This window comes from Ignavibacteriales bacterium (genome assembly GCA_016709765.1).
GTDB lineage: Bacteria > Bacteroidota > Ignavibacteria > Ignavibacteriales > Ignavibacteriaceae > IGN3.
In genome coordinates this window covers 1-57,671 of record JADJMD010000013.1, presented here as the reverse complement: position 1 = coordinate 57,671, position 57,671 = coordinate 1, and the positions used below count along the sequence as shown (strand labels likewise).

Annotated in this window: 51 protein-coding genes and 2 pseudogenes (1 of these 53 running past the window's edge); 29 read left to right on the top strand and 24 right to left on the bottom strand. The window is 33.0% G+C overall.

Annotation, left to right across the window (positions count from 1 at the left end):
- The 8 genes from IPJ23_10010 to IPJ23_09975 all read left to right on the top strand — a co-directional run.
- Positions 1-530, top strand: partial view of a lipoate--protein ligase family protein gene (locus tag IPJ23_10010; protein ID MBK7631010.1) — the 3' portion only. Its footprint begins 235 nt before the window's first position; 530 of the gene's 765 nt are visible here — the last part of the coding sequence; the start codon falls outside the window, past its left edge; the stop codon is at positions 528-530.
- Positions 531-586: 56 nt separating this feature from the next.
- Entirely contained in the window at positions 587-1,666 is a 1,080-nt protein-coding gene (locus IPJ23_10005; protein ID MBK7631009.1) for a hypothetical protein, read from the top strand.
- 69 nt (positions 1,667-1,735) lie between these two features.
- Positions 1,736-4,708: an exo-alpha-sialidase gene (locus tag IPJ23_10000; GenBank protein MBK7631008.1), complete on the top strand. Its 2,973-nt coding sequence runs from the start codon at positions 1,736-1,738 to the stop codon at positions 4,706-4,708.
- A 269-nt stretch (positions 4,709-4,977) separates the two neighbouring features.
- A complete protein-coding gene (gene rfaE1 / locus IPJ23_09995) occupies positions 4,978-5,973 on the top strand; it encodes a D-glycero-beta-D-manno-heptose-7-phosphate kinase (protein ID MBK7631007.1) in 996 nt (331 codons plus the stop codon).
- A complete protein-coding gene (gene rfaE2 / locus IPJ23_09990; protein MBK7631006.1) occupies positions 5,970-6,449 on the top strand; it encodes a D-glycero-beta-D-manno-heptose 1-phosphate adenylyltransferase in 480 nt (159 codons plus the stop codon). Before rfaE1 ends, rfaE2 begins: the two co-directional genes overlap by 4 nt.
- Positions 6,449-10,936, top strand: coding sequence for a hypothetical protein (locus IPJ23_09985; GenBank protein ID MBK7631005.1), 4,488 nt, complete (start codon positions 6,449-6,451; stop codon positions 10,934-10,936). The genes rfaE2 and IPJ23_09985 overlap by 1 nt, the downstream gene beginning before the upstream one ends.
- Positions 10,936-13,047 carry a ribonuclease R gene (gene rnr / locus IPJ23_09980; GenBank protein MBK7631004.1) on the top strand — a complete coding sequence of 704 codons (2,112 nt, stop codon included), beginning with the start codon at positions 10,936-10,938 and terminating at the stop codon, positions 13,045-13,047. Before IPJ23_09985 ends, rnr begins: the two co-directional genes overlap by 1 nt.
- Positions 13,044-16,226 carry a PD40 domain-containing protein gene (locus IPJ23_09975; GenBank protein ID MBK7631003.1) on the top strand — a complete coding sequence of 1,061 codons (3,183 nt, stop codon included), beginning with the start codon at positions 13,044-13,046 and terminating at the stop codon, positions 16,224-16,226. The genes rnr and IPJ23_09975 overlap by 4 nt, the downstream gene beginning before the upstream one ends.
- A 27-nt stretch (positions 16,227-16,253) precedes the next feature.
- Here the strand turns inward: IPJ23_09975 and IPJ23_09970 are convergent, their stop codons facing one another.
- Positions 16,254-16,535 (bottom strand): zinc ribbon domain-containing protein, encoded by a 282-nt coding sequence (locus tag IPJ23_09970; GenBank protein MBK7631002.1) that lies wholly within the window; start codon positions 16,533-16,535, stop codon positions 16,254-16,256.
- Between the two features lie 103 nt (positions 16,536-16,638).
- Between IPJ23_09970 and IPJ23_09965 the strand changes: the two genes are divergently transcribed.
- The 9 genes from IPJ23_09965 (at position 16,639) to IPJ23_09925 (ending at position 23,566) form a co-directional block, all read left to right on the top strand.
- A complete protein-coding gene (locus IPJ23_09965) occupies positions 16,639-17,301 on the top strand; it encodes a hypothetical protein (protein MBK7631001.1) in 663 nt (220 codons plus the stop codon).
- A gap of 99 nt (positions 17,302-17,400) precedes the next feature.
- Complete coding sequence (locus IPJ23_09960; GenBank protein MBK7631000.1) at positions 17,401-18,345, top strand: ribose-phosphate pyrophosphokinase; 945 nt, start codon at positions 17,401-17,403, stop codon at positions 18,343-18,345.
- Positions 18,346-18,362: 17 nt separating this feature from the next.
- Entirely contained in the window at positions 18,363-19,004 is a 642-nt protein-coding gene (locus tag IPJ23_09955) for a 50S ribosomal protein L25 (protein MBK7630999.1), read from the top strand.
- Positions 19,005-19,011: 7 nt separating this feature from the next.
- Positions 19,012-19,608, top strand: a complete 597-nt coding sequence (locus tag IPJ23_09950) for an aminoacyl-tRNA hydrolase (protein MBK7630998.1) — start codon at positions 19,012-19,014, stop codon at positions 19,606-19,608.
- A gap of 21 nt (positions 19,609-19,629) precedes the next feature.
- Entirely contained in the window at positions 19,630-21,834 is a 2,205-nt protein-coding gene (locus IPJ23_09945; GenBank protein ID MBK7630997.1) for a sodium-translocating pyrophosphatase, read from the top strand.
- Between the two features lie 93 nt (positions 21,835-21,927).
- The gene (gene rpsF, locus IPJ23_09940; GenBank protein ID MBK7630996.1) at positions 21,928-22,344 is read left to right on the top strand and encodes a 30S ribosomal protein S6; all 417 of its coding nucleotides are present in this window, start codon (positions 21,928-21,930) and stop codon (positions 22,342-22,344) included.
- 35 nt (positions 22,345-22,379) lie between these two features.
- Positions 22,380-22,886: a single-stranded DNA-binding protein gene (locus IPJ23_09935; protein MBK7630995.1), complete on the top strand. Its 507-nt coding sequence runs from the start codon at positions 22,380-22,382 to the stop codon at positions 22,884-22,886.
- On the top strand, positions 22,870-23,100 hold the full coding sequence (locus tag IPJ23_09930; protein MBK7630994.1) for a 30S ribosomal protein S18: 231 nt from the start codon (positions 22,870-22,872) through the stop codon (positions 23,098-23,100). Before IPJ23_09935 ends, IPJ23_09930 begins: the two co-directional genes overlap by 17 nt.
- A gap of 22 nt (positions 23,101-23,122) precedes the next feature.
- Positions 23,123-23,566, top strand: a complete 444-nt coding sequence (locus IPJ23_09925) for a 50S ribosomal protein L9 (GenBank protein MBK7630993.1) — start codon at positions 23,123-23,125, stop codon at positions 23,564-23,566.
- A gap of 74 nt (positions 23,567-23,640) precedes the next feature.
- On the opposite strand, the gene rpmB is transcribed toward IPJ23_09925, so the two are convergent.
- The gene (gene rpmB, locus IPJ23_09920) at positions 23,641-23,880 is read right to left on the bottom strand and encodes a 50S ribosomal protein L28 (protein ID MBK7630992.1); all 240 of its coding nucleotides are present in this window, start codon (positions 23,878-23,880) and stop codon (positions 23,641-23,643) included.
- 221 nt (positions 23,881-24,101) lie between these two features.
- Between rpmB and IPJ23_09915 the strand changes: the two genes are divergently transcribed.
- Positions 24,102-24,713 (top strand): threonylcarbamoyl-AMP synthase, encoded by a 612-nt coding sequence (locus IPJ23_09915; protein MBK7630991.1) that lies wholly within the window; start codon positions 24,102-24,104, stop codon positions 24,711-24,713.
- A gap of 42 nt (positions 24,714-24,755) precedes the next feature.
- Here the strand turns inward: IPJ23_09915 and IPJ23_09910 are convergent, their stop codons facing one another.
- From IPJ23_09910 to IPJ23_09895, 4 genes are read right to left on the bottom strand one after another with little or no spacing between them, the layout of a single operon-like run.
- Positions 24,756-25,526 carry an SDR family NAD(P)-dependent oxidoreductase gene (locus tag IPJ23_09910; protein MBK7630990.1) on the bottom strand — a complete coding sequence of 257 codons (771 nt, stop codon included), beginning with the start codon at positions 25,524-25,526 and terminating at the stop codon, positions 24,756-24,758.
- Between the two features lie 19 nt (positions 25,527-25,545).
- Positions 25,546-26,571 carry an AmmeMemoRadiSam system radical SAM enzyme gene (gene amrS, locus IPJ23_09905; protein MBK7630989.1) on the bottom strand — a complete coding sequence of 342 codons (1,026 nt, stop codon included), beginning with the start codon at positions 26,569-26,571 and terminating at the stop codon, positions 25,546-25,548.
- Positions 26,572-26,576: 5 nt separating this feature from the next.
- Positions 26,577-28,013 (bottom strand): pyruvate kinase, encoded by a 1,437-nt coding sequence (gene pyk, locus IPJ23_09900; protein MBK7630988.1) that lies wholly within the window; start codon positions 28,011-28,013, stop codon positions 26,577-26,579.
- Positions 28,013-30,532 carry an AAA family ATPase gene (locus IPJ23_09895; GenBank protein ID MBK7630987.1) on the bottom strand — a complete coding sequence of 840 codons (2,520 nt, stop codon included), beginning with the start codon at positions 30,530-30,532 and terminating at the stop codon, positions 28,013-28,015. The genes pyk and IPJ23_09895 overlap by 1 nt, the downstream gene beginning before the upstream one ends.
- 91 nt (positions 30,533-30,623) lie before the next feature.
- Between IPJ23_09895 and IPJ23_09890 the strand changes: the two genes are divergently transcribed.
- A complete protein-coding gene (locus IPJ23_09890; protein ID MBK7630986.1) occupies positions 30,624-31,751 on the top strand; it encodes an aminotransferase class V-fold PLP-dependent enzyme in 1,128 nt (375 codons plus the stop codon).
- A 32-nt stretch (positions 31,752-31,783) separates the two neighbouring features.
- Positions 31,784-32,329 carry a DUF2911 domain-containing protein gene (locus IPJ23_09885; protein MBK7630985.1) on the top strand — a complete coding sequence of 182 codons (546 nt, stop codon included), beginning with the start codon at positions 31,784-31,786 and terminating at the stop codon, positions 32,327-32,329.
- Here IPJ23_09885 and IPJ23_09880 read toward each other — a convergent pair whose 3' ends face one another.
- Positions 32,330-33,526: a glycosyltransferase family 39 protein gene (locus tag IPJ23_09880; GenBank protein MBK7630984.1), complete on the bottom strand. Its 1,197-nt coding sequence runs from the start codon at positions 33,524-33,526 to the stop codon at positions 32,330-32,332.
- A 52-nt stretch (positions 33,527-33,578) separates the two neighbouring features.
- On the bottom strand, positions 33,579-34,925 hold the full coding sequence (locus IPJ23_09875) for a phosphomannomutase (GenBank protein MBK7630983.1): 1,347 nt from the start codon (positions 34,923-34,925) through the stop codon (positions 33,579-33,581).
- 147 nt (positions 34,926-35,072) lie between these two features.
- Between IPJ23_09875 and IPJ23_09870 the strand changes: the two genes are divergently transcribed.
- On the top strand, positions 35,073-35,438 hold the full coding sequence (locus IPJ23_09870) for a hypothetical protein (protein MBK7630982.1): 366 nt from the start codon (positions 35,073-35,075) through the stop codon (positions 35,436-35,438).
- 167 nt (positions 35,439-35,605) lie between these two features.
- Complete coding sequence (locus tag IPJ23_09865) at positions 35,606-37,762, top strand: S46 family peptidase (protein ID MBK7630981.1); 2,157 nt, start codon at positions 35,606-35,608, stop codon at positions 37,760-37,762.
- Between the two features lie 76 nt (positions 37,763-37,838).
- Here IPJ23_09865 and IPJ23_09860 read toward each other — a convergent pair whose 3' ends face one another.
- Positions 37,839-38,375 (bottom strand): hypothetical protein, encoded by a 537-nt coding sequence (locus IPJ23_09860; protein ID MBK7630980.1) that lies wholly within the window; start codon positions 38,373-38,375, stop codon positions 37,839-37,841.
- A 65-nt stretch (positions 38,376-38,440) separates the two neighbouring features.
- Here IPJ23_09860 and IPJ23_09855 point away from each other — a divergent pair, with 65 nt between their 5' ends.
- From IPJ23_09855 to IPJ23_09835, 5 genes are all read left to right on the top strand, one after another.
- Positions 38,441-38,788 (top strand): thermonuclease family protein, encoded by a 348-nt coding sequence (locus tag IPJ23_09855; protein MBK7630979.1) that lies wholly within the window; start codon positions 38,441-38,443, stop codon positions 38,786-38,788.
- A 31-nt stretch (positions 38,789-38,819) separates the two neighbouring features.
- Positions 38,820-39,158, top strand: coding sequence for a gliding motility protein GldC (locus tag IPJ23_09850; GenBank protein MBK7630978.1), 339 nt, complete (start codon positions 38,820-38,822; stop codon positions 39,156-39,158).
- Between the two features lie 137 nt (positions 39,159-39,295).
- Positions 39,296-40,654: a cytochrome ubiquinol oxidase subunit I gene (locus IPJ23_09845; protein ID MBK7630977.1), complete on the top strand. Its 1,359-nt coding sequence runs from the start codon at positions 39,296-39,298 to the stop codon at positions 40,652-40,654.
- 10 nt (positions 40,655-40,664) lie between these two features.
- On the top strand, positions 40,665-41,693 hold the full coding sequence (gene cydB, locus IPJ23_09840; GenBank protein MBK7630976.1) for a cytochrome d ubiquinol oxidase subunit II: 1,029 nt from the start codon (positions 40,665-40,667) through the stop codon (positions 41,691-41,693).
- A 21-nt stretch (positions 41,694-41,714) separates the two neighbouring features.
- Entirely contained in the window at positions 41,715-42,284 is a 570-nt protein-coding gene (locus IPJ23_09835; protein MBK7630975.1) for a DUF4126 domain-containing protein, read from the top strand.
- On the opposite strand, the gene IPJ23_09830 is transcribed toward IPJ23_09835, so the two are convergent.
- From IPJ23_09830 to IPJ23_09815, 4 genes and pseudogenes are all read right to left on the bottom strand, one after another.
- Positions 42,247-42,822: a pseudouridine synthase gene (locus IPJ23_09830; protein MBK7630974.1), complete on the bottom strand. Its 576-nt coding sequence runs from the start codon at positions 42,820-42,822 to the stop codon at positions 42,247-42,249. The genes IPJ23_09835 and IPJ23_09830 overlap by 38 nt on opposite strands.
- A gap of 4 nt (positions 42,823-42,826) precedes the next feature.
- Positions 42,827-43,929, bottom strand: a pseudogene (locus tag IPJ23_09825) (sorbosone dehydrogenase family protein).
- A gap of 121 nt (positions 43,930-44,050) precedes the next feature.
- Positions 44,051-45,778 carry a hypothetical protein gene (locus IPJ23_09820; GenBank protein MBK7630973.1) on the bottom strand — a complete coding sequence of 576 codons (1,728 nt, stop codon included), beginning with the start codon at positions 45,776-45,778 and terminating at the stop codon, positions 44,051-44,053.
- Entirely contained in the window at positions 45,778-46,914 is a 1,137-nt protein-coding gene (locus IPJ23_09815) for a serine hydrolase (GenBank protein MBK7630972.1), read from the bottom strand. Before IPJ23_09815 ends, IPJ23_09820 begins: the two co-directional genes overlap by 1 nt.
- A 118-nt stretch (positions 46,915-47,032) precedes the next feature.
- On the opposite strand from IPJ23_09815, the gene IPJ23_09810 reads away from it, so the two are divergent.
- Together IPJ23_09810 and IPJ23_09805 are read left to right on the top strand one after the other, a co-directional pair.
- Positions 47,033-48,508 carry an aminotransferase class V-fold PLP-dependent enzyme gene (locus IPJ23_09810; protein MBK7630971.1) on the top strand — a complete coding sequence of 492 codons (1,476 nt, stop codon included), beginning with the start codon at positions 47,033-47,035 and terminating at the stop codon, positions 48,506-48,508.
- Positions 48,509-48,713: 205 nt separating this feature from the next.
- Positions 48,714-49,340, top strand: a complete 627-nt coding sequence (locus tag IPJ23_09805) for a cytidylate kinase-like family protein (protein MBK7630970.1) — start codon at positions 48,714-48,716, stop codon at positions 49,338-49,340.
- A 75-nt stretch (positions 49,341-49,415) separates the two neighbouring features.
- Here IPJ23_09805 and IPJ23_09800 read toward each other — a convergent pair whose 3' ends face one another.
- The 11 genes and pseudogenes from IPJ23_09800 to IPJ23_09750 all read right to left on the bottom strand — a co-directional run bounded on the left by IPJ23_09800 (position 49,416) and on the right by IPJ23_09750 (position 57,589).
- On the bottom strand, positions 49,416-50,237 hold the full coding sequence (locus IPJ23_09800; protein MBK7630969.1) for an alpha/beta hydrolase: 822 nt from the start codon (positions 50,235-50,237) through the stop codon (positions 49,416-49,418).
- 48 nt (positions 50,238-50,285) lie between these two features.
- The gene (locus tag IPJ23_09795; protein ID MBK7630968.1) at positions 50,286-50,831 is read right to left on the bottom strand and encodes an alpha/beta hydrolase; all 546 of its coding nucleotides are present in this window, start codon (positions 50,829-50,831) and stop codon (positions 50,286-50,288) included.
- On the bottom strand, positions 50,798-51,232 hold the full coding sequence (locus IPJ23_09790; GenBank protein MBK7630967.1) for an alpha/beta fold hydrolase: 435 nt from the start codon (positions 51,230-51,232) through the stop codon (positions 50,798-50,800). The genes IPJ23_09795 and IPJ23_09790 overlap by 34 nt, the downstream gene beginning before the upstream one ends.
- A 13-nt stretch (positions 51,233-51,245) precedes the next feature.
- Positions 51,246-52,397: a hypothetical protein gene (locus IPJ23_09785; GenBank protein MBK7630966.1), complete on the bottom strand. Its 1,152-nt coding sequence runs from the start codon at positions 52,395-52,397 to the stop codon at positions 51,246-51,248.
- 110 nt (positions 52,398-52,507) lie between these two features.
- Positions 52,508-52,819, bottom strand: a complete 312-nt coding sequence (locus tag IPJ23_09780; GenBank protein MBK7630965.1) for a hypothetical protein — start codon at positions 52,817-52,819, stop codon at positions 52,508-52,510.
- A 37-nt stretch (positions 52,820-52,856) separates the two neighbouring features.
- Positions 52,857-53,201 carry a hypothetical protein gene (locus IPJ23_09775; protein MBK7630964.1) on the bottom strand — a complete coding sequence of 115 codons (345 nt, stop codon included), beginning with the start codon at positions 53,199-53,201 and terminating at the stop codon, positions 52,857-52,859.
- Positions 53,202-53,251: 50 nt separating this feature from the next.
- Complete coding sequence (locus IPJ23_09770) at positions 53,252-53,413, bottom strand: hypothetical protein (protein ID MBK7630963.1); 162 nt, start codon at positions 53,411-53,413, stop codon at positions 53,252-53,254.
- Positions 53,410-53,784: a hypothetical protein gene (locus IPJ23_09765; protein ID MBK7630962.1), complete on the bottom strand. Its 375-nt coding sequence runs from the start codon at positions 53,782-53,784 to the stop codon at positions 53,410-53,412. The genes IPJ23_09770 and IPJ23_09765 overlap by 4 nt, the downstream gene beginning before the upstream one ends.
- A gap of 22 nt (positions 53,785-53,806) precedes the next feature.
- Positions 53,807-55,328: pseudogene (locus IPJ23_09760) on the bottom strand (AMP-binding protein).
- A 1,554-nt stretch (positions 55,329-56,882) separates the two neighbouring features.
- Entirely contained in the window at positions 56,883-57,071 is a 189-nt protein-coding gene (locus IPJ23_09755; GenBank protein MBK7630961.1) for a hypothetical protein, read from the bottom strand.
- A gap of 290 nt (positions 57,072-57,361) precedes the next feature.
- A complete protein-coding gene (locus tag IPJ23_09750; protein MBK7630960.1) occupies positions 57,362-57,589 on the bottom strand; it encodes a hypothetical protein in 228 nt (75 codons plus the stop codon).
- Between the last annotated feature and the right edge of the window lie 82 nt (positions 57,590-57,671).

Sequence of the window (57,671 nt, the reverse complement as noted above, 5' to 3'; positions counted from 1 at the left end):
ATTCTCAAGAATTAACTTATTCCGTAATATATCCGATAGGCGCATCATCATCAGCAAAAAATATTTACAACGAAATAAATCTTGCTTTACGAAAAGGCTTAATTAATTTTGATTCAAGATTGGATGCAATCGATTTAGAAAATACTCAACCAGACTTTAAAGAGTTTTATAAATCAGAAATTAGTTCGATATGTTTTGCGGTTTCTGCAAAAAGTGAATTGAATTTAAAAGGGAAAAAAATAGTTGGCAGCGCGCAAAGAAAATTAGGAAATGTAATTCTTCAGCACGGATCGATTCTTTGCGGCGCATATCATAAAAAAATTGTTGATTATCTTAATGTTACTGATGAATTAAGAAAAGCAATGTTTCAGGAAATTGCATCAACAACGATTGACTTAAAATCTGCACTGAATACTGAAATAGATTATGCTAAATTAAACGCATCAATTCTTAATGGATTTAAAGAACATTTTAATTCCGATTTTGAAGAAATTGATCATGAGTTCTTAGAAAGCAAAATGATAGCCTGATTTTCTTAATTTATTTTGCTGTCCCAGTTTTCATTCATATTCAAGTTTCACAAATAATGCTTTCAAAAATAAAAAATTTAATTTCCTTTCTTCTTTTAGTTTCATCAATATCTTTTGCACAGATTGAATCCCAACTGTTTCTTGAGGGCGCACGAATTACAGATATCAAACAAGAAGGAACCTCAATTTGGGTTTCTACTTATGGACAGGGGATATATCAGTATTCTAATAAAGATGGCAAATGGACAAACTATTCAAGCAAGAGTTCAACTTTAGACAATGATCTTTTTCACTGCGTTGCCGCAAGTAAAGATTATATTTGGGCTGGCGCAAATGAAGGTTTGTTTATCTATTCTAAAAAAACTAAAAAATGGACTAAAAGAAAATTTGCACAGGGCGGAGAGTTTGGAAATTGGATAAGAAGTTTAAGTTTTGATGAAAAGAAAAATAGATTGTGGATTGGCAGATTTAGAAACATTACAGTTTTTGATCTTAAAAGAAATAGGTTTACCGATTACAATCGTGTAATAAACAGCGATGAAAAAACTAATAACTTTAATGCAATTGTATTTGATGGCGATAGTGCAATCTGGTTTGGTGTAGAAGCTGGTGTGCATAAGTTTGAAAACACAAAAAATGTTGATGTCCAATCTGCCTGGAGTTATTTTAAAAATAACAACAGAAATTTTAACGAAGATGGAAATTCAGTTTCAGTTTCCGATTTTGCATTTACGAGCAATGAGGTTTGGTTTGGCACCGATGAGTTTGTAACAAAAGAACAACCGGAGTACAATCCCGGCGGCATTTATGTTTGGGATAGAAAACTAAAATGGGATAGAATATCTAAAGCAAACGGACTTGGCGGTAACGGAATTTATTGTTTAGCAAAAACAGGTAACTACATTTGGACCGGTGTTTACGAGTTTAGGAAAAACGACAAAGAAGAATATGGCAAAGGTTTATTTCTAATTAATCGCATTACAAAAAAAGTTGTACCAGTTGATCTTAGCGAATTAAAGATCACAACCTCAAACATCCTCTCACTTTACTTTGATGGAATTAATCTTTGGATCGGAACATCCGAAGGATTAGTAAGATTAAAATTGGGTAATGAGCTTGCACATCTGAAGAAGTAACTTCTTCCTTTACTTCGTAAAATTATTTTTGTACGTTTGGTTGTCTTTAAAATTGCTAAGGGGCAAAAAATGCATACAAAGATTTATTATCGTTCGTGTTTAGTCGTTTCTCTCATTTTTGTTTTTACGAATTTAATTTGTTCTCAGATATCAGATCTAAAACAAATTCCTTTACAGTATAAAGATGTTCTGGAATCTGCTTCTGTTGCTATTAATGATAACGAGTTATTATTCTTTTTTATCAATCCAACTCAAGACTCGCTCTTCTCAATTAGAACAACAAACCTTGGTAATAGCTGGTCACAGCAATCGTTAGTTTATAATTTCCCTTCAAATGCAGTTAGTGTTTTATTAAAACTGAGTGCTATAAAAACAAATACGAATCGAATAATTCTTTGCTGGGCTTATTCAAATTCTACTCTTAGCAGTGATTCAATTACTATAATTAAATCTGATGATTCAGGTCAAAGTTGGAGCAGTCCAACAAAAATTAAAGGAGCTACCTCAGGTAGCGGTAGTTCAAAACAAATTTCTGAAATGACTTTTGCAAAATCTTTGTCTAATCATATTTATTTGGCTTTTAATAATCGCGGCAGACGTTATTTGTGGTTTAAAAAAAGTACAGATAACGGCACAACCTGGACTGATACAGCTAAAGTGATTTATAGTTCTACAACTTATGTCTCTGACGTTAGCCTGGTAACAAGCGATGATCAGAATTTGAAAGCGTTCTTTATCGAGGGTACTCCTGTTTCTGTAAATAAAATTAAGAAAATGAGTAGTACTAACGGTGGACAAACATGGTCAAGTCTTGAGACAATCATTGAGGATCCATTACAAATAAAATCTCCAAGAGCAATTATTACAGATGATAATAGACTTTGGTTAGTTTACCAAAAAGAATCAACGTATCCTTATATAAACCCTGAATGGAACTCACCAACTAATTACCTTACTTCCGATTTATATTACCGAATCAGTGAAGATTTGGGAAACACCTGGCAGCCGGAAAAACAATTAACAAAATACATTGGTGATGATAATTATCTTAATCTTACTTACTATGATAACTCACCATTACTTTCGTACACAACCCAGAGGTTTACAAACAATTATAATCTAACATTTCTTATACCCGGTAAGTTTGAAGAGAATAAAACTCCACCTTATATAATATATTCTTACAGTAACAATATTGATACTCTAAAAAACAAATGTACTATTAAAGCTTTGGTCATTGATGATGAATCCGTTGGTAAAGTGTTAATAGATTTTGCAGATGGTCAATTAACCGGAGAATTGTTTGATGATGGAACACGATTAGATGGTGAAGTCAATGACAGCATATTTGCCAATGTGTTCGAAGTTCCAAGACTAGTTAATTATGATGTCTATTTGATAGAAAAAAATAATCTTAAAATCCCAATTAATAAAAAAGGTATAATTGCTGCTTCAGGTTATCCGTATGCTTATAATTTATTACCAGGAGTTTTAGAGGCTTATGATGAAAACAATAATGTTGTAATAAAAGATGATGAGATTGATATTCTTATATCAAGTTTTGGCGGCAAGTATGATGACGTTGTTTTTTTATTTTCAAGTGGGTTTTTGATGTCCGGGCTTGAAGGAGATTCAATCTGGGCGAACGGCGTTGCTTCAGCTTCATTGATCGAAGATTATATTCCGGGGAACATTGGTTCTGATCCAAAAGACAAAAGAAATTCTATTTATGTATTAAATGCAGATGATAAACCTTTCGGAAACTCCTGGCAGGTTTGGAAAGACGCTGTAGTACGTGGTGCTGAGTTTTATGATGGAGACCATAGTGGAATTTACGACCCTATTGATAATAATTTTAATGGCATCTGGGATAGTGATGAAGATATGCCGATGATTCTTGGAGATGAAACTGTCTGGTGTGTTTATAATGATGGATTGCCTGATTCTTTAAGAAGATTGAGAGTAGCTCCAAAAGATATTGAAATTGCTCAGACCATATTTACTTCAAAAGAATCTGGTTTAGAAAATGTTATGTTTTTAAGATATAAGATTTTAAATAAAAGTGTTATTGATTATGATTCGGTTTACTTTGGTTTTTGGGCTGATACAGATTTAGGTGAAGCAACTGATGATCGTGTTGGTTGTGATACGTTGCTAAATTCGGGATTGGTTTATAATGATGGAGATGATTGGCAATATGGTAATAATGTACCATCTTTTTTTACAACTTTATTACAGGGACCAATTACTGATACAGGATTAAATACAGATACTGCCTACAACAAATTGGGAGAATTATTAGGAACACGAATGTTCCCAAGTTCAAGGAACTCAAATATTTCAGCTCATACTATGTCTATTGGCGGAGATCCAAGCTTAAGTGATCCTAGTGAATCTATTTATGTAAGAAATTATTTAATGGGTAAAACTCGTTTTGGCAATTATCCGGATCCTTGTACTTTTAGTTATGGTCAAGTATTAGGTGGAGTAAATTGTAATGAAGTAAATAATCGATTGTGGGTTTCGGGTGATCCAGTAACCCAAATTGGGTGGATAGAAACTACATCCGCCGATCAAAGAAACATACTCAGCACAGGTCCATTCAAATTAAAGCAAAATGAACCTATTGATATTATTGCTGCATATGTAGTTGGAAGAGGAACGGATGCATTAAACTCAATAACAGTTGCAAGAGAAATTGTTGAAGGAGTGATTGAGGAGTATAAAAATAATTTTCCAAGACTAACATATAAACCAGGTGCCCCAACAAATCCAATTGTTAGTTATGAGTTATATCAGAACTACCCAAACCCATTTAATCCAACAACAATAATTAGATATGCTATACCGCAGGATGGAATTGTAACGATAAAAATATTCGATATACTAGGACAGGAGGTTGTAACGCTTAAAAATGAATTTCAAAAAGCGAACCGTTATGAAGTTCAGTTTAATTCAAAAGGATTGGCGAGTGGAGTTTACATATATAGCCTAAAGGTGAATAATTTCATAGAATCCAAAAAAATGATTTTATTAAAGTGATTATGATGACATTAAATTAACTTTTTCTTAAGTAACAATTTTAGCCTCTCCCCCCCCCCCCCCCCCCCCCGGGCGCAAACAAAAAACCAAAACATTAGTAACAAAATAGATTCCCACTTATTTGGGAATGACAATTTTGTGTTTAGGACTTTTGAAACAGCCGTTTTACCTCTGCCTTTATCCATATTCATCCTGTGTTTTCGCCACTTTTTACCCACATTTTTTATAGTTATTTTTCAGACAAATTTATTAACTAATCTGGCTTATCAATGATTAAAATCTCTGAAAAAAGATTACTTCAGTTAAAAAAGAATTTTAAACAAAAACGTATTGCTGTAATTGGCGATATGATGCTTGATATTTATTTCTGGGGTGATGTTAAAAGAATTTCTCCAGAAGCCCCGGTTCCTGTACTGGAAGTGGAAAATGAATTTTACCGTTTTGGCGGAGCTGCAAATGTTGCGTTAAATATTTCTGCATTAAATGGAATTGCTGAACCAATTGGAGTAATCGGTTACGATAATCATGGAACCATTTTTAATTCTCTTTTATCTGAACAAAAAATTTCTCATCACGGACTTATAGTTGATGAATCACGACCAACTACTGCAAAAACACGTGTAATTGCAGATAGTCAGCACATTGTTAGAATTGATAAAGAGAGTAAAGAAACGATAGCAAAAGATATTCAGAATAAAATTTTTGATTATGTAAAAAGTATAATTAAAAAATTAGATGGAATTATACTTCAGGATTACAATAAAGGAGTTTTATCTTCTTCACTTATTGCCCAATTAATTGAATTAGCTAATAAGAATAAAAAACTTGTTACTGTAGATCCTAAGTTCAACAACTTTTATGAATATAAAAATGTTACCGTTTTCAAACCTAATAGAAAAGAAGCTGAAGATATACTTGGAATGAAAATCAAAACTGATGCTGATATTTCTTTTGCGGGTAACACATTGCTAAAAAAACTTAATTCCAAAAATGTTTTACTAACTCTAGGCGAAGATGGTATTGCAGTTTTTAAAAAAGGGAAACCAGAAAAACGTATGCCAACTAAAGCAAGAAAGGTTGCTGATGTTTCCGGCGCTGGCGATACTGTTATTTCAACCTTAACTATTGCGCTTGCTGCAGGCGCTAATATTTATGAAGCATCTTATCTTGCAAACTATGCAGGCGGAATTGTGTGTGAGGAAGTTGGAATTATTCCGATTGAACTTGATAAACTTTTTGATACTGTTGCGCGAGAAAATAAATGAGTAACATAAAATCTCGAACAGAGATAAAAATAATTAGAGAGCAGCTAAAACAGCAAAATAAAAAAGTTGTGTTTACTAATGGCTGTTTTGATCTAATTCATTCTGGTCATGTTGATTATCTTGTTAAAGCAAAAGAGATGGGCGATGTTTTAATCCTAGCTTTAAATTCTGATTCATCAATTAGAAATATAAAAGGTGATAAACGGCCAATATTAAAGCAGGACGAACGAGCATTTATTGTATCCAATTTAAAGCCTGTTGATTATGTAACTTTTTTTGAGGAAGATACTCCTGCAGAAATTATTAGTGAATTGATTCCCGATGTTCTGGTTAAAGGCGCTGATTGGGCGATTGATAAAATTGTAGGAAGAGAAATTGTTGAAGCTAACGGTGGTGAGGTCAAAACAATAAAATTTGTAAATGACCAATCAACTTCAAACATCATAAAAATTATTAAAGAACTATATAAAGATTAGTGGACGAGAAAAAGATACAGACAGAGACCAAGAAGATTATTGGCAAAGGCAGAAAAGCTTTACGCTACGGTGTAAATATTTTTGTTTACACTTTTGTCGGCATCTTTATGCTGTTCCTGGTTTTCTTTGGAGTATCTCAAACTTCTATTTTTAAAGATTGGCTGCGTGATACAATTGTTGAAACTGTAAATAGTGAAATACAAGGAAAACTATCTATAGGAGAGATTGACGGAACAATTTTTACTTCACTACTTATTAAAAATGTTAGTCTAACTTCTTTACAAAATGATACTGTTATTTCAGCCGGAAATATTGAATTAAGAACAAGTCCGTTAAAAATACTTTTTAAAAATATTTATGTAAGAAAATTTGAATTAAAAGATGCGAAGATTCATCTTGTTGAAGAAAATGATGGAGAATTAAATCTTCTTAAAATATTCCCTGCATCAACTGAACCCGAAGACACAAGTTCTTCTGAATTCCCTTTTACCATTGAGGTTGCTGATTTTGGATTAACCAATGTTGATTTTTCAATGCAGAGATATGATAAAGTTGGAAGTAATGAAAATTATCAAAGCATGAATTTGGACGATCTGCGAATCAAGAACTTAAATGTTTCATTTAATGCATTTGCTGATCTTAATAAATACGCATACAGGCTTACAATTAGTGACGTTTCATTTAACCCAAACTTTAATTTTTTTCAACTGCAGCATTTAAGCGGCAGTATTCTGCTTAGTCCCGAATTAGCTGGGATCAACAAACTTCATTTAATCACGAATGATTCTGATATAGAACTTAGTGCCGCAATTTTAGGTGTAGATTTCCTAACAGATTTTTCTATGGAAGAACTTGCAGCAGCACCGGTTCGGTTGAGTTTATTATCTACAAAATTGAATGTTGATGACGTTACAACTTATGTTCCGGTAATGAAAATGTTTGCGGGAATAATCTCTACTGACCTGGAAGGTTCTGGAACATTTAACGAGTTATCACTTAAGAAGTTTAAAATTAATTATAATAACACATCTCTTAAAGCAAAAGGTGTTCTTAAAAATTTACTGGATGCAGATAAGATGATTTTTGATGTAAGAGTGACCGATTCCTACATAGATCCATCTGATCCTAATAAATTTTTAAAGGATTTAGATTTACCTGAGTACATGGAATTCGGTGTATTTAGAATTGATACTTTGAATTATTACGGTGGACCTTTAGAATTTAAAACTACTTTTGCAATTAGAACCGATAAAGGAAATTTAAATGGGAATGCTGATATTGATTTACGTTCTTCAGCAATGAAATATGATGCAATTCTGATTACAAAAAATCTTGATATTGGTCCTTTCCTATCCATTTCAACGGATATGAATTCTGAGATTAAAATCAGCGGTGTTGGATTTGATCCGCAAAAAATAAAATTAGATCTATCTATGAACGCAGTGTCATCCAGGTTCGGAGAAAAATATTTTAATAATTTAAATATTACTTCAAGTGCGGAAGACGGATTGATCACTACAACTTTATCCTTATCATCAGATTCATCTTCCGTAAAGTTGCTGGCAAATTTGGATTTTAATAATCCAAATGATCCCACATACGATATTAAAGGTAAACTGAATGGAATAAATTTATCAAAACTTCTCAATAACGAATCACTTGATTCAGAACTAAATTTATCACTTGAAGCGAGTGGGCAGGGATTTAATCCCGATAGTATGGATTTATTTCTTGTAACCGATATTAAAAAATCCAGATTTTTAGATTTTGATATTGACAGTACAAGATTAATTATGGATTTGAGAAGAAATGATAATGGCAAAAAAATAATTAATGTTATTTCTGATATTGCAGATTTTACAATTAGCGGTAATTTCTTAATAACTTCTTTGGGTGATGTGATTTCTCGTGAAGCAGAAATAATAAGTAGTGCCATTGATGAAAAGTTTAATCCAATCTTTAAAAAAGATTCCTTATTCAATTCTGATTCGTATACATTGTTGTCAGAAAATCAAACCTCTATAAATGATTTTGATTTAGATTATCTTTTAGACTTTAAGGAATCCATGAATCTAACTTTGGGAAAAGATCAACTAGAGCTTGATGGACAGATGAATGGATTTATGAAGTCCTCAAATGATTCTTTATCTATTTCACTTATTTCTGATTTTGATTATCTAAAATATTGGAATGATGAAGCTCTTTATTTTCTTATAAACTCAAAGCTTAATTGTAAACTTTCTAATCATCTCATTACTGGATATTCGGGAAATTTAGATGCTGAAATTGAGTTTACCTCTGATAGAATGTATGCAAGTGCAAATATTTATAATGTTAACTCAAAACTAACTCTGTCAAATAATCAAATTGATTTATCAGCATCTGCAAAATATGAGAATAACATTACAACAAAAATTAATGCAAATGCAATTTTTAATGATGCAGAACTTCAGTTAAATATAACAAATTTTAATTTTAACTATAATCAGTTTAACGTCCATAATAAGCACAATCTTGCTCTAGCATACTCCAATGAAACACTAGATTTTAAAGATTTTATTTTAGACGTTGCTAATGGGACGTTAAATGTAGGAGGTACATTTGGACCAACTGGTGAAGATACCATTAATGTTAGTCTTGATTCACTTAAAGGGGAAATGCTGACAACAGGTATTTTGGGAAACTTTGGGCAGAAAAAAATTGATGCGGATATAAATCTTAAAGGTTTAGTAACCGGAAATTTTAGCGATCCAAAATTTTTAATTACAACATCTGTTAATAAAATTAAATATGGTGAAAGTAATTTTGGTTCATTGCTCTCTGTTTTTGATTATTCAGATAATAAATTAAATGCAGATGTAAGATTTCTTGATTCCACCGAGAATAATGATACACCCGCTATGTTGATTTCAGGGTATTTCCCTTTAATGTTAACTTCAACTAAGGATTCAATCTCTAATTCTCAAAAGTCAATTGATTTAACAATCCAATCAGATGAATTTGATTTAAGTTCTCTTAAAAACATTATCCCTTATGTCCAGTTTCAAAAAGGAAAACTTGAAACTGATATTTATATATCCGGCACAGTTTCTAAGCCTATAGCAATTGGATACTTTAGTATTAACGATGCAAAATTTAAAGTAACTAATAATAATCTTGATTATGATTTTAATACCAAGGTTTGGATTGATGATGACGACATTACCATCGAAAGCATAACATTGCAAAACGTATTTGGAACAAAACAAGGTGGTACTTTAAAAGGTGATGGATTTGTAAAACTAAATGAATTTAAATTGGATTCGACATTTATTAAGGTAAATGGAGATTTAAAGGTACTTGATAAAATATCTAAATCATCAAGTCCACTTGTATATGGTGATCTTGCACTGCAAAGTAGGGGCGACATAATCTATTCAGCAAAAAAAGGTATTTCATATGTTAATCTTCCGATAGATGTAACAGTAGCTGATATTATAGTTCCGCTTAGTAAATCAGCGTATTCAAGTAACTCCGGGTTTATTTATAAATATACCAATCACACAAAAGGTATAGATAATCTTATCCTTGAATTAGATAGTTTGATTGAAATAACGAATAAAAATGATTCAATTCTGAATATTGATGTTAATGGTTATCGTTTTGATTACACACTTGATATAAAACTTAAAACAGAAGCCGAAGTTGTTGTTGTTCTTTCCAAAGAACTTGATCAAAATTTATTAGCTATTTTAGACGGTGATTTTTTCCTTGAATCGTTGAATGGCAAAACTAAATCTGGTGGCGAACTTGAACTGCTTGAAGGTTCGAGTTTAAGTTTTATAAAATCCTTTTCAGCAAAAGGAAATGTAAAGTTTGATAAAATTACAAATCCAATTATTGATATTACATCCACTTACAATGATTATTACATCCCGCCAAATTCTAGTAATGGAACTACCGAGCAGGAAGTAGCTGTTAAGATAAAGTTAAAGGGACCATTAAGTGAACTTGATCAGAACTTTATTAAGGATGAAGATAATATTGGTGTTTATATGGGGCGACAGGCAATTGAAGATGATAAAAAAGATCCAACAAAAAATGCTACAGATGCAATGTATTTCCTAATTATTGGTAAGTTTCCTGATGATGATAATAATCAAAATGATAAGAACTTAGTTGCTTCAACTACTACTTCACTTGCTGGTTCATTGATTGGAGAAGTGTTAAATCAATATTTTGATAATTATGTAACAGGTTTTCAATTAAGGCAAACTGCAACTGATACAAAGTTTAGCTTACTTGGTAAAGTTTGGAAGATTAAATATCAAATTGGTGGCTCAACTGAAGTGTTACAGGATTTAAGTCGTGCAAATGTTAGAATGGAATATCCAATTACAGAGAGATTACAATTACGATTGGAAAGAAAAGAGTCTGAAAATCAGACATCATCAATTAACAATCCACTTTTCTTTGAAGGTGGTTTTAAATATAATTTTGAGTTTTAATGAAAAAAGAATTAAAAGCTTTCTTTAACAGAAATCAGGGTAGGGGATTTAAATCCAAAGATGTTGCATCTAAACTTGGATTTAATTCTGATCACGAATATGCTTCTTTAAAAGCAGCGCTTCATAAACTTGAATCAGAATCCTTTCTGATCAGAACGGGAAAAAAATACCAGCTTAACAAAGTACCGCAAACAAACAGGTTAAAAGGCAGACTTGAAATTAACAGAAATGGTTTTGGATTTGTAAATATCAATAATGAAAAACATGGTGATATTTTTATTGCTGCCAGAAATATTGGGACAGCTTTCGATGGTGATTTAGTGGAAGTAGAATTATTTGCCAAACAAAAAGGTAAAAATATTGAAGGGCAAATTGTAAATATCGTTGAAAGAAAACGTAAAGAATATGTTGGAATAATTAAAAAATCCAAATCATTCTTTTTTATTTCACCTGATGATCCAAAACTTCACAGGGATATATACATAACAGAAGCGAAACTTAACGGTGCTAAAACGGGGGATAAAGTTGTCGTAGGTAAGTTAGTTTGGGATTCTTCAATGCTCAATCCGGAATGTGAAGTTGTTGAAGTAATAGGAAAATCGGGAACACACGAAACAGATATTATTTCGATAGCGCGTGAGTTTGATCTGAAATATAAATTCCCTAATTCTGTTTTAGCAGAAGCGGAGAGCATTCCAACTGCCATTCCAAAAGAAGAAATTAATAATCGTATAGATTTTAGAAATAAAAATGTTTTTACAATTGATCCAGAAGACGCAAAGGATTTTGATGATGCACTTTCTTTGGAACGATTGGAAAATGGAAACTTATCCATAGGAATTCATATTGCGGATGTGTCTCACTATGTAAAAAAAGATTCCGCACTTGATGTTGAAGCTCGAGAAAGAGGTAACAGCGTTTACTTTGTTGGAAGAGTAATTCCAATGCTGCCGGAAAAACTATCAAACCAAATTTGTTCACTAGTTCCTTTTGAAGACAGACTTACTTATTCCGTTATTGTTGAAATGACTCCACGCGGAAAAATTATCAACTACTTGATTGAAAAAACTATCATAAACAGTAAAAGAAGATTTACTTATGAAGAAGCTCAAAAAGTTATTGATACCGAAAAAGGAGATCTCGTTGAAGATATCTTGGAATTAAATAAGATTGCAGAGCTTTACAGAAAAAAAAGAATGCGGGAAGGCAGTTTTAATTTTATATCTCCTGAGGTAAAGTTTAATCTTGATGAAAATGGAGTTCCTGTTTCAATTTTAGTTAAGAAGTTACAACAAAGCAACATGCTAATAGAAGAATTTATGCTACTTGCAAACAAGTTGGTTGCAACTCAGATTGCAGTTCCAAAATCCGGGGCGGTAAAACCATTTGTTTATCGAATTCATGATTTGCCTGATCAAGAAAAAATTGTAGAATTTTCTCGGTTTGTAAAAACACTTGGTTACACATTTGATCCGAACGCCAGTTCAAAATCTATAGGATTCCAAAATCTTCTTAACCAGGTTAAAGGCAAGGAAGAAGAGGGTTTAATTAACGAGTTGGCAATTCGTTCAATGGCTAAAGCAGTTTATTCACCTGATAATATTGGACATTATGGATTGGGATTTAAGTATTACTCACATTTCACTTCTCCAATTAGAAGATATAGTGATTTAATTGTTCATCGTTTACTTTTTAATTATAAAAATTTAAAAAATGGTGAAATTTATTCACTTGCACAATTGGAAGAAATTTGCGAAAATATATCCGCAACTGAAAGAAATGCAGTTGAAGCGGAACGATTTAGCGTTAAGCAAAAACAGATCGAGTATTTAAAGAATCATCAGGGGAATGAATTTTCGGCAATAATTTCTGGTATAACAAATTTTGGAATTTTTGTTAAAATAACAGATATTCTTGCAGAAGGTTTGGTTAGATTAAGAGATCTTGATGATGATTATTACATTCACGATGAAAAAAAATACGCAATCGTCGGCAAGCGTACGAAAAAACAATATCGATTAGGGGATAAAATTTCTGTAAAACTTATCCGTGTTGATGAGGAAAGATCAGAGTTAGATTTTATAATACTTGAATCAAAGGAAGCAGGATGAAGGTAGTAAAACTTTTTTTAGCATCATTTATTTTCTGTTCCGTTGCAGCATTTGGGCAATTTGGAAAAAATAAAATTCATATTAAGGATTATGATTGGTACTATATCCAAACTAAACATTTTGATATATACTTTTCGCAGGATGGTGAGTCTCTTACAGAATTTACAGCCCAAGCTGCTGAAGATGCTATTACCTCAATTCAATCAACACTTAATTATAGAGTTAACAATCGGGTTACGATAATTATTTTCAATTCTCAAAATGAATTTCAAGAAACTAATGTAATCGATCAATATTTAAGTGAAGGGATACAGGGGTTTACAGAGCTATTTAAAAATAGAGTTGTAATTCAGTTTACAGGATCTTACAAGCAATTTCGTCATTTAATTCATCACGAACTTACCCACGCAGTAATGAATGATATGTTTTATGGCGGTTCAATTCAGAACATTATCGCAAATAATATTTCACTACAATTTCCGTTATGGTTTAGCGAAGGATTAGCGGAGTACGAAGCGCTTGGTTGGGACGTTGATACAGATATGTTTATACGTGATGCTGCGGTAAGTGAATATTTACCTGAAATAAATCAGCTTGGCGGTTATTTTGCTTACCGTGGTGGACAATCAGTTTTTTATTATATCGCAAACAAATATGGCAAAGAAAAAATTGGCGAGTTAGTAAATAAAATAAAAGGTGTCGGTAGCGTTGAAGAGGGAATTAAAGCCACTTTAGGAATTGATACTAAAGAATTAGGTGAGCGCTGGAGAAAAGACATTAAAAAAACATTTTGGCCTGATGTTGCTTTAAGAGATGATCCGGAAGATTTTGCAAAAAGATTAACTGATCCTGAAAAAGATAAAGGATTTTATAATACTTCTCCAACACTTTCACCACAAGGTGATAAGATAGCGTTTATCTCAAATCGTGATTACTATTTCGGTCTTTATATTATGGATGCTTTGACCGGAAAAACACTTGAGAGGATTGTTGAAGGAAATCAAACACCTGATTTTGAAGAATTAAATATTTTAACTCCAGGATTAACGTGGTCGCCTGATGGAACCAAAATAGCTTTATCGGCAAAGAGAAGCGGCTTTGATGCAATTTATATTTTTGATGTTGAATCCGGAGATAAAGAAATTCTTGATATTAATTTTGAAGCGGTTGAAAGTGTAACATGGTCCAATGATGGAAAAACCCTTGCATTTATTGGACAAAATACGCGTGAATCTGATCTTTATATTTATAGTTTTCAAACCGGTGAAACAAAAAATTTAACAAATGATATTTTTAGTGACTCTGATCCTGCGTGGTCACATGACGACAAGGCAATTTATTTTTCATCAGATAGAGGAGATGATCTTGATGGAAGAAATTTACCTGATGATTTTAAAATATCGAACCATAATTACTCGCAAAAAGATATTTACAAATATGAACTATCAAATAACAATACAGTTAGGATAACTGATCTTCCATTAAGTGATGAAACATCACCAAGAGAAGAAGCCAATGGTGAGAATTTAATTTTGATTTCGGATCAAAACGGAATAAATAATATTTATACAAAATCGCTTGCAGAAAATGGATCTGAAAACTCCGTACTAAATTCTCCATTAAAACCGATTACAAATTCTTTAACCGGTTTGTATCATTTGTCTTTATCAAAAGACACAAAGAAATTAGTTTTTTCTACTTTGTATGAATCAGTATATAATATATTTATGCTTGATAATCCATTTGAAACAAAAACTAAACTTGATAAGCTTACACCCACATTGTACTTTACAAAATTAGAAGAGCAACGAAATAGAAAGTCTGAAATAAAGATCATTAAAGACCAAACTGATACTAATACTATTGTACAGAATAATAGCGATGTTGAAGATGATGAAATTAAAATATTTACGGGTGATGTTGTTGAGGTAGATTCATCATCAAAAAGCAGCGGAAGAGATTTTTCTAATTTTGTTTTTGGTAAACAAGATTCATCACAGGAAAAAGTTTATGCAAACGATTCATTATTTATTCCAAAAGATAATTTAGATAACAACGGAAATTATCGTGTAAACAAATATAAAATTACATTTGGTCCTGATCTGATTTACGCTAATGCTGGTTACAGCACTTTCTATGGATTAATTGGAACTACAGTCCTTTCTTTTAGTGATGTTTTAGGTGATCATCGGTTGGTTGGAGTTACCGGTTTGCAAATTGATTTGAAGAACAGCGATTACGGTTTGGCTTATTATTATCTCGGCGGAAGAGTTGATTATGGAGTTCAGGGTTATCATACTGCAAGATTCGTAAATCTAGTAAGAGGTAATTTTATTAATCTTTATAGATACAGAAGCTATGGCGCAACAATTTCAGCCAGTTTGCCGTTAAATCGTTTTTATAGATTTGAAGGCGGGTTAAGCTGGTTAAATGTAAAAGGAGAAAATCTTGATGATATATCCATTCCATCAGATGAAGCCTCTTTTATTATACCATCTTTAGCATTTGTTCACGATAATGTTATGTGGGGATACACATCACCAATACAAGGGACTAGATATAGAGTTGAAGCTTATGGTAATCCAGGAATTGGGAATAAAAAATTAAGTTTCTACACGCTTAGCGGTGATTATAGAACCTATTTAAGATTCTGGACTGACTACTCTTTTGTAATGAGATTTTCGGGTGGTTATTCTGGTGGATCAAATGCACAAAGATTTTTTCTTGGTGGAATTGAAAATTGGATTAACAGATCCTTTGCTACCTCAGAAATTCCAATTGAGTCAACAAGTGATTATGCTTTTTTAACAGCAGTTTTACCTATGCGTGGTTTTAATTATTCTGAGCAGATTGGTTCTAAATATTTTTTAATGAACTATGAACTTAGATTTCCTTTGATTCGATACCTTGTTCCGGGTCCAATACCAATTTTATTTAGTAATATTCTTGGTGTGGCTTATATAGATATTGGATCAGCATGGAATAATACAGGTAAGTTGCAGTTTTTTAATAAAGATGAAAATGGAAATGTTGTTAGTAAAGATTTACTAATGGGCACAGGTGTTGGTACGCGTGTATTCTTCCTCTATTTTCTCTTAAGATTTGATGTGGCTTGGGCTTATCATGTTGATAAATTTGCAAAACCTATTTTCTATTTTTCAATCGGAGCAGATTTTTAATTAAAATAAAGTGCTGCTGAAAAGAAATTATTTATCAGCAGTATTTTTTTTAACAGTCTTAATTTCTGTTGTTGATTTCTCGACAGGTTTAACTTTTTCAGCAGTTTTTGTCTCTGATGGTTTAGATGAATTTTTGTAATCGGTATGATAAAAACCAGTTCCTTTAAATATTGCACCCGCACCCGCACTAATTAATCTTTTAACTTCACCATTACAAACAGGACAGTTTTTTGTTGGCTCATCTTTCATAGATTGAAAAATTTCAAATCTATTTCCACACTTCAAACACTTATACTCATAAGTTGGCAAAACAATCTCCTAAAATTTAAAGGCAAACATAATGAATAATTATAGAATGTTCTATAAATTTGGTTTGTTAAAATTCATCACATAATAATTAGAAATTAATAAATTGAAAAAGTTAATCTTATCATTGCTGCTAACACTTCTAATGTTAACCGGTTGTTTAAACTATGTACAGAATACAACAATTTATCCCGATGGTTCGGGGAATATGGAAATTAATTATTGGATGAAGTTTTCTGATACGAGCAGTGTAGCTACAATTTTAAATTTAGAACTATTTAATCCTGATTCAATAAGAAGCGAGTTTTCTTCAGAATTTGTAAAGATAATCGATGTTATAACTTTTTCCGATACTACAGATTCAACAGTTCATGCAAATATCCAGCTCAGTTTTAACAATGTTGATTCTTTAAATACCGCTAATGCATTCTCACAATCCAGATTTTTGCTTGAAGACGGTGCCTCGGGACAAAAAATATTTTCACAATTTATTCCACCTGTTACCACTGGTTTTGGGATGGATGGAAGTGCTTATTATGTTACGTATAATTATGAAATTCGTGGCGATATTATCACTCACAACGCAACTAATAAGTCTGGTAATAATTTAACCTGGTCATATTCACTATCCGAAATTGGAAGAGGTAAAACGATTTCCGTTACGTTTAAGCCATTTAAACTAAAAGAAACGCCTTATTGGATTTATATTCTTGCAGGTTTAGTTCTCTTAATTGTTATTTTCTTTCTTATCCGAAAGAAGAAAGATTAAATTGTTTTATAGATTTATAAGCATTTAATTTTATTGACATAACTTACCTCATTGTTTATATTTAACACCTATTTTTAATTTTAATAGAGCATTTTTCAAATGTCATCAAGCGGTTATATGATCTTTGCAGGAACTTCAAATGTTCCTTTAGCGGAAAAAATTGCAGAGTCGATTGGTGTTAATTTAGGAATGCTTGAGTTAAAAAGATTTAGCGATGGTGAAATTTGGGTGAAGTTTGGTGAGAACATCAGAGGACGGGAGATATTTTTAATTCAATCAACCAATCCACCTGCTGAAAATCTTATTGAACTTTTAATTATGATTGATGCAGCCAGAAGAGCATCTGCAAAAAGAATAACAGCAATTATTCCTTATTTTGGATACGCAAGACAGGATAGAAAAGATCAGCCTCGTGTTTCTATTACAGCAAAACTAATGGCTAATCTTATTACAGAAGCGGGTGCTGATAGAGTGATGACAATGGATTTGCACGCTTCGCAAATACAAGGATTTTTTGATCTGCCGGTTGATCACCTTTATGGATCATCAATTTTTCTGGATCATTTAAATAACTTGTCTGATAATCTTTCAGTTGTTTCACCAGATGTTGGTGGAATTAAAATTGCCAGGGCTTATGCAAAAATGCTTCACTCCGGTTTAATTGTTATCGATAAAAGAAGACCAAAACAAAATCTTGCTGAAGTGATGAATATTATTGGCGAAGTTGAAGGCAAGGATATTTTACTTGTAGATGATCTGATAGATACTGCTGGTACTTTTGTTGGCGCTGCTAAAGCGCTAAAAGCTAAAGGTGCAGAAAAGATATATGGTGCGGTTACTCATCCGTTGCTTTCAGGGCCTGCAATAGAGCGTTTGAACAGTAGTGATATAGATAGACTTTTTGTTACTGATACAATAAATTTTAATGAAAATGCATCTGACCGAATTGTAAAGATTTCAGCAGCACCGTTATTTGGCGAAGCAATTAGAAGAACTTATAAAAACGAATCAATTAGTTCATTATTTAATATAGATAAAGGTTAATAAGACCCGGAGTTAAAATGGAGAAAGTAATAATAGAAGCACAGAAGCGTAATAAAATTGATAAGGCATCAAGAAGCGCTTTACGTAAAGAAGGAAAGGTTCCTGCAATATTTTATTCAAAACATCATGAACCACTGCCAGTGCAATTTTCAGAAAGAGCAATTCATCCTCTCGTGTTCACATCAAAAACAAGTTTAATCACCCTTAATGTTGATGGGCACGAAGAATTAGATTGTATTATAAAAGATGTTCAATTTGACCCCGTTACAGAAAAAATTGTTCATATAGATTTGTTAGGTCTTAAAAAGGGTGAGAAAATTCAAATTGAAGTTCCTGTTCAATTAGTTGGTAATGCTATTGGAATTAAAGAAGGCGGGATATTGCAACATACCCTTCATAAACTACAAATTGATTGTTTACCGAAAGATATCCCAGAACATTTAGAGATTGATGTTACTGAACTGAAGCTTGGGCAAGCTATTCATGTAGGTGATCTAAAGTTTGAAAATTTTGATATTCTTAATTCACCTGAATCTATCATTGCATCAGTAACACATCCAAAAGTTGAAAAAGTGGCTGAACCTGTTGCAGGTGAAGCTGAGGGAACCGCTGAACCTGAAGTTATAGCTAAAGGTAAGCCACAGGATAAAGAAGAATAATTTTTAAGTGCATGTAATTGTTGGAATTGGAAATCCGGGTAGCCGTTATAAAAATAACAGGCATAATGTTGGGTTCCAGTTCCTTGACTATTTTTGTAGCAAAAAATTGTTGTCTTACAAAGCTTCAAAATTCGAGTATCATTTTGCAGAAGGGGAATTTTCAGGTTTCCCATTCGTTTTAATAAAGCCGGATACCTATGTAAATAATAGTGGTTTAGCAGTTTTAGATTGTATTAACCATTATAAAATTGATGTTACTAAAATTTTGGTCATTGTTGATGATATCAGCTTAAATCTATCTGATATTCGAATTAGAAGATCTGGCGGAGATGGCGGACATAACGGTTTAAGTTCAATTATTTATCATCTTAATAACAATGATTTTTCTAGACTAAGAATAGGGATAGGTAATGATTTTGAATCAGGAAATCTTGCATCCTATGTTTTATCTGACTTTGATGAAAATGATCTTATGCAACTTAAAAAATCCTTTGAAATAAGCACAATACTTGTAGAAAGTTTTATTTCGGACGGATACAATAAAATGCTTAGTGCCTTCAGCCGATTAAAAAATCTAGATAAATTAAATAAAGAATCAGAATAAACTCGATTTGAGGAGAGCATAATGGATTTAATATTTCATGTCATTCCACTTTTTGGTGTAGTTGCATTAATTTATACTTTTTGGCGTTCAAGATGGATATCTAAACAAGATGCTGGAAATGAAAAAATGCAAATTATTGCCGGACATATAGCCGAAGGTGCAATGGCATTCTTAAAAGCTGAGTACAAAGTATTAATCTTTTTTGTAATTGTTGTTGCTATTCTGTTAGCTTATAGCGGCGCAAACTCAGCTGATTCATCTCCTCTTGTGGGTTTATCCTTTGTGGTTGGTGCATTTTGCTCGGCACTCGCAGGATTTATAGGAATGCGAGTTGCTACTAAAGCAAATGTTAGAACAACTCAGGCTGCAAGAACAAGTATTGGTAAAGCTTTAGAAATCGCTTTCGCCGGTGGTTCCGTTATGGGTTTAGGTGTTGTTGGATTAGGTGTTTTAGGGCTTGGTGGATTAATGATTATCTATGGTGATATGTACGGTATGTCAACTCAAGAAAATCTTACAAAAGTAATTACAATTATAACAGGATTTTCTTTTGGAGCCTCTTCAATTGCACTTTTTGCACGTGTTGGTGGTGGAATTTATACTAAAGCAGCTGACGTTGGTGCCGATTTAGTTGGTAAAGTTGAAGCTGGTATTCCTGAAGATCATCATTTAAACCCTGCTACAATAGCAGATAATGTAGGTGATAATGTTGGTGATGTTGCTGGAATGGGTGCCGATCTTTTTGAATCATACGTTGGATCAATTGTTGGAACTATGGTTCTTGGTGCCGCATTCTTTTTAACTCCTGAGTTCGGAATAAAGTTTAGCGGACTCGGCGCTGTTCTTTTACCATTAGTTCTCGCGAGTGTGGGAATTATTGCATCAATTATAGGAACCTTCTTTGTTAAAGTAAAAGAAGGTGGCGATCCTCAAAAAGCTCTTAATACCGGAAACATTGTTGCAGGAGTTTTAATGATAGCTGCATCCTGGTTTATCATAAAATGGTTGTTGCCCGAAAACTGGTATTTTCAAGACCCATTATATCAATGGGCAGATCCGGTTAAAGGAAATTTTTATACGTCAACCGGAATATTTATCGCAACTGTTGTTGGAATTATCTCCGGGGCAATGATCGGAATGATTACTGAATATTATACAGGTAGTGGAAAAGGTCCTGTAATTAGTATAACCCGACAGTCTGTTACAGGTGCTGCGACTAACATCATTGCAGGTTTAAGCGTTGGTATGATTTCTACCGCCCTACCTATTATTGTATTAGCATTTGCAATTATCGTTGCCTTTAACTTTGGTGGACTTTATGGAATCGCTATAGCTGCTGTTGGTATGCTTTCAATTCTTGGTATTCAACTTGCGGTTGATGCTTATGGTCCTATATCTGATAATGCCGGTGGAATTGCTGAAATGGCTGAACTTCCCAAAGAAGTCAGATCGAGAACTGATAAATTAGACGCAGTAGGAAACACCACTGCTGCAATTGGAAAAGGTTTTGCTATCGGATCAGCTGCGCTTACAGCACTTGCTTTGTTTGGTGCTTATATGACCTCAGCCAAATTATCCTCCATAGATATCTCTAAAGCAGTTGTTATGTCCGGATTGTTGATGGGTGCTATGATACCATTTTTATTTTCTGCACTTGCAATGCAAGCGGTTGGAAAAGCCGCAATGGCGATGATTGAAGAAGTTAGAAGACAGTTCAATACAATTCCGCAATTAAAGGCTGCACTTGGCGTGATGAAAAAAAATGATGGAGTTGAGCATTCAAAATGGTCTAAAGAAGATATTGGAATATTTGAGGAAGCAGAAGGAAAAGCCGAATATGGTAAATGTGTTGAAATTTCAACTAATTCAGCAATTAAACAAATGGTGCTGCCCGGTCTTTTGGCGGTTGTTATACCAATTTTAGTTGGTTTTCTTGGGGATAAAGAGATGCTTGGCGGTCTTATTGCTGGTGTTACTGTTTCTGGAGTATTAATGGCAATATTTCAGGCAAATGCAGGTGGTGCTTGGGATAACGCTAAAAAAATGTTTGAAGAAGGAATTGAGATTAACGGACAAATGTATTATAAAGGCTCCGATGCTCATAAAGCTGCTGTTGTTGGCGATACAGTTGGTGATCCATTTAAAGATACATCAGGTCCATCACTTAATATTTTACTCAAATTAATGTCAGTGGTTGCGCTTGTAATTGCACCTTTAATTAGGTAATTTTGGACGCTTTTTAATACATATTTAATAACCCTGCTCTTACATTCGTTTGAATAGTAAGGGTCTTAATGCCCATAGGGAGGTGATATACAAATGAGAACAGGTATTTATGAAAGTGCCGTTCTGATAAATGCTGCGTTAGATGATCAGCAAATCGACTCAATTCTTACCAGAATTAATGACGTTATAACTAACAATGGCGGACAGATACGCGAACTTGATAACTGGGGACGCAAACGTCTTGCCTATCCGGTTGAGAAAAGTAAAATTGGTTATTACGCCATTTACAGATTTGAAGCCCCAAGTGATATCGTTGCAAAGTTGGAAAGAATATATTCGCTAGATGAACAAATCTTACGATATGTTACCCTTAAACTTAATAATGATGCAATTGAGCAGCTTGATAAAAACAAAACCCTTTCATCCACAATCAAAGATGAGATAGTAACAGAAGCTGTTGAAGTTAAAGCCCCTGAAGAAGCGGCCGACACTAATAATGAAGAAAAGTAAATAATTACTAAATGATTTAGTTTGGAGGTTTATAAATGGCTGATTTGAAAATGCCGGAAATTAATTATGTTATTGTAGCCGGAAATCTTACTAAGGATCCAATTTTTAGAGAAACAACAAATGGCACTCCTGTAGTAAATTTTTCTATCGCTTCAAACAGAAAATTTAAAGACAGTACAAATCAATGGCAGGAAGATGTTTGTTATGTTGGAGTTGTTGCTTGGAATAAGCTTGCTGAAAGCTGCCGAGACAGACTAAGAAAAGGATCTGCAGTTCTTGTTGATGGTGAATTGCAAAGCCGAAGCTGGAAATCCGAGGATGGACATAACAGAAGTATAGTAGAAATAAAAGCTAGAAGAATCCAATTTCTTAATAAAAGGTTGGTTGGATCAGATGGTAATGGTTCAGTTGAAGAAGATGATCTTAGCATTGCAGTAGATGATTCAATCGATTATACAGAGGATTCTTTTGATAAGTTTTTATCTGAAGAAGAATCAAGTTTAATAAAACAATCAGGTAATGGAAATGAAGAAAGAAGTTAAAACAAAAAAAGTCTGTAGGTTTACTCAAAACGGTATTAAATATATCGATTATAAAGATGTAAAACTTTTACAGAAATTTACCACCGAACAGGGTAAGATTATTCCTAAAAGAATAACCGGAACCAGTTCAAAGTATCAACGTGAATTAGCTGTGGCTATTAAACGTGCAAGACACATGGCTCTTTTGCCCTATGTTTCGGATACAGTTAGATAGTTAAAAAATAGCTGGAGAAAAAATGAAAGTAATCTTAAGACAAGACTTTGAAACCTTAGGCAAAATAGGCGAAGTTGTTGATGTAAAGGCTGGTTATGCAAGAAACTTTCTTTTACCTAGAGGGTTAGCTTATATTGCACTGAAAGGCAATATGAGAGCTCTTGAAGAAGAAAAGAAATCAGTTGAAAAACGCAATTTGCAAGAACTAAAAGCCGCTGAAACTCTTGCTGCTGAACTTGAAACAGTATCGGTAACAATACCTGTTCAAGTTGGTGAAGAGGATAAAATCTTTGGAACCGTAACAACACAAATGATTGCAGATGCACTTAAGGAAAAGGGTCATGATATAGACAAAAGAAAAGTTGAAATTGAAGAACCAATTAAGGCTCTTGGCATTTATGGTGTAAGTGTAAAAATCCACCAGAGTGTTAATGCTAAAATTAAAGTATGGGTTGTTCGAGAGTAATAATAAATTTGTTTAAAATTAAAAAGGGAATCCAATCGGATTCCCTTTTTTTATACCTAATCTTTTTAGCTAGCCTATCTAACTTTAATTTTTTTATCACTTACAAGTTTTGCAATATGTGCCGTGCCTTTTTTACTTATAGTTTTTATCGCACTCGTTGTAAGTTTAATAGTAACAAATCTATTTAATTCTTGAACCCAAATTCTTTTTTTCTGAAGGTTTGGTAAAAATCTAGTCTTTGTATGATTGTGTGCGTGCGATATGTGATTTCCGGCTACCGGACTTACACCTGTTACTTGGCATCTTCTAGCCATAGCTTTATAACTCCTTAAAATAAATACATTTCAAATTTTAGAGCAGTAAATATATATAAATCATCCTAAAAAACTAAAGAATATCTATAGAAATTTTTATAAATGCCCTACAAAAATAATTATTAAGTTTGGCAACAGTTTATCCTTAATTAGGTTGATTTTGTATTTAGAAAGGCTATTTTTGCATTAAATTTTAAGAAATCTGAAAAACGAAATTAATTATGGAATTTTTCGAGCTACATCCACAAACGCCACAAATAAGATTTATTAGCAAAGCTGTTGACGTCTTGAAGAGTGGTGGCATCATTATTTTTCCCACTGACACTTATTATGGGCTCGGATGCGATTTATTTAACAGGGAAGGAATTGAACAAATTCTTGCTCTAAAAAATGAAACCGATACAAAGTTGTTTAGTTTTATCTGCTCTGATTTGAAAGACATTTCAAAATATGCTAAAGTTTCTGATTACGCTTATCGAACAATGAAACATCTTTTACCCGGTCCATACACATTTATCTTACCAGCCGCCAGAGTTATACCTAAAAAATTATGGAGCAAAAGAAAAACTGTTGGAATAAGAGTTCCAGATCATTCTGTTACTATGCAAATCGTAAAGGAGTTAGGTAATCCGATTGCAAGTACAAGTGCAACCACAAGACTTGGCGAACCATTATTTGATCCATTTGAAATTAAAAACATTTTTAATTCTCGTATAGATCTGATGCTTGCTTCTAGCTCTATGAGTTTTGAACCTTCAAGCGTTGTAGATTTAAGTGGAGAAGAACCCGAAATTATAAGAGAGGGTGCAGGAGATGTAAGTTTATTCAGATAGTTTTTTACCTGGAGGAAAAGGAGGAAAAAAATCCTCCTTTCTTTATTTTCTGTAAACTTGTGTTGATGAAGCTTGTTGAATTGGAGTGAGTATCACTTCATTAATATTTACATTTTTTGGACGTGTTGCACAAAATACAACTGCTTCAGCAACATCATTTGGTGAAAGCGGCGTGAGACCTTTATAAACTTGTTCGGCTCTTTGTTCATCCCCAGAAAATCTTACTTTACTAAACTCTGTTTGTACCATCCCTGGATCAACACTGCTAACCTTTATACCTTTATCAAGCAGATCTAACCGAAAAGATTGTGTTAAAGATTTAACTGCAAATTTAGTAGCTGAATAAACATTGCCGTATGTATAAACTTCGTGCCCGGCAGTTGATCCGATATTTATAATATGTCCGCTTTGTTTTTCCACCATTATTGGTGAGACCACACGAGTTACATTTAGTAATCCTTTTAAATTTGTATCGATCATTTCATCCCAATCAGAAAGGTTTCCCTCATAAACTTTCTCGAAACCTCGTGCTAAACCTGCATTGTTAACAAGAATATCAATTTGCTTCCATTCCGATTCTAATGATTCAAATTTATTTTGTACATCTTCAAACTTTCGCACATCAACTTCAAGACTTTTTACTTTTATTTGATATTCCTTTTCAAGATCATCAGCTAGAATTTTCAATCTATCTAATCTTCGCGCTGATAATATTAGATTTGCTTTTAGTTTTGCAAACTCAATAGCACAAGATTTTCCAATTCCAGATGAAGCACCTGTTATAAATACAGTCTTATTTTCAAGATTTAACATATTGTATCCTACTTAAAAATTATGAATATATTCCGGGCAATTTATTCCCGCATTTTATACACTTATCATTTTCCAAATTAACGATTTTTGTTTCATGCCAATTTCTTTCGATTGATAAACTTCCGCATTTTGCGCAGTATGTAGATTGATTTTTTATATCATTTACATTTCCAACATAGCAATAGTTGATTCCCATTTTAGTTGCGATATCTTTTGCTCGTAATAATGTTGAGTGTGGTGTGGGTGTTTTATTTATCATTTTAAAATCAGGATGAAATGCAGTAAAATGTAATGGGACATTTTCTCCAAGATTATTTAGAATCCAATTGCACTCATTTTTTATTTCTTCATCAGAATCATTCTCATCTGGTATTAGTAGTGTTGTTATCTCCATCCAAACATTCGTTTCATTCTTAAGCCATATCAATGTATCCAAAACATCTGCCAAGTGCGAAATTGTATTCTTAAAATAAAACCTTTCTGTAAATCCCTTTAAATCAACATTAGCAGCATCAATAAATCTATAAACATCTTTGCGTGCATCTTTATCGATGTAACCAGCTGTTACCATAACTGATTTAATATTTTCTTCCTTCGCAAGTTGTGAAATATCAATCACATATTCACCAAATATTGTTGGATCATTATAAGTAAAAGCAATTGATGGAGTTGAATATTTTTTTGCAAGCATAACTACATCTTCTGGTGACGCAGTTAAAGAGCTTATTTCATCTAGCTTCGCTTTACTAATTGACCAATTCTGACAAAACTTACATCCTAAATTGCATCCAGCAGTCCCGAAGCTTAAAATTTTTGAGGAAGGAAGAAAATGATTTAAGGGCTTTTTCTCTATGGGATCAATTACAAATCCTGTCGGCTTACCATATCCTAAAGTAAATAATTCCCCATCGATGTTTTGACGAATGTAACAGAAACCTGATTGGCCTTGGCCAATTTCACAATAGCGCGGGCACAGGGTACACAAAATTTTATTCCGATCAATATTGTGCCACCATAGGGCTTCTTTCATTTCGTTTTTAATCATTGTTGCTATAATACTTCAAATCTTAGCCAATTTGCTCTGCTTTTTTCTGAATAGGGTGCACCAGCCGTAAAGATAACAAGATCACCTTTTTTAGCAAGTCCGGAATTAAGTATTAATTCTTTAGCGTCATCAATTGCCAGGTGTTCTTTATCAATTTTTTCTCTGTAAACTGATGTAACACCCCATCGTAAACAAAGATTATTCATTGTTTCAAAACTATTTGATATTGCGATAATTTTTGATTCCGGCTTATACTTAGAAATTATTCTAGCGGTTCGTCCCTCAAAAGTAAAAACAACAATTGCCTGAGCATTAATTTGTTTACTTATTTCAACAATCGCTTTACCGACTGAATCAAAAAGTTTTTCCTGAAGACTATCTGGAGAAATAAAATAATTGTTGACTCTGTCTTCATCGTGCTGTTCTGCATTCTTAATAATATCGTTCATAATTTGAACTGTGTGAAACGGAAATTTTCCCACGGAAGTTTCAGCACTTAACATCACAACGTCAGTTCCATCCCATACCGCGTTAGCAACATCCGAAGCCTCTGCGCGTGTTGGAACCGGTGAGTTAATCATCGACTCTAACATTTGTGTTGCCGTTATTACAAGTTTACCCATCGCATTGCACTGCCGAATAATTGATTTTTGCAGCACAGGTACTTCTTGTGGGGGTAGCTCAACACCTAAATCTCCTCTGGCAACCATTATTCCATCGGCGGCTAAAATTATTTCAAAAAGGTTATCAACGGCTTCCTTCTTTTCAATTTTTGCAATTACGGGAATGTTTTTTCCTTTTTCAGCCAGCCATTTTTTTAGTTCAACCACGTCATTTGCGCTTCTAACAAATGATAATGCGATATAGTCAACACGATGTTTAATCACAAATTCCAGGTCTTTAAAATCTTTTTCAGTTATTGAAGGAGTAGATAAATTCATTCCTGGAAGATTCATTCCTTTTTTAGGTGTTAAAGTTCCACCATTTATGATTTCACAAACTAGTGATTTTTCTTTTTTAGTTTTTACTTTTAGGCGTATCAAGCCATCATTAATCAAGATCTGATCTTCGATTTGAGCATCGCCAATTAATTGCTTGTAAGATGTAGAAATAATTTTTTCATTCCCTTTGATGTCAGCTATCGTAATTTCAATGAAATTTCCAGTTATTAATTCTACACTTGGCTGTTCTAATTCTCCAATTCTTATTTTTGGACCTTGAACATCAACAAGAACAGCAAGAGGCGTGTTCTCTTCTAAGCAGGCGATGTGAACCGAATTAAAAGTTTCTTCAAAAAAATCATACGATCCATGTGACAAGTTTAATCTTACCCCATCAATTCCTGCTAAAATTAATTGTCTTATTGCATTAACATCTTGGGTTGCTGGACCGAGAGTAGCAAGTATTTTAGTCTTTGCATTAGTTTGCGATATTGCATCCATTATTTAATTCTTTTCCGTGGATTATTATTCTCACTTTTTTTTGTTGTTGGTTTCTTTTTGATATTGGTGGATTTCTTCCTTATTAGTTCTTCCGAATTATTGACTTTTATTGAACGCGATTTAGCATATAACTCTTTTATCTTATTTTCTACTTTATAAAAAACAGAACCTTCTTCATAACCTTTTTCAGTTTTAGTTCCAGCTTTTATACCTGTAAGAATTTCAATTCCTTCTTCCACGCGCGTTATTGGATAAATATGAAAAACACCTTTTCGTACAGCGGCTATCACATCTTCGCGCAGCATAAGATCTTTAACATTTTGGATTGGAATAATAACACCTTGATTTCCTGTAAATCCATTCAACTTACAAATATCAAAAAAGCCTTCTATCTTTTCATTAACTCCACCAATTGGTTGAACATCACCTTTTTGATTTAACGAGCCTGTAACGGCTAATGATTGCTTGATTGGTAATCCTGATAATGTGGAAAGTAGTGCAAATATCTCTGTACACGAAGCGCTGTCTCCATCAACCATTCCGTAAGATTGTTCAAACACAAGATTAGCATTAAATGATAATGGTTGATCTTGTCCAAAAGTTTCTCTGAAATATCCGGAAATAATTAGTACACCTTTGTTGTAGTGTCTACCACTCATTCCTGCTTCGCGCTCTACGTTAATTATGGTGCCGCTTCCTAAAGAAACAGTTGCTGTAATTCTTGTTGGTCTTCCGAACGAATAAAAATCTGCATTGTAAACTGCTAAGGCATTTATTTGTCCAACTCTTTCTCCATCCGTATCAATCAAGAAAGTTTTATTCTCAAACATTTCAGTTACTTTATCTTCAAGCATTCCATGTCTTTCACGTGCAAACTGGTATGCCTTTTCCACATGTGCGGCAGATACAATATTAAAACCATCATCCGAGGCCCAAAAACTTGCCTCGCGAGCGATGTCTGCAATTTGAGAAAAGCGTAATGTTAGTTTGCTCTGTCTACCTGCCATTATTGCACTAATTTCTAAAAGTTGTGCAATCGCTGATTTATCAAACTCTTTCAGTTTTTCTTGTTTGATTAATTTTTTGATAACCTGGACATATTCTTTAATAACACTATCACTTCTAACAATTTCATAATCAAAATCAGCTTTTACTTTAAACATTTTCTTAAAATCATACTCACGTTCACTTAAATATGCGTATATCATTTGACTACCAATCAAAATAACCTTTGTATCTATATCAATTGGTTGTGGTTTTAGTGATGATGATGACATTGAAAACTGATGTGGAGATTCCTGTATTTCTAACTTGCTGTATGTAAGTATGCGTTTTAAAGATTTCCATACACCGGGTTCTTCAAACAAGTGCATTACGTTTAAAACTAAATATCCACCGTTTGCACGCAACATCGATCCCGCTTTAATATTTGTAAAATCGCTGTACCAGTTTCCTTTGCCATCGCTAACTTTTTCTATCGTACCAAATAAGTTTGTGTATGTTGGATTAGTTTCTACAATAACAGGGCATTCATTTGTTTCGGTATTATCAAGAATTATATTCAAATCATATTCTCGAAAATAATCTATTATTAATCCTTCCTGCGTAATTTCTCCTTCTGATTTTATACCTTTAAATATTTGAACATTGTCTAAAATATTTTCTTCAACTATGGTTAGGTGTTCTAGAGCAGAATTAGAATTATATTTTTCTTTTAATCCCTCAAATATGCCGCGAACTATAACCTCTGCGCTTTCTTTTTCAAGCTTCTGTAGTTTTTCCTGAAACTCTTGGCTGATCTTTAATCCTTTTTTAAAAACGATTTGTAGCTTTGGTTGCTGCTCGTTGTAGTCAAGAATAATTTTCTGTGCATCCTCTTTGGTTAATTTTTTTTGTTTTATAAGTTCTTCTAATTGAAAAACAGGAATTGGTTGATTATCAATTAAAGGAATAATATCAGGTCTAATCTGTTCCCCAACTTTAATTTGTCCTAAAGAAAATCCTTTTATTCTCAACTCCTTATCAAAAGCTTCCATCAACTCTTGTTCTTTTTGATTGTACTCCTCAACAATATTTTTTTTTCGGGATAGATAAAGTTCACTTTCAAGTGCAATGGGAATCCTTTGTTTTAAAACTTCAATAGCTGAATTAAGATCTTGCTTAAATTCTTTGGCCTGGCCTTTATGGAATTTGATAAGCAGTGGTTGATCAGGATCCTTAAAATTATTTACATAGGCATAATCATAAAGCCTGGGACAATCAGTACTAATTTTTTCTAACATTTTTTTTACAGTAGTAGCTTTTCCTGAACCTGATAATCCAGCAATGTAAATGTTGTATCCAGGGCTGCGTAAATCCACACCCATTCTGATTGCTTTTAACGCACGCTCCTGGCCAATTATCCCTTCAATGGGGTCAATATCTTCAGTAGATTCAAACTCAAATATTGTTGGATCGCATTTCCATCGTAGTTCTTCTGGTTTCAGTTCTTTATGTTTAAGGGGTTTTAGAATCGCCATTATTTACCTGCAATTAGTTGATAGTGGAGGAGATAAAATTCATTCTTATTTTTGTATTGAAAACTAATTAAACTATGAGCGAATTTCAAAGATGAATAAAACAGAAGTGCGTAATATTTTCCCTTATCTGCAGAACGAAATTGTTTATTTCAATCACGCCTCAACTGGTCCAATCTCCTCACTTGTGGTAAACCGTTTATCAAATCTATTAGTAGAAAAAAGTGAAACCAAAATGGATGATTACACTTCTTTTCTTAAAGTACTTGATGAAACAAAAATATTATTATCAGAACTAATTAATTGTAGCGTTGATCGAATAGCATTTATCGATAATACATCCAATGGATTGAACACACTTGCTCAAAGTATTGATTGGAAAAAAGGGGATAGAATACTGCTAAACGATGTTGAGTTTCCCGCAAACGTTTATCCATTTCTAAATCTAAAAAGATTGGGTGTTAAAATCGATTTTGTCAAATCTGAAAATGGAATTGTAACTGCTGAGCAAATTATTAGAGCTATTAAACCAGAAACAAGATTGATTTCTGTAAGTTTTGTTCAATTTCTTTCCGGATATAAAATTGATTTAGAAAAAATTGGAAATTATTGCAGGGCAAATAATATTATTTTTAATGTGGATGGCATTCAAGGTATTGGCGCCATGCGGATAGATGTGAAAAAATCCAAAATAGATTTTCTTTCTTGCGGAACACAAAAATGGTTATTGGGTATGCAGGGCTTGGCATTTATTTATGTTGATGAAGATTTTCAAAAGAAAATGATTCCGGCAAATGTAGGTTGGCTTTCTGTTGAAAATGCATGGAATCTTTTAGATTACAAAATGGATCTCAAAACATCTGCAAATGTTTTTCAAGGTGGAACTTTAAATTCCTATGGGATATATGCATTCAATACATCTCTAAAACTATTTGAAGATTTTGGTTATGATAAAATTGAAAATGAAATTTTATCAAACACAAAATATTTTATTAATAAACTAAAGAGTATTGGAATAGATTGTGTTTTAGTTAATCGCACAGATGAAGAATTAGCTGGTATAGTAACTATCAAAACAAAAGGTGCAGAACGAATATTTGAAGTATTCGAGCAAAGGAAAATAATCTGTTCACTCCGCGAGGGTTTTATAAGGTTTGCACCACATTTTTATAATACCCATCATGAGATTGATAAAGTAGTTGAGGAATTACAAAAAATTTGAATATCTTTAAATAAAAAAATTAGGTTAGAATTATGAATCGGTTATACAGCATAGCACTTTTGTCGATGTTTTTATTTCTTTCTCTTATAGTTTCAACCAATGCACAAAATAAAAAGGAAGAAATACGCATAAGCCCTAAAGCAGAGGTAATGCAAACAGTGGGCTTTACAGATGTTCGAATTGTTTATAGCAGACCTGGAGTAAAAGGTAGAACTATTTGGGGCAAACTTGTTCCTTATGATGCAGTTTGGCGCGCAGGTGCAAATGAAGCTACTAAAATAATTTTCTCAACTGATGTTTCTATTGAAGGAAAAAAGTTAAAAAAAGGTTCATACAGTTTTTTTGCAATTCCAGGAGTTAAGGATTGGACATTAATTTTTAATAAAGTTGCAGATCAGTGGGGAGCGTTTGAGTATAACGAATCCGAAGACGTACTTAGAGTTAAAGTAAAAACTGAAAAAGCGGTTTGGCAGGAATGGTTATCTTACACAATAAACAAAGCCTCAAATACTTCCGCGGTTATTAGGCTTGAGTGGGAAAAAATTAAAGTACCATTTAAAGTTGAAGTGAAGTTGTAGTTAAATGTTTAAATCTTGTTCAATTGGGAATATAAGGCAGTAGATACAAATAACTAAAAAGGGAATAATCATAGTTAAATACTTTTCCCAAACCTGGTATGAAAAAGGCATTATTATTAGGAAAAGGATCCAGAGAAAAGTAAATATTATTTCTTTATCAAATAATCTCGATTTTATTTGCGAATAAAATCTTTTTAAAAGCTCAGTATTTATATAACATCCAACAAAAAGAAAAACCCACAGAATTATTTTTATTCCTAAACTTTCTAATCCAAAAAAATCTGCAAGCGTTTGATGCATAATTCCAACCGTTTTGTAATCTGTAAACTCTAAAGTTGCTAAAGAAGTTTTAACAGGGAAAAAAGATAATAAGATTGTCAATACAAACGCGATTAATAGACTTGTATAATTAAACTTTATCTTCTTGAAAAATATAATAGCTAAAGGTAAAATATAGATAACGGAAAAAGTTATGTAAGTGTTTATATAATCAAGGTTATATAAAGATGAATTTGGAACGATCCATTTTTCTATTCCGCTCGCTGGTGAAATGTTTTCCCATATTCCAAATAATATAATTAGTGGGATGAAAGTTAAAAAAGAACCAAAAATAAATTTTCTACTTGTAGATTTATCATTTACATAATAAAACGAAGAGTAGAGTAAAACTGCAATTGGAATGATACCAGCATACTGTCTGCAAAGTATTGCAAGCGCACTAAAAATTACAAAATAAATAATTTTATCTTTTGCAAAGGATATAACGGCTGCAAGCGACAACATAATTGTTAATATATCAGTAAAAACAAAAACACTTGTTCCAAAGAAATATGGATTTATAACTATAAGAAGTGAAAGAAGAAAAACGTGGATATCATTTTTGATAAACAATTTGATTAAATAGAAAAGAAGCTGCCACGTTATGAATGAAATTATCAAAGTTAGTAATCTTAAACTCTCGATAGAGCTATTAAATAATTTTGCCCAAAGAGAATAAAAAATGTAAAAAAAAGGCGGAGTAACTTCCGGATAATCTTTGATAGTACTGAAGTTAAAATTGTCTGCAAACAATCTTATTGTTTCAACAATGTGTCTTTCATCCCCATGAAAAGGAAGTTTAAATGAATAGATACCAATGAATGTTAATGAAATTAAAGAGAAAAAAAACCAAATTTGATAGGTTATATTATTTTTCATTATGATATTTAGGCGCAATTAGCAAAACTAATTGCGCCAATAAAACATTTTATTATGCTCTTATTATATCCAACAACTCTTTGGTTTTCTCTTCCATCAATAAAACATCTCCTTTACTTTCAACATTCAAACGAATTATTGGTTCGGTATTAGACATTCTTAAATTAAATCTCCACTCATCAAATTCAACACTTAAACCATCGGTTCTTTCTACTTTACCACCGGTATATAGTTTTTCAATTTCTTTTATTTTCCCGGAAGGATCAGCGATTGTGGAATTTATTTCTCCTGAGCAAGGAAAATTTGCAATCATTTCTTCAACAAGATCACTTAATGTTTTGTCTTCTTCAGACATTAATTGCATAATTAATAAGAACGGAATCATCCCACTATCTGAATAAGCATTATCTCTAAAGTAATGATGAGCTGACATCTCTCCGCCGTAAATTGAATTTACTTCGCGCATTTTTTGTTTGATAAATGCATGGCCGCTCTTGGATTCAACTGCTACACCGTTACTCTTTCCAACAACATCAAGGGTATTCCAAACTAACCTTGGATCGTGAACTATTCTTTCACCGGGAAATTTTTTAAGAATTGATTTTGCAAGTAACCCTACAATGTAATAGCCTTCAATAAAACTTCCTTTCTCATCAAAGAAAAAACAACGATCGTAATCTCCATCCCAGGCTACACCAAGATTTGCATTATTTTTTAGAACTGCGTCAATCGTTGGTTTTCTATTTTCGATAAGAAGCGGATTAGGAACTCCATTCGGAAAATCTGAATCCGGTTCGTTAAAAATTTTTATCATCTTTACCGGAAGTTTTGATTCAATTGCATCAAGCGATAATCCTGCACAACCATTCCCAGCATTTACTACAACTTTAAATGGATTGATTTTTTTAGGATCATAGAATTTAGATAGATTATTTATAAAGGCTTCCATCAGATCAATTTTTTCAACAGTTCCTTTTTTTGTACTTGTCTTACCCAAATCATTTTTTAAAATTATTTCTTCAACAACATTTAAACCTGAATCATATCCAACAGGGACAGAATCTCTCTTAACGAACTTCATTCCATTATATTCCGGTGGATTGTGGCTTGCTGTAATCATTATTCCACCATCAGCATTTAAGTATGGTGTTGAAAAGTAAATCATTTCTGTGCCACATAATCCAATATTTACTACATCACAGCCTGCATCTGTTAGACCGTTTATCAATGCTTCGCTAATCATTAAAGATGATTTTCGTATGTCATAGCCAACCACAACTTTGTTTGCCGTTACGTGTTTTGCAAATGCTCTTCCAATCTTATAAGCTAAATCGGTATTTAGTTCTGATGGTACTTTCCCTCTAATGTCATAAGCTTTAAAACTGTTTAGTTTTTCCATAAAGTTTCCTTAATAATAAATGAAAGAATAATCCTTGAAAAATAAAAGTGTTTTTTTATATATAAATGAGGTCTAATTTTGGTCGCAATTTAAAGAAAAATGTGCATTGATCGATAAAATATTTTTTTGAAAGGTACTCATTTTTCAATGGACTTTTTGTTAAACACTACTTACATTCGTACAACAAATTTTATGGAGATAGTTATCGCAAATACTGATACTATTAAGTGGCACTTCGCTAAATGTAATCATACAAAATGTAACTCGATTTTTTTAGTCCATCCGGAAGAAAATCCAGGTGATTTAGGGTTCATTTGTCCTGATTGCAGCAGAAAAATTCACACTTCACATATCGTTCAGTGTGCAAGTTGTAGAACGGTATTAAATTTTGTGAGAGCTGCACCTAACGAAGAAAAGGTTGTTTTTTCGGTTCCAAAATGTTCTCATTGCATCGGAACTATTGAAGATGAGTGGGAAATTGAACCTTTATATCAGCCAGATTCTTACATTTAGTTTTGTGCAAATTTTTATAGCTGATTTTAATACACCATTTTGGTGCGTTTGGCAGTTTATCCTTTTATGTAACCGTTTATCCTTCGATAGGTGCATAAAAGGATTTTATATTTAATTTTGCTATCGTTTTTTATCTAATATTATTTTAATCATTATAAGGTGTAGTTATGAAATTTCGGTTAGGAAACATTTCTAAGGGAATTGCTCTTTTTGTAATTCTGTTTAGTTTGTTTTCATCAATACAGGTTTCTGCTCAATCTACAGAGTGGATGAATCTTGATACTATTAAAGCTGGGCAATTTGATAGTGGAAAAATGTGGACTTTTGAATATCCGCCAATGGATTATTTTAGGCAGGCTTACAATTTTCAACCAGATGAGGCTTGGTTTGAACATGTTAGAATGTCCGCACTTCGTTTTGCAAATTACTGTTCTGCCTCATTTGTTTCTGCTGATGGATTGGTGATGACAAATCATCATTGTGCAAGGCAAAGTTTAACTCAGGTTACAAAAGAGGGTGAAGATCTGCACGAAACTGGTTTTATCTCTCAAACTTTGCAAGATGAAAGACCTGTCCCTGGATTGTATGTTGATCAATTAGTTTTGTTTGAAGATGTAACTGATGAAGTTATTGATGCAATTAATAAAAGCACAAATGATGAAGAAAAATCAAAATTAGAAAATGAAATTATTTCAAAAATTGAAGAAAGAGAATCTGCCGCAACAGGTCTTGAAGTTGCAATAACACCACTATACAATGGTGGTAAATTTTCACTTTATGGTTATAAAAGATATACAGATGTAAGATTGGTTTTGGCCCCGGAAGATCAGATGGGATTTTTTGGCGGCGATCCTGATAACTTTACTTACCCAAGATATAATTTAGATTGCAGTTTTTTTAGAGTTTATGACGAAAATGGAAATCCATTAAAAACAGAAAACTATTTTAAATGGAGTCAAAACGGTGCTGCAGTTGGTGAGCCAGTTTTTGTTGTTGGAAACCCAGGAAACACAGATAGGCTAAATACCGTTGCACAATTAGAATATGCACGAGATATTCAATATCCAAGAACAGTGGAATTATTAAGCAATCTATCAGAAATTTATTCTGAAATATTGAGAAAAGATCCAAGTAAAAAGATGCAGCTTGAGGATATGATTTTTAGTTTTGAAAATTCTAAAAAAGCTATTGGTGGAATACTTGAAGGATTAAGAAATCCAATCCTAATGCAGAGAAAAAAGGATTTTGAAAAAACTTTTCGGGCATCAGTTAATGCTGATCCTGAATTAAAAGGAAAGTATGGCCATTTGTGGGATAAAATTTCTGATTCGCGGATTCAATTAAGTGAAATCTCAAATAAAAATTTTGCTCTAAGTATGAACAGATTAGCTACTCCTAAATATTTCTTTATAGCTGATGAAGTAATTGCGATTGCAGAAAATCTTAAATTACCTGAAAGTGAAAGAGATGAACTATATGTTGGCGATGAACTTGATAATACGTTAGCGTCACTTTTCCCTGAAGATTTTAACAGTGAAATGAATAATCTATTATTAGAAAAAAAGATTGATGCATTATATATGTATTTAGGTGAGGATGATCCTTTGGTAAAGAAATTTACGGGCGGCAAGCAGGGAAAAGAAGCTGTTGAATATGTTTTATCAAACTCAAAAGTAACTAATCTTGATGATGTTAAGGCTTTACTAAAAGAAGGGCCAGACGAAGTATTAAAAGGTGAAGATCCATTTATTTATTTTATGATGAACTCAACAGAAAGAGCAGACGAGTATTCTAAAAAAATTAAAGACTTAGTTGATGTTGAATCCTCTTATTCTCAGCAGCTTGGTGTTGCATTGTTTAAAGTATACGGAACATCCATTCCACCAGATGCAACTTTTACTTTAAGATTGGCTGATGGAGTTGTTGAAGGATTTCCTTACAACGGAACTTATGCACAGCCTTTTACAACTTTTTATGGAATGTATGATCGATATATCGGACAGGGAAAAGTTTTTCCTTGGACATTACCAGAAAAATGGGCAACTCCTCCAGTTGGATTAGATTTATCAACACCATTTAACTTTGTATCAACAAACGATATTATTGGTGGAAACTCCGGTAGCCCTGTAATAAATAAAAATGGTGAGATTGTTGGTTTAGCTTTCGATGGAAATATTCAAGGATTACCAGGTAGCTTTATTTTTAGAACAGAGGAAAATCGTACCGTATCTGTCCATTCAAGTGGAATGTATGAAGCTATTGATAAAGTTTATAAGCTAAAAAGATTGAGTGCTGAGTTAAAAGCTGGGAAGATTACTAAGTAGTTGTTTATAAATATCAATTTTAAATTCCCTTCGATATCGAAGGGAATTCTTTTATCCCTACTTATTTATAACAGAATTAAATTGTATAATTTATAAAAAGATGAATTGAAGAATACTTTGGTAGAGTATTAAAAAAAGTAATTCCATATTCAGCACCTGCACCAATTTTAAAACCCTTTAAATTAAAATTTCTTAGATCATAACCTGCGGAAAGAGAGATTACAATTCCATAATCCCAGATATTTGTATCAAAAAAGGTTTTATCATTTAGTGCAAGCAATCCTACACCTTCTTCTAAAAATAACTTACTATCAAAATATTGGGTTGTAATTCCTTTAAGATTAAAACCTAAAATGTAAGGATTGTAAGTTTGAGTTGAGTTTGGAAGAAGTGAATTAAAATCTTTTGTGAAGATAAAACTTGCTCTGGGATATACTTCTTCAAATAGGGGAATATTAGCTTCCACAAATATAGATGAGGTAAATCCTCCAACAGAAGTTGAGTTACCGCTAAACGAACCACCGCCAAAATATCCACCGATTGAAATTTCTGTTTGCGAAAATATTAATGAAGAAAAAAACAGAACAATTATCAACAAAACTTTTACTTTCAATTTATATCCTTTTAATTTTACATCAACAAAATATAGGCAAGTAACTAAAATCGAAAGGAACAAATATGGATAATGTTCTTTATCATTATATTGTTCACGTAGTTGATGTTTATGATGGCGACACCTGTACTGTAGAAATTGATCTTGGCTTACATACTTGGATTAAAGTGGAAAAGATTCGCTTTAACAGAATTAATGCACCAGAATTACGCGGTGCTGAAAGAGTTAAAGGGTTGTGGAGTCGCGATTTTTTACGATCATTAATATTGAATAAGCAGTTAGTTATTGAAACGATAAAGAATAAAAAAGGTAAATATAGAAGATATCTTGGTGAAATTTGGTTAGTTGATGAAAAAGGAAAATCAATTAATATTAATGATGTAATGGTTGCAAACGGTGTTGCTAAATATTAAAAGTACTAAATAAATAATAGAAAGAAATTAAATGAGTAAAACATCCAACATATCTTTTAAAATTCAGCTTGATGATAAAAAAATGCCTGAAAAAATTGAATGGCAAGCTGATGATGCTGAATTTAAAGGAATGAAAGAAGCCAAAACAATAATGCTATCTCTTTGGGATAAGGCAGATAATGTTACGCTTGGTATCGATCTTTGGACAAAGGACATGCTTGTTGAAGATATGAATTTGCATTTTTACCAAATGATTTTAAAGCTTGGTGATACTTACCGAAAATCAACTAGCAATCCTGAACCAGCAAAAATGTTTGATAACTTTGCATCAGAATTTGCGGATAAATTAAAATTATTTGAGAAAAAATAATTTGGACTTATCTAAATAATCTAAGTCTTTAAATTTGAATAATATGCAACAGTTATCAATATCTAAATGTATTTTGTTTTTCATTCAAAATCATTTTTACTAATTTGAATTACGATTCAAACACTTTTAGGTTATTTATGGATGTTGAAATACTTTCTCGAATTCAATTTGCTTTCACTATCGCTTTCCATTATATCTATCCTCCACTAAGCATTGGTATTGCCATTATACTTGTGATTATGGAAGGAATGTATCTTAAAACAAAAGACAAATTCTTTGAAAACATGACAAAATTTTGGGTTAAGGTTTTTGCTTTAACTTTTGCTATCGGTGTTGCAACAGGGATTGTGATGGAGTTTGAATTTGGAACTAACTGGGCAACATACTCACGTTTTGTTGGCGATGTATTTGGAAGTGCGTTAGCTGCAGAAGGCATTTTTGCTTTCTTTCTGGAGTCCGGTTTTCTAGCTGTATTAGTTTTTGGATGGGATAAAGTTGGTCCAAAGATGCATTTCTTTTCAACTATTATGGTTTCACTTGGCTCAATGTTTAGTGCCGTGTGGATTGTAGTTGCAAACTCGTGGCAACAAACCCCAACAGGTTTTCATATTGTTGGAGAAGGAATAAATGCTCGCGCAGAAATTGTAGATTTTTGGGCAATGGTTTTTAATCCATCTTCTGTTGATAGACTTTCTCATGTTGTTTCTGGTGCATGGCTCGCCGGTGCATTTCTAATCATTAGCATAAGTGCATATTATCTTTTAAAAGACAGACACATTCGTTTTGCAAAAGCTTCGATAAAAATTGCCTTAATTGTGGTAATGATTGCTTCACTTTTCCAGTTGGTTACGGGGCATAGAAGCGCTGTTGGTGTGAGCGAAAATCAACCTGCAAAACTTGCCGCTATGGAAGCTGTCTTTGATGATCAAACTAAAGCTCCGCTTTATTTATTTGGCTGGGTTGATAGCGAAAATCAAAAAGTGAATTTCGGAATTGCTTTACCTGGAATGTTAAGTTATTTAATTGGTTTTGATACTAATACAAGAGTAACTGGCTTAAACTCATTCAGAGAAAAAGATAGACCACCAGTTAATATTGTTTTCCAGGCGTATCATTTAATGGTTGCCATTGGTTTTAGTTTGATTGCTATAAGTTTACTTGGAGTGTTTTTTTGGTGGCGTGGTACTTTATTTAAACAAAGATGGCTGCTGTGGATTTTTGTCTTCTCAGTTTTGTTACCCCAAATTGCCAATCAAATTGGGTGGATAACAGCCGAAGTAGGAAGGCAGCCATGGATCGTTTACGGACTACTTCGAACCTCAGAAGGGTTGTCAAAAGCTGTTGAGGCTGGACAAGTTTGGTTTTCGCTAATTCTTTTCACTTTGATATATATTGGTTTGTTCATCTTATTCATTTATTTGCTGAATGAAAAAATTCAGCATGGCCCCGAAGATGTTGATTCAATTCCATCAGAAATTGGGCATCCAAAAGCTTAGAGGTTGAAATATGGAATTTACTTTTGATTTAAATACAATATGGTTCTTCTTAATCGGAATTCTTTTAGTTGGCTATGCAATACTTGATGGATTCGATTTAGGTGTTGGCGCACTACATCTGCTTGTTAAAGATGATTTGGACAGAAGAATCATGATAAACTCTATAGGACCTGTGTGGGATGGAAATGAAGTTTGGCTTGTAACGGGCGGAGGAGCATTATTTGCAGCGTTTCCACATGTTTACGCAACTGTTTTTTCAGGATTTTATTCTGCTTTTATGATGTTACTATTTATGTTGATTTTTAGAGCAGTTGCTATAGAATTTAGAAGTAAGCGCCCAATGAAATGGTGGCGGCAAATGTGGGATGTTGCCTTTAGTGTTGCAAGTATTTTTATAGCTTTTCTTGCCGGAGTTACAGTTGCAAATTTAATTACCGGAGTTCCACTTGGACCGGATAAAGAATTTATCGGAACATTTTGGACACTTATAAATCCATATACAATATTGGTTGGTATTACAACTGTATCTCTATTTATGATGCATGGTGCAATTTACGGTGTGATGAAAACTGAAGGGGATCTCCATAATAAATTAAGAAGTTGGGTGAACAACACAATAATATTTTTTATTATTTGTTATATCACAACAACAATGGCAACCTTAATTTATTACCCACATATGATTCAGCATTTTAAAGAATTACCTGCACTTTTTATTCTTGCAGTTTTAAATATGTTAGCAATCGCAAACATCCCAAGAGAAATTTCTAAAGGAAAAGATTTTCTAGCATTTCTTTCTTCCTGCGCATCGATAGCAGCTTTGCTTGCTTTATTTGCCTTTGGTGTTTTCCCAAATTTTGTGCTTGCATCAAATAATCCTGACTTCAGTTTAAATATTTACAATGCAGCTTCATCTCAAAAAACATTAAATATTATGCTTATAATTGCGTTAAGTGGAATTCCTTTTGTACTTGCATACACAATAAGTATCTATTGGATTTTCCGCGGGAAAGTAAAACTAACAAATATGAGTTACTAAATTTTATAGAAAGTATTTCCTATGGAATTGGTATTAAGTATTTTCATTGGTATCGGGCTTGCGGCAGCAGTTGGGTTTAGAATTTTTATTCCTTTTCTAGTTGCTTCAATTGCAGCATATAGTGGTAACTTGGAATTATCAACATATTTTGGCTGGATAGGAACTCTGCCTGCGCTTATACTTTTTGCAGTTGCTACAGTGGTTGAGGTATTCAGTTACTACATTCCGTGGGTTGATAATTTTTTAGACGCAATTAATCATCCACTTGCAATATTTGCCGGCATTGTTTTGAGCGGAGCAGTTGTTACAGATTTTCCTCCTTTAATAAAATGGTCGCTAGCATTGATTGCAGGTGGTGGAATGGCGGGAACTATTCATGCTGCTACTGGATTGATCAGACTTAAATCTTCTGCAATTACAGGAGGTGTTGGTAATCCGGTTGTTTCAACTGTTGAAGCAGGCAGCTCAATCACATTATCTATTATTGCTATTTTTATTCCAGCCGTTGCTGTAATTATTGTAGGAATTATGATTGTTTATTTATCGTTTATGATTAAGAAAAAATTCTTTTCTCCATCTGAAGAAAATTAATAATTTTATATTCGCCTATATTTAAATTATTAATATTCCAGTCGCCAACAGAATATCTGATTAATCTTAAAGTTGGATGACCAATTGCTGCTGTCATCCTTCTAACTTGTCTATTTTTTCCTTCATTAATTTTTAATTCAATCCAGCTAGTTGGGATATTTTTGCGAACTCTAATTGGTGGATTTCTTTCCCAAATTTTGGGTGCTGGTAAAGTTCTTATTTTTACTGGTTTTGTCACTCCGTCTTTAAGTAAAATACCTTTTCTAAGTTTGTTTAGAGATTCATTGCTTGGAATTCCTTCAACTTGAACCCAATAAGTTTTTTCTAATTTATGCTTGGGATCTGAAATTACATTTTGCAATTTCCCATCATCAGTTAAAATCACAAGTCCTTCGCTATCAAAATCTAATCTGCCAGCAGCATAAATATTTTTTATATCAATAAAATCTGATAAAGTTTTTCGCTTTTCTTTATCTGTAAATTGGCATAAAACGTTAAATGGTTTATTAAATACAATTAGCATAAAATATTTACTCATAGCTTCATTTATAACTAATTCTATAAATACAATCAGCATAGTCATCCGAAACAAGCATTGAACCATCCGGCATTAGTTCAATATCAACAGGGCGACCAGAAACCGTATCTCCATTTAGCCAGCCATCTGCGAATGTTTCGTAACTAACTGAATTACTCTCATTTAATCTTACTAAGGAAATTCTATATCCGATTTTTTGACTTCTGTTCCAGCTTCCATGCTCGGCAATGAATATTTGATTGTGATATTCTATAGGAAACATTTGTCCGGTATAAAACTCCATTCCTAATGCCGCGACATGAGGACCAAGTTCTTGAACTGGTTTTGTATAAGCTGAAGTATCGGCTTGTGCACCAAATTCAGGATCCAAAATATTTTTCCATGCAAAAATGGATAACCAAAATGCAATCCTTTTGTTTGAGCGTGATTTAATTCATCCGGGGGAATATTATCACCCAACAAATCTCTACCGTTATCAGTAAACCATAATTCATTTGTGGTTGGCTGCCAATCAAAGCCAACAGTGTTTCTTATTCCTTTTGCATAAACTTCAAAGTCGCTTCCATCAGCATTCATTCTTGATATTGTTGCGTATCGCTCATCTTCATTTTCCATTAAACAAATATTACATGGTGCGCCAATCGATACATAAAGTTTTCCGTCAGGACTAAATTTTATAAACTTCCAACCGTGACTTCTATCTGTTGGAAAATCATCACGTACAACTGTGTAAGTCGGATTGTTTTTAAAATTGTTATCAATATCTGCGAACTTAATTAGTCTGCTAACTTCAGCTACATATAAATCACTATCTTTCAAATCGACTCCGTTTGGCATATCAAGCCCGGTTGCAATTGTAAATATTTCATCAACTTTAAAATCATTATTGCTATCAACCAAAGCATAAACATTTCCGGCGTTTCTTGTACCAACATATAAAATACCATTGGGACTAAGTACCATTGAGCGAGCGTTTGGGACATCAGAAGCGTAAACTTCAATCATAAATCCTGAAGGTAAGTTAATTTTTGATGATTGTGGTTCTGAATCAGAGTTGCAGGAGATAAAAAGAATAACGGTTATGCAAGTTGTTAATAATTTAATCATAGCGGCCTCGTTTATTTATAAAATCAAATGTTTGGTTTCCATTGAAAGCCAATTTTAAATTCTGTATTAGGAATTGTAATTGGCAACCTGCCGTTAGATTTGATAGAACCCTTCAGCAGATTTAAAGCTGCTCTTTGGGATGTATCCGTATTACTAAATGTGCAAATAAATTTTTTGCGTTTGGGAAAAGAGAAAGTATATAAGGGTTTTCAAAACTAATTATTATAACCTTATTGTTTAGAGCTATAATTTTATCTATAAAATTTAATTGTGCATCTGATAATGATTTGCCATTAATATCATTTCTAATATAGAAATAAGAGGCAACAATTATTAGTTCGCAGTCCTTTGCAATATCCAAAGAAAATTGATAATCAGAGTTTTTAGAATCACTTGTTAGCGTTGTCTTACTGTAAATAGGAAAACTATTATTGTAGATATTGCTAAAATATGCACTCTTCATTGTGCTTCTATTTGTGATATCTACTAAAAGTGTCTTAATATATTTTGACGAATCTAATGGAAGGAGATTATCATCCATCTTAATAACGGCGATAGAATTTTCTGCAATAGTTTTTGATAATTTATAGTGTTCTTCTATTCTTATTCGTTTAGGAAGTTTGATATTCTTCTTAAAATTATTTTTATCAAGCTTAAGCCATCTTTTTGATGATAATATCTTTCTAACACTTTCATCTAATCTTTCTTTAGAAATCTCTCCTGATTTTACAGCTTTATATATAGAAGTGATCCCATCTTTTATATTTGGGGGCATAAGTATAATATCATTTCCAGCTTTAAAAGCTTGAACACAAGCTTCTCCATCAGAAAAATATTTTGTTACAGCTTTCATATCTAGAGCGTCTGTAATTATTAAACCTTTGTATCCAAGTTCTTCTCTTAAAAGTTTAGTTATGATGTTATTAGAAAGGGAAGCCGGTAAATTTTTGTTTGGCTCAAACGCAGGCACATTTAAATGTCCAACCATAATAGCGGGGACATTATTTTCGATTAGTTTTATAAACGGCAGCAATTCATTTTCATATAAATAAGCTTTTGTGCCCCAAATAACGGGCATATCGTAATGTGAATCTATTCTTGTATTACCGTGACCCGGAAAATGTTTTGCTGTTGGGATAACTCCACCGTCAATTGAACCTTCGATATATGATTTACAAAAATCCGTTACGATATTTTTATTTTCAGAATAAGAGCGAAGATTTATTACCGGATTTCCAGGATTATTATTTACATCAGCAACAGGTGCAAAATTAAAGTTAACACCAAGCATAAGCGCTTCAATAGCGGTTGCTTTGCCAGTTTGATATGCGTAATCTGTATTATTTGTAGAACCAACTGCCATGCTATGCGGAAAAGTATTTGATGCATTCATTCGCATACCAATTCCATTCTCAAAATCTGCGGCAACAAGCAAAGGAATGTTTGAACTTTTTTGTAACTCGCTTATCATTGATGCTGTTTCGTCAACATCACCGGTTGAGATTACAATTCCACCAATACCATGAACCTGAACTAATTCTTTAGCAAATTTAAATTCTTTTGAAGATTGTTTGAGAGTTTTACCAAACATGGCAGGCATAAATATTTGAGTGCATTTGTCATACAACGTCATTGATGCCAATGTTTTATCAACCCACTTTTTATCTTCATCGGTTAAATCAAAAATATTTGTTGATTTTGAAACCTTATTTTTTAGAAATGTTTTATTCTCTTCTCTCAGAAATGAATTTGCATCACTATTAATTGCTGGTAAAAATAAAACTAAGAATTGGAATACAATTAAACTTAAAAAACCAAAATTTGTTTTGGCAGATAAACTATTCTTCATTAATTCTTTTCTAAACATTTAATAATTGTGTTATGAAGTTCCGGGCGTACTTTTCCTAATTTACCATTTTCTCTTGTTGGATAAACACGATTAGTTAAAAACACGACAAATAAATTACGTTCAGGATCAGCCCAAATAGAAGTGCCTGTAAAGCCTGTGTGACCAAAGGAATTTGAAGAAAAGTAATCCCCTGATGATGAGCCAGTTTCTGATTTAGTATCCCAACCAATTGCCCTTGAGCTTTCATTAGAATACTTTTTTGTAAAATACTCAACTGTGCTCTGCTGAATAAACTGTTTGTTACCCAACTTTCCTTTATTCATTAATACATCCATTAGTTTTGCAATATCATTAGCAGTTGAAAATAATCCTGCGTGGCCTGCTACTCCGTTTAACATAGCCGAAGTTTCATCGTGAACTTCGCCCTGTAAAGTTTTCATTCTCCAATAATTATCTATTTCGGTTGGCGCACAGAATTTTTTTACAGAATCAATTGGATTGTAAAATGTCGAGTTCATACTAAGCGGAATAAATATTTCATCTTTACAAAAAACATCTAAAGTTTTTTCGGTTACTTTTTCAATAATTTTCCCAAGTGTTGTGATTCCTAAATCAGAATAAACTGTTTTTTCTCCAGTTTTATATTCTAACTCAGAGGAATAAATTTCCTTTAAAACTTCATTTGGAGTTAAATTTCTTTCGTAAAATTTTTTCCACGCTGTTAATCCTGAATTATGAATCAGCAAATTTCTTATTGTTATATTTTCTTTTCCGTTAACGCCAAACTCAGGAATGTATTTTACAACTTTATCATCGAGCGAAAATAAGTTTCTATCACAACAAAGCATTGCTGCAGTTGCAGTGGCAACTACTTTTGAAAGCGAGGCTAAATCGTAAATTGTATTCGTTGTAACCATTGGTGAAGTTTTTTCATAAGTAAAATTTCCGAAAGGTTTTTCATAAATAATCTTCCCATCTTTGTAAACTAATACAACTGCACCGGGAAAAGCTTTATCATCAATAGCTTTATTGATTACAGAGTCAACACCTTTAAATTGAATACTGTTTTTTTGTGGGAAATAGCTACTAATAGCCATTAATATTATCAAAATAATATTTTGTGGTAAACGTTTCATAAAATATTCCTAATGGTAAAAAGGCTGTTAAATTTAATTAAAAAGATTCACCGAAAAAATCCAATGATTCCCTTGTTACAAATTACTATATTTCGCATAAGAAAGAACAAGGTTTATTATGAGTGAATTAGAAGAATATTTTTCACAATATCGAAAAAACATCATCGGAATTGATACAACATTTGAAACACCATTTGGCGCTAAAAAATTAATTTATGCCGATTGGATTGCAAGCGGAAGATTGTATAAGCCTATTGAAGAAAAACTTTGCAAGACTTTTGGCCCACTTGTTGGCAACACACATTCTGAGGCAAGTGTAACGGGCACAACAATGACTTTTGCATATCATGAAGCTCATAAAATTATTAAAGAGCACGTCAATGCGAGCAAAGATGATATAATAATTACAGCTGGTTCCGGAATGACTACTGTTATTTGCAAATTCCAAAGGCTGCTTGGATTAAAAATTCCTGAACAACTAGCGGATTATTTAAAACTTCCTGCAGAATTAAAGCCCGTTGTATTCATAACTCATATGGAGCATCATTCAAATCAAACAACATGGTTGGAGACGATTGCGGATGTAATTGTAATCAATCCCAACGAAGCCGGTTTAGTTGATTTTAATGATTTTAAGAAAAAGTTAGATAAGTATAAAAACAGAATCTTAAAAATTGGTGCATTTACTGCGGCTTCAAACGTAACAGGAATAGAGCCTGATTATTATCAACTGTCAAAAATGATTCATCAGTACGGTGGTTATTCTTTTATAGATTTTGCTTGTTCTGCACCGTACGTTAAAATAGATATGCATCCTTCTGATGTTGAAGCTAAACTTGATGCAGTTTATTTTTCACCTCATAAATTTTTAGGCGGACCGGGAACTCCGGGAGTTTTAGTTTTTGATTCCAAACTTTATAAAAATAAAGTCCCCGATTTACCTGGTGGCGGCACAGTTGATTGGACAAATCCCTGGGGACAACATAAATTTGTAGCAAACATAGAAGCCCGTGAAGACGGCGGGACCCCTGCATTTCTTCAAACTATTAAAGCAGCACTTTGCATAAAGTTAAAAGAAAAAATGGGTGTTGATAAAATTAGAGCTAGGGAGGAAGAACTTGTAAAAGTTGTATTTAAAAGATTTAAAAAAATTCCAACACTCCACATACTTGCTGAAAATATTGAACACAGACTTGGCGCAATTTCTTTTTATGTGGAAAATATCCACTACAACTTAATTGTAAAATTATTGAACGATCGTTTTGGTGTACAAGTTAGAGGCGGTTGTTCGTGCGCTGGAACCTATGGGCATTATTTACTTCACGTTGATCCAAATCATTCTAAAGTTATTACTGATAAAATTGATCACGGTGATCTTTCCGAGAAGCCCGGTTGGGTAAGAATGTCGATTCATCCAACAATGACTGATGAAGAACTAGATATTTTTTTAGATGGTATGGAACAAATTGTTCATAATGTGGATGATTGGAGTAAAGATTATTTTTATGATAAATCAAAGAATGAATATTTTCACAATTCATCAAACGGGTTAGAATTAGAAAGAATTAAAAGTTGGTTTAGTATTCAGCCATAAAAGGAAGCTTTACTTGATTGACTTTAATTAAAAAAATGTTAAACTATCAATGGAAACATTCTGCAAATTGTGCTTTAACTAAATAAATACTCGTTACCCAAAAAAAAAAAAAGGAAGGACGGTGTATTATGTTAGCAATAGGTTCTTACGAAAAATGTAAGCAATACATTAAGTTTCATTCCTCAGATTCTGAACTTAAAAAGAAATCTTTCCTTGTATTACAATATCTCGCCAGACAGGTTCTGGCTCATACGAAGTTTCTGAAAAACTAATTAGTATTTTACAGCCAAGAACAAAGGATTCAGATAATCCATGGACGTATTTTAATAAAGAACTGCTGAATAAAGTAATTGAAGAATTTCAACTGCCAAAAGTTTTTACCAACTATATTACTGAAGACAAATACAGTCATATTTCTGATGCGGTAAATGAATTACTTGGTGTTAAACCTTCAGAATGGACGATCATTCATAAAACAACAGAAATAATTTTGCAACTTGCAAAATTTGGAAAGACAATAATAGTTGGTAGGGGTAGTGCAATTATAACATCAAAATTGCCGAACTGTTTTCACATAAGATTGGTTGCTCCACTTGAACAACGGTTAAAACACGTTCAGGAAGTTTTTAATTATTCTAAGCCAAACGCGATGGAATATATTAAAAGAGAAGATGAGAATAGAAAAAAGTATTTAAAGTCACATTTTTTCCGTGAACCTGATGACGCCACAATTTATCATTTAGTAATTAATACAGGCAAGTTAAGTTATTTAGAGGTTGCAGATGTAATTGCGCAAGCTGTGATCAAAAAATATTCAGAAAGTTTTAATTAATTTCTAATTTTTATTTGTAACTCTAAAATTTATTTTATGAATGAGATAAGCTGATAATTAAATTCTTCTGGCTTTTCATACTGCAAAAAAATGTCCGCAATCATTTAATAGTAAAAGTTTGTTGTCTTTTATTTGTGATGATCCAATTAAAGCGATTTCCTCTGTCGTTGTTTGATGTATTGATTTATTTGGAATAAGCAAATCATTTTTTCCAAATAATACTAATGTGGGAATATTAATTTCATTTAAACGTTCAAAAACAGGTGCTTTCAATAATCCAAACAAGGAATTTGACACTACAGAACAGTGATTAAAAAATTCCTCATCATCTTTAATTGCTATTCTGTCTGAAATCATTTCTTCTGCTTCTACTGGCATTTTAAAAAAATTCATTTGATAATTTAATCTTACCTGATTATCTGAAGTTTTGAATAAAATCTCAGGTGAAATGATCTTCTTTAATAATTCGATTTCATCACTATTAAAAGTTTCAAAACCTGCCGGTGCAACCAGAATAAGCCTTTTAATTTCATCTGGAAACGAAATAACATATGAAGCAGCGATTTGCCCACCCATAGAATGACCGACAAGAGAAACATTTTTTAATCGGAGTTTTGAAATGAATTCTTTAAGCATTTCTGTGTAAAAACTAACTTTACCGGAATGAACTTGTTTACTCGATTTTCCATACCCAGGCAAATCCAAAGCAATACATCTGAAATGTTTTTTTAATTCAGGAATATTTCTATCCCACGCTTTTAAATAACTACCGAGTCCGTGAATAAAAAGTAGAATATTTTCAGAATTACCTTCATCGATATAGGCGATTTCGTAATCTTTTACTTTTATAAATTTTTCAGAGTAAGGATATTTGATTTGATAGAATATACTGTTCATATCTGTAAGTGATGCTTCCTTAATTCAAAGGAAGCATCTAAATGTAAACTATTTCAGAAAATCTAAAACTGTCTTGTTAAATTCATCAGGTTTTTCGATTTGTATCATATGACCTGCTTCATCTAACTCAACAAGTTTAACGTCTTTGATATCTTCAGCACCTTTTTCAAAAACATCAGATGTAAAACCGGGATTTAAATATGGATTAGGAATCAATCCATCATACTTTCCATAAATCACCAATGTTGGAGTCTTGATTAAACTAAGTTTATCGAATGTTGGTTCATCTAGCATTCCATTTACACAACGTACAACGGTGTAGCAGAACTCATCAAAATCCGATGCTTTTCTCATTCGAACTCTTTCCTCTACCATCCACTCCCATTTGTCACCCCAACTGTAGAAATTCATAGATAAATTTCTTCTAATTCCTTCTTCGGTTGTGGATTTTACACCTTTAATTGTCATTACACTTCTTAACCAATCACCTTCGCCTCTCTGGAATTCTTCAAACCCAGCAGGTGATGCAAGAATTAATTTACTAAGTAAAGTTGGATATTTTATCGCAAGTTTAATTCCAATTTGCCCACCCATAGAATGACCAACATAAACAACATTTTAAGTTTTAACTCATCAATGAGATTTTTAATTTGATCTGCATAGAATGACATTGAATAAGAATAATCTCCCTTTTCTGATTTTCCGTAACCTGGAAGATCTACAGCAATTACTCTATAGTATTTTGCAAGTTCAGGAATGTTATATCTCCAAAATCCTGCATTACTGGCAAGTCCATGAACAAGTATAATAGTTTTATCTCCATTGCCTTGATCGATGTAAGATATTTTAGGATTATTTAATACAGTTTTTATTTGATAACCGTAATCAATATCAGAAAACTCTAACGCTGGTTTATCCCAATAAAGATATCCACCTGAGCATCCTACTAATAAAAGCATACTGAACATACTGATTAGATACAAAGATTTTTTCATATTGCGCCTCCTCTTAAAACATTAGCCAGCTAAGCGTTGTAAAAAACACCCATGGATCTTTAGGGCGAGTATTTGAGTAAGTGACTGAAGGTGCATTAAAAAAATCACCAAGCGCACAGTAACCAGCACTAACACCAAGTGTTAAGAAAACTTTTAAATTGTATTTAAATTCAACATTAACCTCAGTACCCATATATGAATCACCACCTGCAGGAGTTACGTTTGATAAAGCTGAGGCTATACCCAGTTTACCACTGAATTTATTTGGAATAAAGTCTTTATATAAATTTAAGAAAGCAGCTGTAACTCCAAGACCCATGTTAGAAATATCATGAACAACAGAATAATATCTATTAACAACTTGGGCATCAGGGAAAAGTATTGGCGCTCTATGAGAACTATATATTCCAACAGGTGAACCATATACATTTCCAGTTATTACACTTGTTACTGTCCCGTCGCTAACACCGTTATCATCTCCTGAGGTGTATAAAGCTTCGAGTGAAATTTTGTCGTTTGCAGTCTGTCCATACTTATAACTTGCACTAAAATTGGCAGTTACACCAAAAACATCCGCAGCTTTATTAATTGATGTACCTACCGTATCAATTATACCAACATTAGCTATAACGAACGCATCAGCCCAAATTCTTCCGGCAAGAAAATCTCTGTTATAAGCAGCTCTGCCGCCAATCCATCCAAGATCAGCCTGATATTTTTGATTAGTTCCGGCAAATCTAATTCTAGTAGCCCCATTATAATCTGCCAGTGCGCTTGTTAATCCCTGGCCAAGCACTGAAATACCGCCCGCATTTTTACCCCTATCCCAAACGTACCATAAGCTGCCACCAACTTCTAACAAAGGCTGTACTCTTGATTCAACATCAAACATCCACAGAGTCACATCATCGTCTTTGCTTATTTCATTTTCCCACAATTGGAAATAACTAAATCTACTTTTTGTAACCGGCGATAGATCGTAAAACAAACTTGCACCAACTGCTTGAGTGCCCCAGAAGGAAAGTTTATATCCGCTGGTTTGCGCAGTTTGAAGTGTGTTAACATTAGGATCACGAACGTTATCAAACAAACGCTGCATCCCTAAAACAACATTCCAATCAGAATTTTCAGGTCTTAAATCCACATTTGCAAGTAATGTTTGCAAGTTTACCTGGCCACCATTAATTGCACCGCCACGATTGTTTCCTACACCATAAGCCTGATCGCCCCAGGTATAATCAATCTTAAATAATCCCCTGAATGTAGCAAAACCATCTAATATAGAAGGTTTGTAAACAAAGTAAGAACAAATCTTTGTTCTGCATAAACGGATGTTTGAGGAATTGTGTTGGTAGAATTTTGACCGAATAATCTTCCAATTACTTGTCCCTGCAAAATATCATTTGTGGGAGTAACATTTGAACCTGTTGCTCTTGTAAAGGAGTAGCCTATAAATTGAAATTCTTTTGGTGCAGGATCTTTTAGTCTATTATCATCCTGAGCAAAAGACTTCCGATCAATAGAAATAACACAAACTGAAATAGTAAAATGTTTTTCATTGGTTAACCTCCAATGATTAATAGTCATAAAAAGACGGCGGAATAGTCCGCCGTCAGGTAAAATTTTATTGATAAATAAATGTTTGGATCCACATTATTCCTAATGGTGAACCATTGTACTTTGTACTTCCAAATCCCTCTGATGCTGTTGGAGCTGAAAATCCTGCTATAGCCGGATTGGTCTGGATTACTTCATATTTAAGATCATTCGTTGTAACACGGTAAATTCCTGTTGATGTTACAGAGGTAGGAACTGTTTGATTTAAAGTAATATTTCTTATTGAAGTATTTGAATTAGCAGTTGTAGAATATGTACCAGAGTATGTAACGGTAGCGTTACTGCTGTCAGTTGCCACTACAGTATAAGTATTATTTGCATTAAATGTGGCAGTTATGTTTTTAGTCTTCAAAGTTAACTTGAGACCAAGAGCGACATTATTACCATCTGATAACCAGTTTCCTAATAATAGCTCAATAGTTGGATTAGTTGGTACAATCCCTGAATATAAGTGGCTCCTAATGGAGTGCCTAAATATTTGGTGCTTCCAAATCCTTCTGAAGCAACTGGGGCCGTAAAGCCTGTGATTGCGGGAGTAGTTTGGATAACCTCATACTTCATCATTCCCTTGGAATCAACTTGATAAATTCCTGTGATGTAACAGAAGTTGGAACTGTTTGATTTAAAGTAATTGAGCGAATAGTTGTCCCGGTATTTTCCGATACAGAATATGATCCTGAATAAGTTACTTGAGCACCAGTGCTATCTGTTGCTATGACAGTATATGTATTATTAGAATTAAAAGTGGCTGTAATTTTTACAGTCTTTAAAAGTGTAACCAATCCAGGGGCAACACCAGCACCTTCTGATATCCAGGTATTAACAATTACATCATCAGCAGGTGGTGTAACGATAGGATTGTCTTCACTTTTACTGCAACCAAAGTATAAAAACGTTAGGCTAGCAAACAGGAATAAAACTAGTAAGTTTTTCATAAGAACCTCTTTTTTATTGAATTTAATTATTATTTAATGAATCTAAGTGTCTTTGGATTAATTTCTTTTTATCAATTTTTCCCGCTTCGGTTTTAGGAAGCTCATCAATAAAGTCTATATGTTTTGGAATTTTATACTTTGCAAGATTTCCCTTGCAGTATTCTAATATTTCATTTTGTGAAGCAGTACAATTTTCTTTTAGAACAACATAAGCTTTACCTACTTCACCCCATTTTTGATCTTCAACACCAATAACTGCAACTTCTTTTATTTTATCATTTGTATATAGATAGGATTCAATCTCAGCCGTAAAAACATTTTCACCCCCCGCTTATGTACATATTCTTTTTACGATCAACTACATAGAAATAATTTTCTGCGTCACGTTTTACTAAATCACCTGTATGAAACCAGCCATCTGTTATCGACTTATTTGTCTCTTTTCATTTTTCCAGTAGCCCGGCGTAACAACTGGAGATTTTAACCATAGCTCGCCAACTTCGTTTTTAGTACATTCACCTCCATCTTCTTTTACAATTTTGTCTCGATATAGAAATTTGGAAACCCGATTGATCCTTTTTTCTAATTGCATCATCCTGATGAAGAGAAAACAATTCGGGCCGACTTCTGTTAAACCAAAACCCTGTCTTATATAAATACCTTTTTATGCCATATGTTGATTAGTGGGATTGGCATTGGGGCTCCACCAACAATTGCATATCTAACTTTAGACAAATCAACTTTTTTAAAGTAAGTGAATCAGACATCATTTGTAACATTGTTGGAACACCAAAGAGCAATGTTGTTTTTTCTTGTTCCATCAATTGTAAAATCAAATCAGCATCAAATTGTGTTAACAATGTATGCGATGCGCCGTGATGAAGAAAGGGGGTAAATAATACATTCCAACCGCCTGTGTAAAAAAGGGTGCAAAACTCTGTGTGTGATCACTTGAGTGAAGATCAAGTCGTAATCCTGTATTGATGGAATTCCAGAATAACATTTTATGTGTTATAATAACACCTTTTGAAAGACCCGTTGTTCCAGCAGTGTAAAGAATCATCACTGAATCATTTTCAGTTAATATTTCTTTTGAGACAAAATCTGACTTAACATTATTTTCTAATAAAAATCTTGTGATTTCATTTAAAGAATGGACGACATTTATTTTTTTAAGTGAAGAAAGTTTCGGTATGTGATCTATAAACTCTTCATCGTAAAAAAATAATTTTGGTTCTGCATCGTTAATTAAAGAAATCAAGTTCACGAGGTATCAATCTAAAATTTAATGGAACGAGCAATGCACCAATTTTAATGCAAGCTAGAAATAGAATTGCAGATGTCAGATTTATTCTTAGAATAAATTGCAATGCGATCACCCTTTTTAATTTTGTATTGATCAAGTAAATATTCTGCTAATGCATTTGTTCTTAAGTTGAAATCAAGAAAATTCCATTGAACATCCCGTTGATGTTCACGAAGGAACATTTTATTTGGTGTTACTTTGCCCAATTAGCAAGCCAGTCAATTTGAAAATTATTCATCAGTTTTTCTCCTTGTAAAGAAATAAACTAATCCTCCTGCGATTAGTGATGCAGAAATTGCCATTGCAGCAGAGACGCAGGATTTGTCCCGTTGCAATGCTAAATGGCACTTTAATGTTTCCATAGAAAAACTAAAGTGAACAACAATTGCAACTAATGAGGCTGTAATAACAACTGCTTTTGAAGTGTTTTAAAACATCCCAAATAAAATTGGAACAAACGCCGCTGAGAAATAAGCGTAAACACCGTTCTGTGCAAAGATGCCCACAATTAATTTGGGGATTGATAAGTTGATCATATGAAAGGAGTATTGAGATAATGGCAATAAATATAATTACAATTCTGTTTGTTAAAATGGTAGCAGCTGAGTTCTTTTGTCATCATCTGGAAAATATTTTCCGAATAAAGGGTTGATAATGTCAGCCGTTATTGAAGTAGAGATACGGATTGAATTAATCCTTCGAGCGTAGAAATTCCTGCCGAGATTAATCCCATTACTACTACTATTAAACCAATGTAAACAGGAAACTCACGAACAACGTAAGCAGATACAACGCCGTCTAATTTTTAATGGGGCACCATTAACTGTTAAATCAGGAAAATCATTCGTGCATAAAGTCCACAATAACAACCAGAAAGAACAGCATTTGTGTAATTATTCCTGTTGTTAAATATCTATTTACATCCTTATCAGTTTTTTAATAAAAGTGATTTAGTAATGATATGGGGTTGACAAACAATTGCAACTCAATCACTATTTGAGCGAATATTATTTCGAAATAATCCCGGAATAAAAAACTACTTTCATTTGTAATTTGAACGAGTTTAGGATCAATGCTTGCCAGCTTATCTAAAAAACCATAATGCCATTTGAAAATGTTGATATCTGACCAAGCAAGAGTATAAATGCAACAACAATCATAATTACCGTTGTACTGTGTTAGTTGTAAACCATTGAGTTTGCGCCGCCAAACATCATTAACCAAATATGAAAACAACTAATCCAATTAGGATAGAAAGTTCACTTACGTTTAAAAGTTTTGGATAAAACTTTTGTTAATCCAACATAGATCAAAACAATAAAAGTGATTAATGTAGAAAGTGTAAGGAAAGCAAAGAATAAGGAATAGCCTTTGCTCTTATATCTTCATGTTCCCATCCATTGAGCCATAGTTAGAGCTTTTACGTTCTACCATCATTACGAAATCCTTTATTAAAGTGTCAAAACTAATGATACCATTTCTGCAGTAGGCATAACAATTGCGTAAGAAATCACTCCGCTAATTCCGTAAAATGCAATGAACCTGGATTAATAATAAATGTAGCGCTCGTCATTAAGCTGTAGAAGTGCAGATCCTACAGCAATCGGGGAGAATGCAACATTACCAACCGTAATCACTTAAGTTTTTATTTTAAGTGCGCCGCGAATTACAAAAATAAAATCCCTGCGCTGTAAGCGATTACGAGAAATCCAACCGGCAAATACAAGTTCTTTTGAAGCGATATCCCATAACTGATAATTTATTATTCCATTTTAAAAATTGAAAAAGCAAGCTAATCTGCCACGGAACCAATGAACAAAACTAAATCTCCTTTTTTAATCAATCCTTTTTGATTAGCATCATCAAAAGCCATAGGTATGCAAAAGCAGAGCAGTATACGCATACTTTTCCTTAATAGTATGGCCTTTTTCCTTTCAACTTCAAGATTATCAAGAGTTTCCCAAATAGAATTAATATTTATCTGGTGATGAAGTAATGATCTATATCATCTGGTTTTATTTTTAGTTCATTACAGGCTTCTTTTGTAAATCATTCGTGTCCGCTCTTAATTGGATTAGTTTCTTTCGGGAATTTTTTGACAAACTTTAGTAAATGATCTTTATTCTCGAAAACTTTTTGTGTGACAGGCTGATGTGTACCACCGTAAATACCCATCCAATCACAATATTGTCCTTCAGTATAAAGTTTACTTGTAAGAAATCCTTCCTTTCCATTTTCAATTGATGTAAGTAGAACTCCTGCAAAGCTCCATCAGCGAAAAGAGTTACTGTTTTTATCCTGCAGATTTAAGTGTTTACTCATCGCATAAGCGCCAATAACCAAAACTTTGTTATACTTTTTGTCCGATATAATAATATATTTTGAAAATATATCAAGCGTGGTTACAAATCCAGCACAAGCAGTATTTACATCGAGCGTTCCAGATTTAATAGCTCCTAATCGATGACGTACAACAGAAGCAGTTGAAGGTGGAAGAATATACTCAGGGTATCCGTTGCAATAATAATTGAAATCAAGAGTTCATCTGCTTTTATTTTGCATTATCTAAAATTATTTTCGC

Coding starts and splice junctions, on each gene's coding strand:
- IPJ23_10005 (MBK7631009.1), top strand. CDS start 587: ATGCTTTCAAAAATAAAAAATTTAATTTCCTTTCTTCTTTTAGTTTCA.
- IPJ23_10000 (MBK7631008.1), top strand. CDS start 1,736: ATGCATACAAAGATTTATTATCGTTCGTGTTTAGTCGTTTCTCTCATT.
- rfaE1 (MBK7631007.1), top strand. CDS start 4,978: ATGATTAAAATCTCTGAAAAAAGATTACTTCAGTTAAAAAAGAATTTT.
- rfaE2 (MBK7631006.1), top strand. CDS start 5,970: ATGAGTAACATAAAATCTCGAACAGAGATAAAAATAATTAGAGAGCAG.
- rnr (MBK7631004.1), top strand. CDS start 10,936: ATGAAAAAAGAATTAAAAGCTTTCTTTAACAGAAATCAGGGTAGGGGA.
- IPJ23_09975 (MBK7631003.1), top strand. CDS start 13,044: ATGAAGGTAGTAAAACTTTTTTTAGCATCATTTATTTTCTGTTCCGTT.
- IPJ23_09960 (MBK7631000.1), top strand. CDS start 17,401: ATGTCATCAAGCGGTTATATGATCTTTGCAGGAACTTCAAATGTTCCT.
- IPJ23_09955 (MBK7630999.1), top strand. CDS start 18,363: ATGGAGAAAGTAATAATAGAAGCACAGAAGCGTAATAAAATTGATAAG.
- IPJ23_09945 (MBK7630997.1), top strand. CDS start 19,630: ATGGATTTAATATTTCATGTCATTCCACTTTTTGGTGTAGTTGCATTA.
- rpsF (MBK7630996.1), top strand. CDS start 21,928: ATGAGAACAGGTATTTATGAAAGTGCCGTTCTGATAAATGCTGCGTTA.
- IPJ23_09935 (MBK7630995.1), top strand. CDS start 22,380: ATGGCTGATTTGAAAATGCCGGAAATTAATTATGTTATTGTAGCCGGA.
- IPJ23_09930 (MBK7630994.1), top strand. CDS start 22,870: ATGAAGAAAGAAGTTAAAACAAAAAAAGTCTGTAGGTTTACTCAAAAC.
- IPJ23_09925 (MBK7630993.1), top strand. CDS start 23,123: ATGAAAGTAATCTTAAGACAAGACTTTGAAACCTTAGGCAAAATAGGC.
- rpmB (MBK7630992.1), bottom strand. CDS start 23,880: ATGGCTAGAAGATGCCAAGTAACAGGTGTAAGTCCGGTAGCCGGAAAT.
- IPJ23_09915 (MBK7630991.1), top strand. CDS start 24,102: ATGGAATTTTTCGAGCTACATCCACAAACGCCACAAATAAGATTTATT.
- IPJ23_09910 (MBK7630990.1), bottom strand. CDS start 25,526: ATGTTAAATCTTGAAAATAAGACTGTATTTATAACAGGTGCTTCATCT.
- amrS (MBK7630989.1), bottom strand. CDS start 26,571: ATGATTAAAAACGAAATGAAAGAAGCCCTATGGTGGCACAATATTGAT.
- pyk (MBK7630988.1), bottom strand. CDS start 28,013: ATGGATGCAATATCGCAAACTAATGCAAAGACTAAAATACTTGCTACT.
- IPJ23_09895 (MBK7630987.1), bottom strand. CDS start 30,532: ATGGCGATTCTAAAACCCCTTAAACATAAAGAACTGAAACCAGAAGAA.
- IPJ23_09890 (MBK7630986.1), top strand. CDS start 30,624: ATGAATAAAACAGAAGTGCGTAATATTTTCCCTTATCTGCAGAACGAA.
- IPJ23_09885 (MBK7630985.1), top strand. CDS start 31,784: ATGAATCGGTTATACAGCATAGCACTTTTGTCGATGTTTTTATTTCTT.
- IPJ23_09880 (MBK7630984.1), bottom strand. CDS start 33,526: ATGAAAAATAATATAACCTATCAAATTTGGTTTTTTTTCTCTTTAATT.
- IPJ23_09875 (MBK7630983.1), bottom strand. CDS start 34,925: ATGGAAAAACTAAACAGTTTTAAAGCTTATGACATTAGAGGGAAAGTA.
- IPJ23_09870 (MBK7630982.1), top strand. CDS start 35,073: ATGGACTTTTTGTTAAACACTACTTACATTCGTACAACAAATTTTATG.
- IPJ23_09865 (MBK7630981.1), top strand. CDS start 35,606: ATGAAATTTCGGTTAGGAAACATTTCTAAGGGAATTGCTCTTTTTGTA.
- IPJ23_09855 (MBK7630979.1), top strand. CDS start 38,441: ATGGATAATGTTCTTTATCATTATATTGTTCACGTAGTTGATGTTTAT.
- IPJ23_09850 (MBK7630978.1), top strand. CDS start 38,820: ATGAGTAAAACATCCAACATATCTTTTAAAATTCAGCTTGATGATAAA.
- IPJ23_09845 (MBK7630977.1), top strand. CDS start 39,296: ATGGATGTTGAAATACTTTCTCGAATTCAATTTGCTTTCACTATCGCT.
- cydB (MBK7630976.1), top strand. CDS start 40,665: ATGGAATTTACTTTTGATTTAAATACAATATGGTTCTTCTTAATCGGA.
- IPJ23_09835 (MBK7630975.1), top strand. CDS start 41,715: ATGGAATTGGTATTAAGTATTTTCATTGGTATCGGGCTTGCGGCAGCA.
- IPJ23_09830 (MBK7630974.1), bottom strand. CDS start 42,822: ATGAGTAAATATTTTATGCTAATTGTATTTAATAAACCATTTAACGTT.
- IPJ23_09820 (MBK7630973.1), bottom strand. CDS start 45,778: ATGAAGAATAGTTTATCTGCCAAAACAAATTTTGGTTTTTTAAGTTTA.
- IPJ23_09815 (MBK7630972.1), bottom strand. CDS start 46,914: ATGAAACGTTTACCACAAAATATTATTTTGATAATATTAATGGCTATT.
- IPJ23_09810 (MBK7630971.1), top strand. CDS start 47,033: ATGAGTGAATTAGAAGAATATTTTTCACAATATCGAAAAAACATCATC.
- IPJ23_09800 (MBK7630969.1), bottom strand. CDS start 50,237: ATGAACAGTATATTCTATCAAATCAAATATCCTTACTCTGAAAAATTT.
- IPJ23_09795 (MBK7630968.1), bottom strand. CDS start 50,831: ATGGGTGGGCAAATTGGAATTAAACTTGCGATAAAATATCCAACTTTA.
- IPJ23_09790 (MBK7630967.1), bottom strand. CDS start 51,232: ATGAAAAAATCTTTGTATCTAATCAGTATGTTCAGTATGCTTTTATTA.
- IPJ23_09780 (MBK7630965.1), bottom strand. CDS start 52,819: ATGACTATTAATCATTGGAGGTTAACCAATGAAAAACATTTTACTATT.
- IPJ23_09770 (MBK7630963.1), bottom strand. CDS start 53,413: ATGATGAAGTATGAGGTTATCCAAACTACTCCCGCAATCACAGGCTTT.
- IPJ23_09765 (MBK7630962.1), bottom strand. CDS start 53,784: ATGAAAAACTTACTAGTTTTATTCCTGTTTGCTAGCCTAACGTTTTTA.